General features: G+C 73.6%; 48 protein-coding genes (1 of these 48 cut by a window edge). 21 read left to right on the forward strand and 27 right to left on the reverse strand.

Annotated elements, in window-relative coordinates; genetic code table 11:
* Positions 1–40: 40 nt before the first annotated feature.
* The 5 genes from AVW11_RS18905 to AVW11_RS18925 all read right to left on the reverse strand — a co-directional run bounded on the left by AVW11_RS18905 (position 41) and on the right by AVW11_RS18925 (position 4,748).
* On the reverse strand, positions 41–1,339 hold the full coding sequence (locus AVW11_RS18905; RefSeq protein ID WP_060179012.1) for a DUF6986 family protein: 1,299 nt from the start codon (positions 1,337–1,339) through the stop codon (positions 41–43).
* 182 nt (positions 1,340–1,521) lie between these two features.
* Entirely contained in the window at positions 1,522–2,484 is a 963-nt protein-coding gene (locus AVW11_RS18910) for an electron transfer flavoprotein subunit alpha/FixB family protein (RefSeq protein WP_030845541.1), read from the reverse strand.
* 59 nt (positions 2,485–2,543) lie between these two features.
* Entirely contained in the window at positions 2,544–3,332 is a 789-nt protein-coding gene (locus AVW11_RS18915) for an electron transfer flavoprotein subunit beta/FixA family protein (RefSeq protein ID WP_030845538.1), read from the reverse strand.
* A 200-nt stretch (positions 3,333–3,532) separates the two neighbouring features.
* Positions 3,533–4,072: a flavin reductase family protein gene (locus AVW11_RS18920; protein WP_060179013.1), complete on the reverse strand. Its 540-nt coding sequence runs from the start codon at positions 4,070–4,072 to the stop codon at positions 3,533–3,535.
* A 292-nt stretch (positions 4,073–4,364) separates the two neighbouring features.
* Complete coding sequence (locus AVW11_RS18925) at positions 4,365–4,748, reverse strand: thioredoxin family protein (RefSeq protein ID WP_079070659.1); 384 nt, start codon at positions 4,746–4,748, stop codon at positions 4,365–4,367.
* 229 nt (positions 4,749–4,977) lie between these two features.
* On the opposite strand from AVW11_RS18925, the gene AVW11_RS18930 reads away from it, so the two are divergent.
* Complete coding sequence (locus AVW11_RS18930) at positions 4,978–5,700, forward strand: lysophospholipid acyltransferase family protein (RefSeq protein WP_030845530.1); 723 nt, start codon at positions 4,978–4,980, stop codon at positions 5,698–5,700.
* Between the two features lie 54 nt (positions 5,701–5,754).
* Here the strand turns inward: AVW11_RS18930 and AVW11_RS18935 are convergent, their stop codons facing one another.
* The 7 genes from AVW11_RS18935 to AVW11_RS18965 all read right to left on the reverse strand — a co-directional run bounded on the left by AVW11_RS18935 (position 5,755) and on the right by AVW11_RS18965 (position 12,381).
* Complete coding sequence (locus AVW11_RS18935) at positions 5,755–6,066, reverse strand: hypothetical protein (protein ID WP_076044855.1); 312 nt, start codon at positions 6,064–6,066, stop codon at positions 5,755–5,757.
* Positions 6,067–6,225: 159 nt separating this feature from the next.
* The gene (locus AVW11_RS18940) at positions 6,226–6,825 is read right to left on the reverse strand and encodes a transglutaminase-like domain-containing protein (RefSeq protein ID WP_076044893.1); all 600 of its coding nucleotides are present in this window, start codon (positions 6,823–6,825) and stop codon (positions 6,226–6,228) included.
* 84 nt (positions 6,826–6,909) lie between these two features.
* Entirely contained in the window at positions 6,910–7,971 is a 1,062-nt protein-coding gene (locus AVW11_RS18945) for a threonine aldolase family protein (RefSeq protein ID WP_030845522.1), read from the reverse strand.
* Entirely contained in the window at positions 7,968–8,729 is a 762-nt protein-coding gene (locus AVW11_RS18950; RefSeq protein WP_060179015.1) for an SDR family NAD(P)-dependent oxidoreductase, read from the reverse strand. Before AVW11_RS18950 ends, AVW11_RS18945 begins: the two co-directional genes overlap by 4 nt.
* Positions 8,730–8,755: 26 nt before the next feature.
* Positions 8,756–10,162 carry a DUF6421 family protein gene (locus tag AVW11_RS18955; protein WP_076044857.1) on the reverse strand — a complete coding sequence of 469 codons (1,407 nt, stop codon included), beginning with the start codon at positions 10,160–10,162 and terminating at the stop codon, positions 8,756–8,758.
* 81 nt (positions 10,163–10,243) lie between these two features.
* Positions 10,244–11,266: an alpha/beta hydrolase gene (locus AVW11_RS18960; RefSeq protein WP_079070660.1), complete on the reverse strand. Its 1,023-nt coding sequence runs from the start codon at positions 11,264–11,266 to the stop codon at positions 10,244–10,246.
* Entirely contained in the window at positions 11,266–12,381 is a 1,116-nt protein-coding gene (locus tag AVW11_RS18965; protein ID WP_076044859.1) for an LLM class flavin-dependent oxidoreductase, read from the reverse strand. Before AVW11_RS18965 ends, AVW11_RS18960 begins: the two co-directional genes overlap by 1 nt.
* A 49-nt stretch (positions 12,382–12,430) precedes the next feature.
* Here AVW11_RS18965 and AVW11_RS18970 point away from each other — a divergent pair, with 49 nt between their 5' ends.
* Together AVW11_RS18970 and AVW11_RS18975 are read left to right on the forward strand one after the other, a co-directional pair.
* Positions 12,431–13,057, forward strand: a complete 627-nt coding sequence (locus AVW11_RS18970; protein WP_060179017.1) for a PadR family transcriptional regulator — start codon at positions 12,431–12,433, stop codon at positions 13,055–13,057.
* Positions 13,058–13,249: 192 nt separating this feature from the next.
* The gene (locus AVW11_RS18975; protein ID WP_030845504.1) at positions 13,250–13,942 is read left to right on the forward strand and encodes a glycerophosphodiester phosphodiesterase; all 693 of its coding nucleotides are present in this window, start codon (positions 13,250–13,252) and stop codon (positions 13,940–13,942) included.
* A gap of 21 nt (positions 13,943–13,963) precedes the next feature.
* Here the strand turns inward: AVW11_RS18975 and AVW11_RS18980 are convergent, their stop codons facing one another.
* Positions 13,964–14,509 (reverse strand): GNAT family N-acetyltransferase, encoded by a 546-nt coding sequence (locus tag AVW11_RS18980; RefSeq protein ID WP_030845502.1) that lies wholly within the window; start codon positions 14,507–14,509, stop codon positions 13,964–13,966.
* Positions 14,510–14,640: 131 nt separating this feature from the next.
* Between AVW11_RS18980 and AVW11_RS18985 the strand changes: the two genes are divergently transcribed.
* The 4 genes from AVW11_RS18985 (at position 14,641) to AVW11_RS19000 (ending at position 17,866) form a co-directional block, all read left to right on the forward strand.
* Positions 14,641–15,201, forward strand: a complete 561-nt coding sequence (locus tag AVW11_RS18985) for a DUF5134 domain-containing protein (protein WP_076044861.1) — start codon at positions 14,641–14,643, stop codon at positions 15,199–15,201.
* A gap of 82 nt (positions 15,202–15,283) precedes the next feature.
* Entirely contained in the window at positions 15,284–16,222 is a 939-nt protein-coding gene (locus tag AVW11_RS18990; RefSeq protein ID WP_060179019.1) for a M56 family metallopeptidase, read from the forward strand.
* A gap of 46 nt (positions 16,223–16,268) precedes the next feature.
* Positions 16,269–16,919: a phosphatase PAP2 family protein gene (locus tag AVW11_RS18995; protein ID WP_037833194.1), complete on the forward strand. Its 651-nt coding sequence runs from the start codon at positions 16,269–16,271 to the stop codon at positions 16,917–16,919.
* Positions 16,920–17,236: 317 nt separating this feature from the next.
* Positions 17,237–17,866: a TetR/AcrR family transcriptional regulator gene (locus tag AVW11_RS19000; RefSeq protein WP_030845491.1), complete on the forward strand. Its 630-nt coding sequence runs from the start codon at positions 17,237–17,239 to the stop codon at positions 17,864–17,866.
* A gap of 11 nt (positions 17,867–17,877) precedes the next feature.
* Here the strand turns inward: AVW11_RS19000 and AVW11_RS19005 are convergent, their stop codons facing one another.
* Positions 17,878–19,362: an LVIVD repeat-containing protein gene (locus AVW11_RS19005; protein ID WP_420856382.1), complete on the reverse strand. Its 1,485-nt coding sequence runs from the start codon at positions 19,360–19,362 to the stop codon at positions 17,878–17,880.
* A 75-nt stretch (positions 19,363–19,437) separates the two neighbouring features.
* On the opposite strand from AVW11_RS19005, the gene AVW11_RS19010 reads away from it, so the two are divergent.
* Both AVW11_RS19010 and AVW11_RS19015 read left to right on the forward strand, forming a co-directional pair.
* Positions 19,438–20,139, forward strand: coding sequence for a DUF305 domain-containing protein (locus AVW11_RS19010; protein ID WP_240528211.1), 702 nt, complete (start codon positions 19,438–19,440; stop codon positions 20,137–20,139).
* A 52-nt stretch (positions 20,140–20,191) separates the two neighbouring features.
* A complete protein-coding gene (locus tag AVW11_RS19015; protein WP_076044865.1) occupies positions 20,192–21,568 on the forward strand; it encodes an FAD-dependent oxidoreductase in 1,377 nt (458 codons plus the stop codon).
* A 406-nt stretch (positions 21,569–21,974) separates the two neighbouring features.
* On the opposite strand, the gene AVW11_RS19020 is transcribed toward AVW11_RS19015, so the two are convergent.
* The 3 genes from AVW11_RS19020 to AVW11_RS19030 all read right to left on the reverse strand — a co-directional run bounded on the left by AVW11_RS19020 (position 21,975) and on the right by AVW11_RS19030 (position 25,009).
* On the reverse strand, positions 21,975–22,322 hold the full coding sequence (locus AVW11_RS19020) for an ArsR/SmtB family transcription factor (protein WP_030845471.1): 348 nt from the start codon (positions 22,320–22,322) through the stop codon (positions 21,975–21,977).
* A 154-nt stretch (positions 22,323–22,476) separates the two neighbouring features.
* Entirely contained in the window at positions 22,477–23,586 is a 1,110-nt protein-coding gene (locus tag AVW11_RS19025) for an NADH:flavin oxidoreductase/NADH oxidase (RefSeq protein WP_076044867.1), read from the reverse strand.
* A 79-nt stretch (positions 23,587–23,665) separates the two neighbouring features.
* Positions 23,666–25,009: a wax ester/triacylglycerol synthase family O-acyltransferase gene (locus tag AVW11_RS19030; protein WP_076044869.1), complete on the reverse strand. Its 1,344-nt coding sequence runs from the start codon at positions 25,007–25,009 to the stop codon at positions 23,666–23,668.
* Positions 25,010–25,235: 226 nt separating this feature from the next.
* Between AVW11_RS19030 and AVW11_RS19035 the strand changes: the two genes are divergently transcribed.
* The 3 genes from AVW11_RS19035 to AVW11_RS19045 all read left to right on the forward strand — a co-directional run bounded on the left by AVW11_RS19035 (position 25,236) and on the right by AVW11_RS19045 (position 28,036).
* The gene (locus AVW11_RS19035; protein WP_060179024.1) at positions 25,236–26,327 is read left to right on the forward strand and encodes a WD40/YVTN/BNR-like repeat-containing protein; all 1,092 of its coding nucleotides are present in this window, start codon (positions 25,236–25,238) and stop codon (positions 26,325–26,327) included.
* Positions 26,328–26,338: 11 nt separating this feature from the next.
* On the forward strand, positions 26,339–27,025 hold the full coding sequence (locus AVW11_RS19040; RefSeq protein ID WP_030657563.1) for a uracil-DNA glycosylase: 687 nt from the start codon (positions 26,339–26,341) through the stop codon (positions 27,023–27,025).
* Positions 27,026–27,121: 96 nt separating this feature from the next.
* Positions 27,122–28,036, forward strand: a complete 915-nt coding sequence (locus tag AVW11_RS19045) for a sirohydrochlorin chelatase (protein WP_076044871.1) — start codon at positions 27,122–27,124, stop codon at positions 28,034–28,036.
* Positions 28,037–28,103: 67 nt separating this feature from the next.
* On the opposite strand, the gene AVW11_RS19050 is transcribed toward AVW11_RS19045, so the two are convergent.
* The 3 genes from AVW11_RS19050 to AVW11_RS19060 form a co-directional block, all read right to left on the reverse strand.
* A complete protein-coding gene (locus AVW11_RS19050; protein ID WP_076044873.1) occupies positions 28,104–29,174 on the reverse strand; it encodes a lactonase family protein in 1,071 nt (356 codons plus the stop codon).
* A 55-nt stretch (positions 29,175–29,229) separates the two neighbouring features.
* Positions 29,230–30,366 carry a nitric oxide synthase oxygenase gene (locus tag AVW11_RS19055; protein ID WP_060179026.1) on the reverse strand — a complete coding sequence of 379 codons (1,137 nt, stop codon included), beginning with the start codon at positions 30,364–30,366 and terminating at the stop codon, positions 29,230–29,232.
* A gap of 263 nt (positions 30,367–30,629) precedes the next feature.
* Positions 30,630–31,220, reverse strand: coding sequence for a GNAT family N-acetyltransferase (locus tag AVW11_RS19060; RefSeq protein WP_076044875.1), 591 nt, complete (start codon positions 31,218–31,220; stop codon positions 30,630–30,632).
* A 142-nt stretch (positions 31,221–31,362) separates the two neighbouring features.
* On the opposite strand from AVW11_RS19060, the gene AVW11_RS19065 reads away from it, so the two are divergent.
* Positions 31,363–33,660, forward strand: a complete 2,298-nt coding sequence (locus tag AVW11_RS19065; RefSeq protein ID WP_076044877.1) for a HelD family protein — start codon at positions 31,363–31,365, stop codon at positions 33,658–33,660.
* Here AVW11_RS19065 and AVW11_RS19070 read toward each other — a convergent pair.
* On the reverse strand, positions 33,650–35,152 hold the full coding sequence (locus AVW11_RS19070) for an FUSC family protein (protein ID WP_076044879.1): 1,503 nt from the start codon (positions 35,150–35,152) through the stop codon (positions 33,650–33,652). The two genes, AVW11_RS19065 and AVW11_RS19070, sit on opposite strands and share 11 nt — an antisense overlap.
* Positions 35,153–35,519: 367 nt before the next feature.
* Here AVW11_RS19070 and AVW11_RS19075 point away from each other — a divergent pair, with 367 nt between their 5' ends.
* Together AVW11_RS19075 and AVW11_RS38995 are read left to right on the forward strand one after the other, a co-directional pair.
* On the forward strand, positions 35,520–35,990 hold the full coding sequence (locus AVW11_RS19075) for a MarR family winged helix-turn-helix transcriptional regulator (protein ID WP_076044881.1): 471 nt from the start codon (positions 35,520–35,522) through the stop codon (positions 35,988–35,990).
* Between the two features lie 140 nt (positions 35,991–36,130).
* Complete coding sequence (locus AVW11_RS38995; RefSeq protein WP_078093660.1) at positions 36,131–39,175, forward strand: AfsR/SARP family transcriptional regulator; 3,045 nt, start codon at positions 36,131–36,133, stop codon at positions 39,173–39,175.
* Positions 39,176–39,287: 112 nt separating this feature from the next.
* Here AVW11_RS38995 and AVW11_RS19085 read toward each other — a convergent pair whose 3' ends face one another.
* Positions 39,288–39,494 carry a hypothetical protein gene (locus AVW11_RS19085; protein WP_076044885.1) on the reverse strand — a complete coding sequence of 69 codons (207 nt, stop codon included), beginning with the start codon at positions 39,492–39,494 and terminating at the stop codon, positions 39,288–39,290.
* 213 nt (positions 39,495–39,707) lie between these two features.
* Between AVW11_RS19085 and AVW11_RS19090 the strand changes: the two genes are divergently transcribed.
* From AVW11_RS19090 to AVW11_RS19115, 6 genes are all read left to right on the forward strand, one after another.
* A complete protein-coding gene (locus tag AVW11_RS19090; protein WP_063898534.1) occupies positions 39,708–41,570 on the forward strand; it encodes an AfsR/SARP family transcriptional regulator in 1,863 nt (620 codons plus the stop codon).
* 90 nt (positions 41,571–41,660) lie between these two features.
* Positions 41,661–44,951 (forward strand): non-ribosomal peptide synthetase, encoded by a 3,291-nt coding sequence (locus tag AVW11_RS19095; RefSeq protein ID WP_060179031.1) that lies wholly within the window; start codon positions 41,661–41,663, stop codon positions 44,949–44,951.
* A 54-nt stretch (positions 44,952–45,005) separates the two neighbouring features.
* Positions 45,006–46,406, forward strand: a complete 1,401-nt coding sequence (locus tag AVW11_RS19100) for a serine hydroxymethyltransferase (RefSeq protein ID WP_079250682.1) — start codon at positions 45,006–45,008, stop codon at positions 46,404–46,406.
* Positions 46,403–47,092 carry a DUF2461 domain-containing protein gene (locus tag AVW11_RS19105; protein WP_051700119.1) on the forward strand — a complete coding sequence of 230 codons (690 nt, stop codon included), beginning with the start codon at positions 46,403–46,405 and terminating at the stop codon, positions 47,090–47,092. Before AVW11_RS19100 ends, AVW11_RS19105 begins: the two co-directional genes overlap by 4 nt.
* Positions 47,089–48,159 (forward strand): threonine aldolase family protein, encoded by a 1,071-nt coding sequence (locus AVW11_RS19110; RefSeq protein ID WP_079250683.1) that lies wholly within the window; start codon positions 47,089–47,091, stop codon positions 48,157–48,159. The genes AVW11_RS19105 and AVW11_RS19110 overlap by 4 nt, the downstream gene beginning before the upstream one ends.
* 26 nt (positions 48,160–48,185) lie before the next feature.
* Positions 48,186–48,767, forward strand: coding sequence for a GNAT family N-acetyltransferase (locus tag AVW11_RS19115; protein ID WP_030845421.1), 582 nt, complete (start codon positions 48,186–48,188; stop codon positions 48,765–48,767).
* A 68-nt stretch (positions 48,768–48,835) separates the two neighbouring features.
* Here AVW11_RS19115 and AVW11_RS19120 read toward each other — a convergent pair whose 3' ends face one another.
* The 5 genes from AVW11_RS19120 to AVW11_RS19140 all read right to left on the reverse strand — a co-directional run.
* Complete coding sequence (locus AVW11_RS19120) at positions 48,836–49,981, reverse strand: acyl-CoA dehydrogenase family protein (RefSeq protein WP_030845419.1); 1,146 nt, start codon at positions 49,979–49,981, stop codon at positions 48,836–48,838.
* Entirely contained in the window at positions 49,978–51,168 is a 1,191-nt protein-coding gene (locus tag AVW11_RS19125; protein WP_051700115.1) for an acyl-CoA dehydrogenase family protein, read from the reverse strand. Before AVW11_RS19125 ends, AVW11_RS19120 begins: the two co-directional genes overlap by 4 nt.
* A gap of 79 nt (positions 51,169–51,247) precedes the next feature.
* Entirely contained in the window at positions 51,248–52,651 is a 1,404-nt protein-coding gene (locus tag AVW11_RS19130) for a condensation domain-containing protein (RefSeq protein WP_076044889.1), read from the reverse strand.
* Positions 52,651–56,007, reverse strand: coding sequence for a non-ribosomal peptide synthetase (locus AVW11_RS19135; RefSeq protein WP_060179034.1), 3,357 nt, complete (start codon positions 56,005–56,007; stop codon positions 52,651–52,653). The genes AVW11_RS19130 and AVW11_RS19135 overlap by 1 nt, the downstream gene beginning before the upstream one ends.
* Positions 56,000–57,064 carry the end of a non-ribosomal peptide synthetase gene (locus tag AVW11_RS19140; protein ID WP_076044891.1) on the reverse strand. It continues 3,027 nt past the right edge of the window, so the window shows 1,065 of its 4,092 coding nt (coding positions 3,028–4,092); the start codon falls outside the window, past its right edge; its stop codon occupies positions 56,000–56,002. Before AVW11_RS19140 ends, AVW11_RS19135 begins: the two co-directional genes overlap by 8 nt.

Below are 57,064 nucleotides of genomic sequence, written 5' to 3' on the forward strand. Positions count from 1 at the left end.
CCCCGGTGGAGCGGGGCGGGGCCGCCTGCGTACGACCGGGTCAGGCGGTGGCCGTCAGGGTGGCCGAACGGCGCGGGATGGCGAAGGCGTCGAGCTCGGCGCGGGTCAGGCCGGTCAGGGCGGTGACCTCGTCGGCGCCCACGGCGCCGCAGTCGAGGCCGCGGACCAGGTAGCCGGCCAGGGCCTTGGCCGTCGCGGGCTCGTCCATCACGTCACCCTCGATCTTGGCCACGTACGCCTTCAGGCGCGCGGCGGCGGTCTCCAGGCCCTCGCGGTAGAAGGTGAAGACGGCGGCGTAGCGGGTCGGCAGGTGCGCCGGGTGCATGTCCCAGCCCTGGTAGTAGGCGCGGGCGAGGGCGCGGCGGGTCAGGCCGTAGTGGAGCTTCCAGCCCTCGTGGACCTTCTCGGTGGTGCCGATCGGCAGCACGTTGGTGGAGCCGTCCGAGACGCGTACACCGGTGCCGGCGGCCGCGACCTGCATGATCGCCTTCGCGTGGTCGGCGGCGGGGTGGTCGCTGGCCTGGTAGGCGGCGGAGACGCCGACGCAGGCGCTGTAGTCGAAGGTGCCGTAGTGCAGGCCGGTGGCGCGGCCCTTGGCGGCCTCGATCATGCGGGCGACGGTGGCGGTGCCGTCGGAGGCCAGGATGGACTGGCTGGTCTCGATCTGGATCTCGAAGCCGATCCGGCCCGGGCGCAGGCCGCGGGTGGCCTCGAAGGCCTCCAGCAGCTTGACGAAGGCGCTGACCTGCTCGGCGTAGGTGACCTTCGGGAGGGTCAGGACGAGGCCCTCGGGCAGGCCGCCGTGCTCCAGCAGGCCGGAGAGGAAGATGTCGGTGGTGCGGATGCCGCGGTCGCGCACGTTGGATTCCATGCACTTCATGCGGATGCCCATGTACGGCGCGTTGGTGCCGTTGGAGAAGGCCTCCGAGACCAGGCGGGCGGCGCGGGCGGCGGCCTGGTCCTCCTCCTCGTCGGAGCGGACGCCGAAACCGTCCTCGAAGTCGACGCGGAGGTCCTCGACGGGCTCGCGCCGGAGCTTGGCGCGGACCCGGTCGTAGACCGGCACGGCCAGCTCGTCGGAGATGCCGAGGACCTTGGCGAAGGTGGCGGCGTCCGGGGCGTGCTCGTCGAGGGCGGCCAGGGCCTGGTCGCCCCAGGAGCGGATGGTGTCGGCGGCGAAGACGTCACCGGGCACGTAGACGGTGTGGATGGGCTGCCGGGTGCCGGGGTCGCCCGGGTAGTGGCGCGCGAGCTCCGCGTCCACCGGCGCGAGGGAGGCGCTGATGCCCTCGCTGACCGCGCCTGCGAGGCTCGTCGCCACCTTCTCCTGCTGACCCATCGTGCACTCTCCTCTTTTCCGCTTCACGGAAGCTTAGATCCGCATAGCAGAATTTAGTCACGCGGTTCCGCTCCGTCAATGGTCCCTCGGCCGCCCGGGGCAAACGACTCGGGGCCGCGCGGTGAGAATCACCACACGGCCCCGAAGAAGCGATGCTACGAAGAGAAGCGCAGGTCAGGCGGTCAGCCCTTGCGCGCCTTGATCTCCGCGGTGAGCTGCGGGACGACCGTGAAGAGGTCGCCGACCACGCCGTAGTCGACCAGGTCGAAGATCGGGGCCTCGGCATCCTTGTTGATGGCCACGATGGTCTTCGAGGTCTGCATGCCGGCCCGGTGCTGGATCGCGCCCGAGATGCCGGAGGCGATGTAGAGCTGCGGGGAGACCGACTTGCCGGTCTGGCCGACCTGGTTGGTGTGCGGGTACCAGCCGGCGTCGACGGCGGCGCGCGAGGCGCCGACGGCCGCACCGAGGGAGTCCGCGAGCTCCTCGATGATGCCAAAGTTCTCGGCACCGTTGACGCCGCGGCCGCCGGAGACGACGATCGCGGCCTCGGTCAGCTCGGGACGGCCGGTCGACTCGCGCGGGGTGCGGCCGGTGACCTTGGTGCCGGTGGCCAGGGCGCCGAAGGTGACGGCGAGCGCCTCGACGGCGCCGGCGGCCGGGGCGGCCTCGACCGGGGCCGAGTTCGGCTTCACGGTGATGACCGGGGTGCCCTTGGAGACGCGGGACTTGGTGGTGAACGAGGCGGCGAAGGCCGACTGCGTCGCGACCGGACCCTCGTCACCCGCCTCCAGGTCCACGGCGTCGGTGATGATGCCGGAGCCGATGCGGACGGCGAGGCGCGCGGCGATCTCCTTGCCCTCGGCGGAGGACGGGACGAGCACGGCGGCCGGGGAGACGGCGTCGTACGCGGCCTGGAGCGCGTCCACCTTCGGCACGACGAGGTAGTCGGCGAACTCGGGGGCGTCGGCGGTGAGGACCTTGACCGCGCCGTGCTCGGCGAGCACGGCGGCGGTGGCCTCGGCACCGGCGCCCAGGGCGACGGCGACGGGCTCGCCGATGCGGCGGGCGAGCGTCAGCAGCTCGAGGGTGGGCTTGCGGACGGCGCCGTCCACGTGGTCGACGTAGACGAGAACTTCAGCCATGGGACTGCTCTCCTGCGATTGCGAAGTGTCTGGGGGCTAGTGAGGAGTGGCCGAAGCTCTTAGATGAACTTCTGGCCGGCCAGGAACTCGGCCAGCTGCTTGCCGCCCTCGCCCTCGTCCTTGACGATCGTGCCGGCGGTGCGGGCCGGGCGCTGCGCCGCGGAGTCGACCGCGGTCCAGGAGCCTTCCAGGCCGACCTCGTCGGCCTCGATCTCCAGGTCCTCCAGGTCCCAGGACTCGACCGGCTTCTTCTTCGCGGCCATGATGCCCTTGAAGGACGGGTAGCGGGCCTCGCCCGACTGGTCCGTCACCGAGACGAGCGCGGGGAGGGAGGCCTGAAGCTGCTCGCTCGCGGTGTCGCCGTCGCGGCGGCCGGTCACGGTGCCGTCCTCGACCTTGACCTCGGAGAGCAGGGTGGCCTGCGGGACGCCCAGGCGCTCGGCCAGGATCGCCGGGAGGACGCCCATGGTGCCGTCGGTCGACGCCATGCCCGTGATGACCAGGTCGTAGCCGGCCTTCTCGATGGCCTTGGCGAGCACCAGCGAGGTGCCCATGACGTCCGTGCCGTGCAGGTCGTCGTCCTCGACGTGGATGGCCTTGTCGGCACCCATCGACAGCGCCTTGCGCAGCGCGTCCTTGGCGTCCTCGGGGCCGACCGTCAAAACGGTGATCTCGACGTCGTCGTCCGAGTTCTCGGAGATCTGCAGCGCCTGCTCGACGGCGTACTCGTCGAGCTCCGACAGCAGGCCGTCGACGTCGTCACGGTTGACGGTCAAGTCCTCGGTGAACTGCCGGTCGCCAGTGGCGTCGGGCACGTACTTCACACAGACAACGATCCTCAGGCTCACGCCGGCTCTCCTACCGCATCGTCTTTTCGTGTACCGCCTTATGCAGGCAGCATAGGCGCCTTGTCGGGCGGATCCCGATCGGGGCGGCCCGCGCCCCGAAGGGAATGTTACTCGTCAGTACACCCCGGGTCCCACCACATCGCAAGGTCGGCGAACTGTGATCTGCCCAACGCAGCCCTGACCGCCCCAGCAGGGACGATTCAGTCGCGCAGCGCGTTGAAGCGCCCCTGGTGGTACAGCAGCGGACGGCCTTCCCCGGCCGGATCCCCCACGACCGCCTGAGCGATGATCACACGGTGCTCCCCGGCGGGCACCCTCGCCACCACCCGGCAGACCAGCCACGCCAGGACGCCGTCCAGCACCGGGACCCCGTGCGGGCCGACGGCCCAGCCGGTGTCCGGCCCGAACCGGTCGGCTCCGCTCCGCGCGAACAGGCCGGCCAGCTCCCGCTGGTGCTCGCCGAGTATGTGCACGCCGAGGTATTCGCTGTCGCGCACCGCGGGCCAGGTGGACGCCCTGGTGCCGATCGTGAAGGACAGCAGCGGCGGGTCGGCGGAGACCGAGTTCAGCGAGGTGGCGGTGAAGCCGACGGGCCTGCCGCCGTCCTGGGCGGTGATCACGGCGACTCCGGCGGCGTGCTGCCGGAAGACGGAGCGCAGGAGGTCGGGCGAGCCGGGACGGCCGGTGCCGGAGAGAGGGGAAGCGGCCGTCGGGACCGTCGGGGCCGTCGGAGCACTCATCAGGGTTCTGCCTTCTGCCGCGGGACACGCGGGCACAGTCGGGATCAGGGGCGGGGCGTTCAGTGATCCGGACAGCGCGCGCTCGCGTGGCGGACGAGGTCCACATGGAACCGTCCGTAGAGCAGGAGTTCATACCGCATACGGCCAGCCTGGCGATCTCCCGTGGACCCAGTCAAGCGGGATCGGGCAGATGTCAGGCGCGTCACGCGCTGTGCGGGCGTGCGCACCGGCGCGTCCGGCCCCCGGTCCTGTGCCCCGCCCCCGCATGCGGGGGCATCACACGCACCCGTCGTCATACGGCGGCGCCGAGCGCGGCTATCACGTCGACCTTGCGCGGCATGCCGGCCGCACGCCGCACGACGCGCCCCTCGGCGTCCAGCACCAGTACGGTGGGGGTCTTCTCGATCCCCAGGGCCCGCGCCAGGTCGAGGCGCTCCTCGGCGTCGATCTCGATGTGTGCGACGCCTTCGACCATGCCCGCCACCTCGGCGAGGATCCGCCGCGTGGCCCGGCAGGGTTGGCAGAAGGCGCTGGAGAACTGCACCAGGCTGGCCCGGCGCCCCGGGTCGGCACCCAGCTCCGCGGCGCCCAGGCGCGCGGGCGCACCACCGGTCCGGTCGGCGAGCCGGCCCTCGCGACCGCCTGCCGGCCCTTCTTCCCGCCCGAGCTCCCGCATTCCCGTCTCACCGCCGCCTTCGTCCACGCACATGATCGTCGTACGCTCGTACGTGGATGGGACACCCCACGGGCCCACGGCATTCCCGGCGTGACGAGAATCTCCCCGGGCACGGGCCTCTGGACTGGCCAGCGGCCCTCGTTTGGGGCACCATCCCCAAGGGTCGCGTACCTACGCTTCCGTAACTTCCGGCCGGGAGCACCTCCCCAGGCAGAAAGCGGGTCTCCCCATGGCTGAGCTCGTCTACCCTCCGGTGATCGGCGCCGCGCACGGGCTGTTCCGCGCGCTCGACATCCGCATCGACATGAAGGGCACCGAGAACATCCCGCGCAAGGGCGGGGCGGTCCTGGTGTCGAACCACATCGGATACCTCGACTTCATCTTCGCCGGCCTGACGGCGCGGCCGCAGAAGCGCCTGGTGCGCTTCATGGCGAAGGAGTCGGTGTTCCGGCACAGGGTGTCGGGTCCGCTGATGCGCGCGATGAAGCACATCCCGGTGGACCGCAAGCAGGGCGAGACGGCGTACCAGCACGCGCTGGAGTCGCTGCGCTCCGGTGAGATCATCGGAGTATTCCCCGAGGCGACGATCTCCCAGTCCTTCACCCTGAAGAGCTTCAAGTCGGGTGCGGCCCGCATGGCGCAGGAGGCCGGCGTCCCGCTGATCCCGGTGGCGCTGTGGGGCACGCAGCGGCTGTGGACCAAGGGCCGTCCCAAGAACCTCAAGCGCAGCCACATCCCCGTGACCATGCGGGTGGGCGAGCCGATCGAGGCTCCCACCGACCAGTACGCGGGGGCGATCACGCGGCGGCTGCGCGAGCGCGTGCAGGAGCTGCTGGACGCGGCCCAGCGCGCCTACCCGGAGAAGCCGCGGGGCCCCGAGGACTCCTGGTGGCTGCCGGCCCACCTGGGCGGTACGGCGCCGACCGCGGCCCAGGTCCGCGAAGCGGGCTGAGCCGGTCCCGCCGACCGGCGGTGCGCCTGCGCCCCCGCCGGCCCGGGCCGCGGCTCAGGCCGGGAAGGTCCGGCCGTCGTCGGCCGAGGCGCGGGGCGGTCCGCAGGGAGCGGTGACGCACTGCCACTGCGGCTCCTTCGGCCGGTGCCTCCCGTCGTTCGAGCCGCCGCCCTTGCCGGGACCGGGACGCTTCTTGCCCCACGTGCCGTGGTGGCTGCCGCCCGGCGCGTCCTTGTCCGCCACGACGGCGTGCGGGGCCGCCTGCGGGGCGGCGAACGCGGTCGTGGGGACCAGCACGGCTCCGGCGGCCATGGCGGTGGCGGACGCGAAGAGGGCCAGGCGTCGCGTGCGGACGGGGTGGGTCATGGTGGTTCTCCTCGGACGGGGGGCCGAAACGGGCATCTCCAGTACGCCGCGCCCGTCGCCGCCCGTCACGCCCCTGCATCTCGTGGCTTGACAGCCCGCGCGGCGTACGTCCTCCCCGAGCAGGCACCGAGCTGAGGAAGCCGGCCGGCACGCCGCGCCTCAGAGCTGCGTCGGCAGTCTGCGCCACAGCTCCTGGCGGTCGGCGGATCCGCGGAGGGCCGCGAGCACGGCGGGGTGCGGGGCCGCGTACAGCCCGGGGTGGTCGGTCTCGCCCAGCTCGGGGCGGACGGGGAAGGCCAGGCGTTCCTCGGCGAGATCGAACCGCGCGTCCACTCCGGGCTTGTTGCCGCGCGGGTCGAGTCGGCTCCAGCGGTCCCCACCGGGCAGGCGCAGGGCGATCAGCCCGTGGACGAGCGGATTCGAGCCGTCGTCGTCGGCGAGGCGCTGGTAGCACAGCCCGGCCGGGATGCGCCGGGCGCGCAGCAGGGCGACGAGGGCGTGGGACTTGGCGTGGCAGATGCCGTTGCGCGTGGCCAGGACGTCGGAGGCGCGCCAGGCGACGCGCGCGTCCCCGGAGTCGGCCGAGTGCGGGATGGTGTCTCGTACGAACTCGAAGGCGGCTTCGGCGTATGAGTATGCGTCGCCGGTGGTGAGCCGGAGGGCGTCCGCCGCCTCCTGTACGCGGGGATGCCCGTGGTCGATGGCCTCGCCCGAGGCCAAGTACGCGAGGGGGTCGGGGTCTTGCTGGATCAGCTGCATGATCCGGAGCATAGGGATGCCACCCGCCGCGATCAATGAGTTTACGGCGAGTGGCATACCTATGCAGATGTCTGGAGGTGTCGCCTAGCGGGCGAGCTCCTCCTTGAGTGCCTGGAGGAAGCCGTCCACGTCCTCCTCCTGGGTGTCGAAGCCGCACATCCAGCGGACATCACCCGCGGCCTCGTCCCAGAAGTAGAAGCGGTAGCGCTTCTGCAGGCGCCGCGAGACCTCGTGCGGCAGCCGTGCGAACACCGCGTTCGCCTGCACCGGGTAGAGGATCTCCACACCGTCGGTCTCGCGGACCCCGGCGGCGAGCCGCTGCGCCATGTCGTTGGCGTGGCGGGCGTTGCGCAGCCACAGGTCCTTGGCGAGCAGCGCCTCCAGCTGCACCGACACGAAGCGCATCTTCGACGCGAGCTGCATCGACATCTTGCGGATGTGCTTCATCTGGCGGGCCGCGTCCGGGTTGAGCACCACGATGGCCTCGCCGAACATCATGCCGTTCTTGGTGCCGCCGTAGGACAGCACGTCGACGCCGACCGTGTTCGTGAAGGTGCGCATGGGCACGTCGAGCGAGGCCGCGGCGTTGGCTATCCGGGCGCCGTCGAGGTGGACCTTCATGCCGAGCCCGTGGGCGTGCTCGCAGATGGCCCTGATCTCGTCCGGCGTGTAGACCGTGCCGAGCTCGGTGTTCTGGGTGATCGAGACGACCTGCGGCATCGCGCGGTGCTCGTCCTCGAAGCCCCAGGCCTCCTGGTCGATCAGCTCGGGCGTGAGCTTGCCGTCCGGGGTGGGTACGGCGAGCAGCTTGAGCCCGGCCATCCGCTCCGGAGCGCCGCCCTCGTCCACGTTGATGTGGGCGCTCTTGGCGCAGATCACCGCGCCCCAGCGGTCGGTCATCGCCTGGAGGGCGGTGACGTTCGCGCCGGTGCCGTTGAAGACCGGGAAGGCCTCCGCGTACGGACCGAAGTGGCTGCGGATGATCTTCTGCAGGTATTCGGTGTACTCGTCCTCGCCGTAGGCGACCTGGTGCCCGCCGTTGGCGAGGGCGAGGGCCTCGAGGATCTCCGGGTGGACCCCTGCGTAGTTGTCGCTCGCGAAACCGCGTACCGCCGGATCGTGGTGGCGGCGGGCATCGGTCTTCACGGTTGCGGAGTGAGCCACAGACGCTGTCCGTTCACATCGATGGCGGGCCGCTCCCACACGCCGGCGATGGCCTCGGCCAGCTCCTTCACGTCGGTGAAGCCCGCGAACTTCGCATTGGGACGCTCGGCGCGCATCGCGTCGTGCACCAGTGCCTTGATGACCAGGATCGCAGCCGCCGCGCCGGGGCCCTCGTCACCCCCCGCCTTGCGGAAGGAGTCCGCCATGGCGAGGGTCCAGGCCTCGGCGGCGGCCTTGCCGGCGTTGTACGCGGCGTTGTTGGCGACCGGCTTGTGCGCGCCGGACTGGCTGACCAGGACGTAGCGGCCGCGGTCGCTGCGCAGCAGCCCGTCGTGGAAGGCGAGCGAGGTGTGCTGGACGGTGCGGATGAGGAGCTTCTCCAGGAACGCCCAGTCGGCGAGGTCGACGTCGGTGAACGTCTTGCTGCCGCGCCAGCCGCCGACGAGGTGGACCAGTCCGTCGACCCGCCCGAACTCCTTCTCGGTCTGCTCGGCCCAGGCCTTCGTGGCGTCCAGGTCGAGCAGGTCCACGGTGTCACCGGTGATGGTGGCGCCGCCGTGGGCGTAGCGTGCCGCGTCCACGGCTTCGGCGAGCCGCGCCGGATCGGCGTCGGACGCGACGACCACCGCGCCCGCCTCGGCGAGGTGGAGCAGGGCGGCGCGGCCGGCGGGGCCGCCGGCCCCGGCCACCGCCACCACCGCTCCGTGCAGCTTTCCGTTGCCGTTCCCGGAGCCGTTCATCTGTGCAGCCTCCTGTGGGCGAGTGCTCACGCGGCGACCCGCTCGGCGTGCTCGGCGTTCAGAGCGGTGATGCCCTTGGTCGAGGCGATGGTGCCCTTGAGCTTCTTGGCGAGCGCCTCAAAGAACATGCTGAGCGGAAACTCGTCCGGAAGCACGTCGTCGACGAGCTTGCGCGGCGGCTGCGTCAGGTCGAGCGCGTCGGCGCCCTTGGCCCACTTGGAGCCCGGGTGCGGCGCGAGGTAGGTCGAGACGAGCTCGTAGGCCTTGAACCAGTGGACCAGCTTCGGGCGGTCGATGCCGGCCCGGTAGAGGTCCTCGATCTCGGCGCAGAGCTGGTTGGTGACCTGCGGGGCGCGCATCCAGTCGATCTTCAGCTTGTTGTCCGTCCAGCGCACGACGTCGTGCTTGTGGAGGTAGGCGAAGAGCAGCTGGCCGCCGAGACCGTCGTAGTTGCGGTTGCGGTCGCCGGAGACCGGGAAGCGGAACATCCGGTCGAAGAGGACGGCGTACTGCACGTCACGGCCGTGCTCGTTGCCCTCGGACTCCAGCTTCACGGCCTCCTTGAAGGCCGTGAGGTCGCAGCGCAGCTCCTCCAGTCCGTACATCCAGAACGGCTGGCGCTGCTTGATCATGAAGGGGTCGAACGGCAGGTCGCCGTGGCTGTGGGTGCGGTCGTGGACCATGTCCCACAGGACGAAGGCCTTCTCGCAGCGCTCCTGGTCGTCGACCATGCGGGCGATGTCCTCGGGCAGGTCGATGCCCAGGATGTCGACGGCGGCGGCGGTCACCTTGCGGTAGCGGGCGGCCTCGCGGTCGCAGAAGATGCCGCCCCAGGTGAAGCGCTCGGGGGCCTCGCGCACGGCGATGGTCTCCGGGAACAGCACGGCGGAGTGCGTGTCGTAGCCGGGGGTGAAGTCCTCGAAGGTGATGCCGAGGAAGAGCGGGTTGTCGTAGCGGGTGCGCTCCAGCTCGGAGAGCCACTCCGGCCACACCATCTTCAGGACGACGGCCTCGAGGTTGCGGTCCGGGTTGCCGTTCTGCGTGTACATCGGGAAGACGACGAGGTGCTGCAGGCCGTCGGCGCGCTCGGCGGCCGGGTGGAAGGCCATCAGCGAGTCGAGGAAGTCCGGCACGCGGAAGTCGTCCGCGGCCCACTTGCGCAGGTCGGCGATGAGCGCCTGGTGGTACGCGGTGGCGTGCGGGAGCAGCGGGGACAGCACCTCGACGGCGCCGATCACGCGCTCGACCGCGGCCAGGACGGTGGCGCGGGCGTGCTCGCCCTCCGCCTCGAAGTCGATGGAGCCGTCGGCGGCCTGCCAAGGGCGGATCTCCTCCACGGCGGCCTTGAGCTCGAGCCACGCAGGGTGGTCCGCCACCCGCGCCCCAGCGGATATCACGGCACCGCCGACGCCCGGCACAAGAGTTTCCGTCATGTCACTTCCTCCACAGGAGAACCTCACGTCCGCACAGCGTATGCGTGCGAGGCTCTCCCACTCAAGAGGCAATTCGGGAAATTATCCTGCGTCACCCCCTGCTTCACCGAAAGTCTTCCCGTCAGTCAGGGTGGAACTGATAGCTCCGCCCAGTCGGGCCAAGGCTTCACATGCCTGTGGCAGGAGCCCGGCCAGGCCCAGGAAGCCGTGGAACATGCCCGGGTGGCTGTCCAGAACCGAGCGGATCCCGCTCCGCCGCAGCCGGCGGTGGTACGCGTGGCCGTCGTCCCGCAGCGGATCGCACCCGGCGAGGACCAGGTGGGCGGGCGGCAGTCCGGCGGGGTCCGCGCGCAGCGGGGAGGCCAGCGGGTGCCGGCCGTCGCCGCCGGGGCCGAGGTACTGCTCCCAGAACCAGCGCATGTGCCCGGCGGTCAGGAAGCAGCCCTCGGCGGCGCTCCGGTAGGACGCCCGTTCCCGGGCGGCGTCCAGCGCGGGATGGATCAGCGCCTGGAGTGCGACGGCCGGCCCTCCCCGCTCGCGGGCCAGCAGCAGCGAGGCGGCGGCCAGGTTGCCGCCCGAGCTGTCCCCGGCCACGACCAGGGCGCCCGGATCGCCGCCCAGCTCGCCCAGGTGGCCGCCGGCCCAGCACAGGGCCGCGTGGGCGTCCTCCACGGCGGCCGGGAAGCGGTGCTCGGGCGCCCGCCGGTAGTCCACGGAGACCAGGGCGGCGCCGGCCGCGCGCACGATGCGGCGCGCGGTGCCGTCGTGGGTGTCCAGGTCGCACAGGACCCACCCCCCGCCGTGGCAGAAGACGACGGTCGGACGGGGCCCGGGCCACCGCTCGGGGTCGGGCCGGTAGATGCGCACGGGGACGGGCGGGGCGCCGGGCGGCCCGGGGACGGTCCGGTCCTCCACGGACCCGACGGCAGGCGGGACCGCGGCCGGGCGGGGCGCCGCCGCGAGGATCCGCCGGGCCTCGTCGGCGCTGGTGACGGTGCGGCCGAGGTCCGGGAACGAGGCGGTGAGGGCGTCCACCCAGGGCAGCGCGGCCGGGTCGAGCCGATCCCGGTCGGTGGCCGGCCGGGACTCCCGGCGGGCGGCCATCACCGGCTCCGGAAGTGCGGGATGACCTTCTCGCCCCACTGGCGCAGGATGCAGGTTTCCTGCTCCACGGTGCCCATCTGGATCAGGCACATGACCTCGTCGGCCCCGGCCGCCCGGAGCCGTGCCACGTAGGCGATGGCGTCGTCGGCGGTCCCGTAGGCGTGGTCGGCGTTGAAGGTGGCCGTCGAGGTCGGCCGAACCGGGATGTCCAGCTCGTGCAGCCGCGCCACCACCTGCTCGGCGGCCCTGCGCATCTCCCCCGCCTCGTCGGCGCCCGCGACCACGGCCTCGTCGGGGACGCCCGCGCCGCCGTACCAGTGCCCGATGGACTGGGCGAAGAAGCGCTGGCCCCGGATGCCGATCCGCCGCGCCCGTTCGCGGTCGTCGAGCACGATGGTCGGACACAGCACGGAGAAGTGGTCGTTCACCGCCGTGGACACGAAACGGCTCCCGTCCCGCCCGGCGATCGCCGCGTCGTAGACGGACCTCATCTGCGCGATCGAGTCGGGCCCGGCGAAGCCCATCACCAGCGCCCCGACGCCCAGCTCGGCCGCCTGCACCAGGGTCTCGCCACGGCTGCACGCCAGGAACAGCGGCGGGTGCGGGGTCTGCCGCGGCCTCGGCAGGATGGGGTGGGGGTCGATGTCGATCAGCTCGCCGTGGTACTCCAGCTCCTCCTCCTGCCAGGCCCGGCCGATGATCCGCAGCGCCTCCTCGACCTCCGCCGTGGTCCGCTCCTTGTCCACCCCGCACAGCGAGGTCTCCTGTTCGGTGCCGCCGCGCCCCGCGCCGAGGTCGAGGCGGCCGCCGGAAAGCAGGTCGAGCATCGCGGCGCGCTCGGCGACCCGCACCGGGTGGTTGAAGTTGAAGGGCATGCACACCACGCCGTGCCCGATGCGTATGGTGCGCGTCCTGGCCGCGATCCAGCTCAGGAAGACCTCCGGGGCCGACATGTGGGCGTACCACTTCAGGGAGTGGTGCTCCACCGCCCAGATCCGGTCGAATCCCATGCGCTCGGCGAACACGGCCTGCTCGACGCAGTCATGGATGAGCCGGTGTTCCCGTTCGACGGTCGGGTCGGCCAGTTGGGCCTCGAAGATGACGGAGAATTTCACGGTGCCTCCAGGGTTGCGTCCCGTGCCCGGTCCTACTTCAATGCGGAATATGACTAGTAGTCATAAGCCGAAGAAGCAAGACCTTCCGCCGACCGCTTGGGCCGTCCTCGGCCTGCTGTCCTTCCCCGGCGAGCGGACCGGCTACGAGCTGAAGAAGTGGGCGGACTCCTCCCTGCGCTTCTTCTACTGGTCGCCGGCCATCAGCCAGATCTACGCGGAACTGCGCCGTCTGGAGGAACTGGGCTACGCGTCCTCCGCTCGCTCGGGACCCGAGGAGGTACGGGCCAAACGCCGATACGCCATCACCGAGGCCGGCCGCGAGGCCTTGGCGCACTGGGCCGCCGACACCACGGAGGCCGGTCCTCCGGTGCTCAAGCACGGGCTGCTGCTGCGGGTCTGGCTCGGCCATCTGGCCGAACCGGCACGGCTGCGCGCGATGGTCGGCGAGCACCTGGAACGCACCCGGGAGGAGCTGGCCGCCGTACGGGAGGCCGCGCAGGAGGCGGCCGGGGTGCGCGAATGGGCCTTCCCGGCCGTCGCGCTGCGCTGGAGCGAGCGGCAGCACCTGGCCGAACTGGAGCTGGCCGAGGCCCTGTTGGCCGACCTGGCACAACTCGCTCCGCCGGAGGGGACGGCCGCGCGTCAAGCCGGCGGGGACGCGCCCACGCCCGGGTGACGCGGCACGGCCGCGGCAGGCCTCGCGGGGGCGCACAACCCTGGCGGGAAGCGGGCGGTGGCGCTTCCGCGGAGCCGTGCACGCACGGTCCGTATCCACGGGCGGCGCACTAGCATGCGACCTCATCGCGCGCGGCCGGTCACGGACACCGCGACCGCGCGGGGAGCCGCCGTCGACGGAAGCGAGAGAACCTTGACTTTCCTCACCATCGGTCACCGCGGGGTCATGGGTGTCGAACCGGAGAACACCCTGCGGTCGTATCTCCGAGCGGAACGTTCCGGCATGGACGCCATCGCCCTGGACCTCCGGCTGAGCAAGGACGGCGTCCTGGTCGCCGTGCACGATCCCGAGGTGGACCGGACCACCGACGGATCGGGGGCCGTCGCCGACCTGACCCTGGCCGAGCTGCGCGGGCTGGACGCCGGGCAGGGCGAGCGCGTTCCGGTGTTCGAGGAGGTGCTGGAAGCGGTCCGGTCTCCGCTGCACGTGTCCGTCCAGGACCGGCCCGCCGCCGTCGCGCTCGCGGAACTGCTCCTGCGCCGCGACCTGGTCTCCCGGGTGGAGATCGCCTCCGCGCACGAGTCGGTGCTGACCGAGGCGGCCCGGCGGGTGCCGGGCGTCCGCACCACCCTCTCCGTTTCGTCACCCGGCGGCGACACCGGGGCGCTCGTGGGCCGGGCTCTGGCCGCGGGCGCGGCGACGATCGCCCTGGACATCCACCACATCGCGCTGGAGACGGTGGAGGCGGCTCACACGGCCGGCCTGCGGATCACGGCCCTCGCCGTGAACACCCTCGACCAGCTGCGGCTGGCGCGGGCGCTCGGGCTGGACGGGGTGGCCACGGACTTCCCGGAGATCCGCAGCACGGGCCGCTTCACCGCCTGAGCGGGACAACGGGCGGGCGGCTCACGGCTGGAGCGGCTTGACCAGCAGTTCGAAGGCGAGGTCGTCGCGGAGCGGGATGCCGAAGCGCTCGTCGCCGTACGGGAAGGGGCTCAGCTCGCCGGTGCGCCGGTAGCCGCGGCGCACGTAGTAGGCGATGAGCTCCTCCCGCACGTTCACCACCGTCATCCGCATCTCCCCGGCACCCCACGTCTCGCGGGCGCGGCGCTCCGCCTCGGCGAGGATCTCCCTGCCGAGGCCGGCGCCCTGGAGCCCCGGGCGGACGGCGAACATGCCGAAGTAGGCGTGGTCGCCGCGGTGTTCGATGTGACAGCAGGCCACGAGCTCGCCCGCGCGCTCGACGACGAGCAGGTCGCCGTCCTCGGCGTCGATGACGGCGCGGACCCCGTCCGGGTCGGTGCGCTGTCCGTCCAGGTAGTCCGCCTCGGTGGTCCAGCCGGCGCGACTGGCGTCCCCGCGGTACGCCGACTCCACGAGCGCCACCAGTTCCGGTACGTCCGCCTCGACGGCGCTGCGGAAGCTGAGGGCGGCGGGCTGGGCGGTCGACATGGGCGCTCCGTTCGGTGCGGTGGCATATGACATGCCGGGGACGGCAGGGAGAGCCTATCCCGGGGCCGAGTGAGGGCCGTGTGAGAAGGGCATCTCTCTGGCGTGACGCCGACGAACCGGGAGGTTCCGCCGTGCACGGATCCGCCTCGCCCCTCTCCGCCTCCGCCTGGCTGCTGGTGCTCCTGGGCGCGGTGAGCGGCGCGTACTGCCTGCGGCGGGCGCGCGGGTGGGGCGGGGCCGCCGCCGGGGAGGCGGTGATGGGGTTCGGCATGGCGCTGATGGCGGTGCCCCTCGGGGACGGCGGCGCGTGGCGGGCGCCGGTGCTGGGCGCGGTCTTCTGCGCCGCGGCCGTGCACGCCCTGTGGCTGCTGCGGGGCGGGGCGCACCACGCACACCACCTGGTGGGGTCGCTGACGATGGTCTACATGGTCTACGGGGCCGCCGCGGCGGGTTCCGGCGGCGGGCAGGGGCACGGGCACGGCACCGGGCTTCCGCTGCTGACCGGGGCGCTGCTGCTCTACTACGCCGGCTACGTGGTGCTCGGCGGCACGCGGCTGATCACCGCGGGCGGCGCGGCGCCCGCGCCCTCGCCGGCATCGCCCGCACCCCCGTGCGGCGCGCCCGCGGAGCTCGCCAGGGCCTGCCGACTCGCCATGGGGATGGGGATGTTGGCGATGCTGCCGGCGATGTGACGGCGCCGGGGAAACGTGTCCTGCGTCACCAATGCGTCCGTCTCATACCCGCAGGTAGCCCGGCGCTCATAGGCTGGTGGGCATGATGGTCCCCGCCGCCCTCCTCGTGCTCGGCGCCCTGACCGCGGTGCTCGCCCCCCGTCTGCTGGCCCGGGCCCAGTGGCCCGAACGAGAACCGGTCGTGGCCCTGTGGGTGTGGCAGTGCGTCGTCGGCGCGGTGCTGCTGTGCTTCGGGCTGTCCATGCTGCTGAGCGCGGCGGCGGCCTGGCAGGCGGTCCGGGGCCGGCTCTTCGCCGCAGCCCCGCACGGGGTGGTCGACGCGTACGCGCTGGGCGCGTCCGGCGGTCCGTGGGCCGCCGCCACCGCCCTCGCCCTCGCGGGCGGCGGCCTGTGGACCGGGGCGATGCTCACCGGGGAGGTGCTGCGGGCCCGGGCCCGGCGGCGCGCGCAGGGCAGCGAACTGCTGGAGCGTGCCCCGCTGCTGCCCGGGGAGGACCCGGCGGCCGCGCGGCTCGTCGTACTGGAAGGTCGGCGTCCGGACGCCTGGTGGCTGCCGGGAGCGGCTCCTCAGCTGGTGGTCACGACCGCGGCGCTGGGCCGGCTCAAGGGCAGCCAGCTGGATGCCGTGATGGCGCACGAGCAGGGGCACGCGACGGCCCGGCACGACTGGCTGCTGCACTGTTCGCGGGCGCTGGCCCGGGGCTTCCCGCAGGTGCCGGTCTTCGCGGCGTTCGAGGCGGAGATGCACCGGCTGGTGGAGCTGGCCGCCGACGACATGGCCTCGCGGCGGTTCGGGCGGCTGACGGTCGCGTTGGCGCTCGTCGGACTCAACGAGGACCGCGGGGTGTTCGCGGCCTCCTCGGCGCCCGAGGCGCACGTCCCGCAGCGGGTGCGCAGGCTGCTCTCGGCCGCGCCCCGGCTCTCCCCGGGCCGCCGGCTGCGGCTGACCGCACTGGCCACGCTGGTACCGGCGATCCCCCTGCTGGTGGCCTTCGTACCGGGGCTGAGCGCACTGGCGTAGCGCGAGCCCGAGCCTGCCCGGCCGCCGCCGGTGCAAGGATCCCCCCATGCGGAACGATCTATTTCGTTGGATGGGGATCGGCTGCGGGCTGCTCGGGGCGGTCCTGACCGTCCTGGTGGTGGCGGGCTGGCCACCCCTGCTGGCCTGGGACGACCGGATCGCGCGGGACCTGCACGCCCACGCGGTCGCCCACAGCGGGGTCACGCGGTCCATGCGGGTGCTGTCCGACTGGGTCTGGGACCCGTGGACCATGCGGGTGCTGGCCGCAGTGGCCTGTCTGCTGCTGTGGCGGCGCGGCGACCGGGAGCGGGCCCTGCGGGTCGGGTTGGCCGCGGTGGTCGCCGCCGTGGTGCAGCAGGGCCTGAAGGCGGCGGTGGGGCGGGAGCGTCCGGTGTGGTCGGACCCGGTGGACTCGGCGCACTTCTCGGCCTACCCGTCCGGCCACGCCATGACGGCGACGGTGGTGTGCGGGATGCTGCTGTGGCTGATGCCCCGCCCGGCCCCGCGGTGGGCCCCGGCCGCCTGGGCCGTGGCGGCCGTATCGGTGGCGGGGGTCGGCTTCACCCGGCTCTATTTGGGCGTGCACTGGTTCTCCGACGTCCTGGCGGGCTGGCTCCTGGGCGCGGCGCTGGTGGTCCTGGCGGTGTCGGTCCCCGTCGGCGGCCGCAGACCTGCCCCCAGCCCGCAGGAGCGGTGAGGCGGCCGTCCCGCGGGGACGGCCGCGCCCCGCAGACGATCGGCGCGGTCGCGCCCCCTCGTTCTCCGGTGAACCCATCGGCCGCCGGCGCGGGCCGCCGTGGCGTGCGCCGGGGGCCGGGCGGGCGCGCAGGGCGGGCCACCGGTCGTCACGGGCCGGCCGGGTCGATGAAGGGATGGTTCGGCGTCGCGAGCCCCTGGAACCGGGGCCGGCCGCGAGTGGCGTGGCCTGCCCTGGATGATCCCCCGTGTCACCCAGAGCAGGCGACCCCGTGCGCTGAGTATATTGGCTGAGAGCCAGTCAACGCAGGAGTAAGCATGTCCCCGCGCAGCGCATCGGTCAATGAAGAATTGCGCAGACGTTCCCGGGAGCGGCTGCTGCAGTCCACGGTGGAGCTCGTCGCCGAGCGGGGCTACGAGGCCACGACCCTCGGCGACATCGCCGACCGGGCGGGCGCGGCGCGCGGCCTGGTCTCGTACTACTTCCCGGGCAAACGGCAGTTGCTGCAGTCGGCCGTGCACCGGCTGATGTACCTCACCCTGCGCACGGCGCTGGAGCGGGAGCCGCGCAGTGACGACGGGCGGGAGCGGCTGGCGCGCGCGATCGACGCGGTCCTGGGGCTCGCCCGGGACGAACCGCTGCTGATGCGGACGCACATGGCGGGCATCCTCACGGCCGAGGGTTTCGTGCAGTGCCCGGAGCAGCAGCGGCTGGCGGAGCTGCTGCGGGACACCGTCGCCCGGTACGGGTCGGCGGACGTCGACGCGGACTATCCGCTGCTGCGCGCCCTGCTGATGGGCGCGGTCGTGGCCGTGCTGCTGCCGGGGGCCCCGATGCCGGCCGGGCGGCTGCGGGCGGAGCTGTTCCAGCGGTACGGGCTGGACTGGGAGCTCGGTGTCCCGCCGGACGGCGGACCGCCCGGCGGAACGTTTCCCTCACCCCTGTGACCTCACACGGTTCAGTGGTACTCGGGCTGGGTCTGTACGTTGAGCCGGTCCATGCGGACCCACTTGGCGCTGTCCGTCCGCCGGTCGTCGAGCCGCAGCACGTCGAGGCCCTTGGCGATGTCGTTCGAGTAGATGTGCCCGTTGTAGTAATACGCCGACCAGGAACCGCCGAGGCCGAGCCGGTCCGTCGTCAGCGGTCCGCGCTCGAAGTAGGCGATCTCCCTGGGCCGGGACGAGTCGGTGAACTCCCACACCGAGACGCCGCCCTGGTACCAGGCCTGCACCATGATGTCGCGGCCGCCGCCGACCGGGACCAGCGAGCCGTTGTGGGCCACGCAGTTCTCGGTGTCGGCCTGGTGGCGCGGGATCTTGAAGTAGCTGCGGAAGGCCAGCTTGCGCTGGTCGCCGCGGCCGGTGATGTCGTAGATCCCGTCGGCACCCCGGTTGGGGCCGGTGGCCTCGTTGCAGGTGGCGCCGCCACCGCCGCCGAGTTCGTCGGTGAACACCACCTTGTTGGCCCGCTCGTTGAAGGTGGCCGAGTGCCAGAACGCGAAGTTCACGTTGTCCTGCACCCGGTCGATGACGCGCGGCTGCTCGGGCCTGCTGATGTCGAAGAGGATGCCGTCGCCCATGCAGGCGCCGGCGGCGAGCTTCTTCGACGGCAGGACCGTGATGTCGTGGCAGCCGGTCGTCTTGGACACACCCGGGTTGGTGGGCGCGCCCGGGTTGCCGCCGTCGGGGAAGAGCACCGGGAAGGCCACGACCGCGGCCTGCGTCGGGCTCTTCTTCGGGACCTTCACCACCGAGATGCCGTCGTGCGGCGGCTTGCAGTCGGGGAAGGCCTCGTTCGGCGAGTAGGAGGCGACGTAGAGGTAGATGTCCTTGCCGCCCGGCACCAGGGTGTGGGTGTGGGAGCCGCAGGCGGTCTCGACGGACTTGATGTACCTGGGGTTCTTCTTGTCCTTGATGTCGAAGATCTTGATGCCCTCCCACGAGGACTTCTCCGTCGCGGGCTGCGAGACGCTGTTGCAGGAGTCGTCGCTGCGGGAGGAGTCGGTGGAGAGGAAGAGCAGGTCGCCGTCGACGGAGATGTCGTTCTGCCCGCCGGGGCAGAGCACCTCGGAGACCTTCTTCGGAGCCTTGGGGTTGGCGATGTCGTAGATCGTGAAGCCGTTGTAGTTGCCCGCGTAGGCGTACCGGCCCTGGAAAGCGAGGTCGGAGTTGACCACCGCGGGGTCGGTGGAGGGGATGTTGGCCAGGTGTGTGACGTTGGCGCTGTGCACGATCTCGTCCTGGCCGGGGATGGCGCCGGGGGCGGGTTGCCCGCCCTCGATGGCGCCCGTGCTCTGGTGGTTGCCGTGGCCGGGCGTCAATTCGCCCGGGTCGGGGGTGGCCGCGGCCGGTCCGGCCGCGAGGAGGGTCGTGAGGAATCCGGCCGCCGCGACGGCCACCCCCACCCTCCTGTTGCCCGCTCTCCTGGTGTGTAACGAGGTCACTGCGCCTCCCATGGGAGCCCGATCGGTTCCGTCCGCAGGGGAACGGAACCAGGACCCCGGCAGTATCTTCCCTTCATGGACATGGCAAAAGACCTCCGGGGCCGCAAGGCCTCCACCGCGCGGCCCCTCCGGCTCGCCGCGGCGACGGCCACCGCCGGCCTCCTGCTGACCCTCACCGCATGCCAGGACGACGGTGCGGACCGGGCAGACGACGGGCGGACCCCGATCGTCGCGCCGGGCAGGCCGGGCGAGAAGTCACGCACACTCAGCCCGGAACAGGCCGCCAAGGCGAAACCCGACGACAGCCCGAACGCCGCCGACCACGCCTACGTGCAGCGGATGATCGAACACCACCGGCAGGCGCTGACGATGAGCGAGCTGGCTCCCGAGCGGGCGGCGGCGGACCCGGTCAAACGGCTCGCGGAGCGGATCACGGCCGGCCAGAAGCCCGAAATCGGGGCGATGCAGAAGTGGTTGGCGCTGCACCCGGCGCCGGCGGCGGGCTCGGGCACGGCCGCCCCCGGGCACGGCCCCGGGCACGACCACGCATCGATGCCCGGCATGGCGACCGAGCAGCAGTTGCGGGAGCTGGCCGACGCACGGGGCGCCGACTTCGACAGGCTCTTCCTGAAGCTGATGACCGCGCACCACGAGGGGGCCCTGACGATGGCGGGCGAGGCGCTGGCCGGCGGGAACAACCCGGCCGTCGAGGAGATGGCCAACGAGGTGGTGGCCACGCAGAGCGCCGAGATCCACCGGATGCGCACGATGGGCTGACGCGCGAGGGGGCCGGTGTCATGCTGGGACCACCTGCGGGAGGAGCTCCGCCGTGCTTCGTGTCGCCGTCGTCGGATCGGGCCCCAGCGGGGTCTACGCGGCCCAGACGCTGGTCCAGCAGCGCGAGGTGCCCGGGGTGCGGGTCGACGTACTGGACCGGCTGCCCGCCCCCTACGGGCTCGTCCGGTACGGGGTCGCACCGGACCACGAGAAGATCAAATCGCTGCAGGGCAGCCTGCGCACCGTGCTGGAGGACGAGCGGATCCGCTTCCTCGGCAACGTCGAGGTCGGCGGGGCGGCCCTGCCGACCTCGCGGCTGCTGGAGCTGTACCACGCGGTCGTGTACTGCGTGGGCGCGGCGCGGGACCGGCTGCTGGGGATCCCCGGCGAGGAACTGGCCGGGGTGCACTCCGCGACGGCCTTCGTGTCCTGGTACAGCGGCCACCCGGACGCCGCCGACGAGGTCTTCGACCTGCCCGGGGTCGATACGGCGGTGGTGGTCGGGGCGGGCAACGTCGCGGTGGACGTGACCCGGATCCTGGCCCGCGGCACGGCGGAGCTGGCCCCGACGGACATGCCGCAGCCGGCCCTCGGCGCGCTCGCGGACAGCGGGCTGCGCAGGGTGTCGATGGTGGCCCGACGCGGGCCCTCCCAGGGCAAGTTCACCACCAAGGAGCTGCGGGAGCTGGGCACGCTGCCGGGTGTGGACGCCTGGGCGGACCCGGCCGAGCTGGCCCTGGACCCCCTGTACACCGATCCGGGCGCGGCCGCCGCCGCACTGCCGGCGGTGGCGCGGCGCAATCTGGAGGTGCTGCGCGGCTGGGCCGGCGAGCCCCCGTCCGCGGCGCCGCGCCGCATCGCGCTGCGGTTCTACCTGCGCCCGGTGGAGGTCCTCGGCGGCCCCGGCGGGCGGGTCACCGCGGTGCGCTTCGAGCGGACGGCTCCGGACGGCCGGGGCGGGGTGACCGGGACGGGCGTCCACGAGGACATCGAGGCGCAGCTGGTGCTGCGCTCGGTCGGGTACATGGGCGTGCCCCTGGCCGGGCTGCCCTTCGACCCGGTCAGGGGCACGGTTCCGCACGCGGCGGGACGGGTGCTGCGCGCGGGCCGGGCCTCGGTGGGCGAGTACGTGGCGGGCTGGATCAAGCGGGGCCCGACCGGGGTGATCGGCACGAACCGGCCGTGCGCCAAGGAGACCGCGTCCTCGCTGCTCCAGGACGCGGCGGCGCTGGCCCGGCGCGAACTGCCCGGCGACCCGCTGGACGCCCTCCGGGCTGCGGGCCTGCACCCGGTGCGGTGGCCGGGCTGGCTGGCCATCGAGTCGGCCGAGGCCGAACTGGGGCGCTCGCTGGGCCGACGCTCCGTCAAGATCCCGGACTGGCCGGGCCTGCTGGCCGCGGCGGGATCGCCGGGCCCGGCCGGCCCGTAGCCCGCCCGGGCCCGAGGGGGCGGATCGGGAGCGAGCGCGCACGACCCGGACACGGGCCCGCCCCCCTCCGCCCGATCCCGTCCGGCCGCTCCTGGCCGACCCCGTCCGACCGGCCCTGGCCGCCGGTCCCGTCCGCCGGTCCTGTCCGCCCGATCTCCTCTGACCGATCTCCGAGAGCGGTCCCGCCCGACCAGCCCCCTTCGGCCGGCCCTGGCCCAAGGGGGGCCGACGGTCTGCGCTGCCCGCCCGGCGGGCCGGGGCTTCCGGGCAGTCGCCCTCGCGGAGCCCCCGGGCGGGAGTGTCCGTGCGGGGCCGCGCGCGGCGGATCATGTGCCCGTCTTCGGGCCCCTGGAACACGCCGAAGGCGTCACGGGGACCGCCGAGAACACCCCCGCACCGGACCTCGTCAGGCCGTGAGCCGGGCCGTCTCGGCCGCGGCCGCCGTCAGGACGCTGTCGAGCAGGCCCGGGAACAGCGCCTCCAGGTCGTCGCGGCGCAGGGCGTTGAGCTTGGTGGTGCCGCGGTAGGCCTGGCGTACGACGCCGCTCTCCCGCAGGACGCGGAAGTGGTGCGTGGTCGTGGACTTGGTGACCGGCAGGTCGAAGTGCGAGCAGGCCAGGTCGTCCGCCGAGCCGGCCAGGTCCAGGACGATGGAGAGCCGCACCGGGTCGGAGAGGGCGTGCAGCACGCCCTCCAGGCGGATCTCGGCCGCCTCCGGGTGGGCCAGGGTGCGGGAGGTGTCCCGATCCGTCATGTCCCTGCTCCACTCACTCGGCTTGGTTCGGGCCCCCATGGTACGAGAGTCGTCGAAGCAGACGCGGGGGGTCGCTGCCATCGACCCGGCGTGACGGCTGTCTCGGCGGAGGACAGGGGTGCGGCCGCGGTGGGGCGGGGCGGCCGCACCGCCGTCACCAGGAGCGGTGGTACTGCTCGGGGGTGCGGATCGACGCGCCCAGCTCGTCGGCCGCGCGGCGGGCCCAGAACGGGTCGCGCAGCAGCTCGCGGCCCAGCAGCACCGCGTCGGCCTCGCCGTTGGCCAGGATCTTCTCGGCCTGCTCCGGCTCGGTGATCAGGCCGACCGCGGCCACGGGAAGGGTCGTCTCGGCCTTCACCCGGGCGGCGAACGGCACCTGGTAGCCGGGGCCGACCGGGATCGTCACGCCGGGGGCGAGGCCTCCGGTGGAGACGTCGAGGAGGTCCACGCCGTGCTCCTGGAGGAGGCGGGCCAGGCGTACGGTCTCGTCGGCGGTCCAGCCCTCCTCCTCCAGCCAGTCGGTGGCGGAGATCCGGAAGAGGAGCGGGAGCTCCTCGGGCCACACCGCCCGCACGGCGTCGACGACCTCGAGGGCGAAGCGGGTCCGGTTCTCGAAGGATCCGCCGTAGGCGTCGGTACGCCTGTTGCTGTGCGGGGAGAGGAACTCCCCGATGAGGTAGCCGTGGGCGCCGTGGATCTCGACGACCTCGTAGCCCGCCGCGAGCGCCCGCCCGGCCGCGGCCGCGAACTGGCCGGTGATCTCGGCGATCTCATCGGCCGTCAGCTCGTCCGGCACCGGGTGGCCCTCGGCGAACGGCACGGCGCTGGGGGCGACCGGCTGCCAGCCGTGCGCGTCGGGGCCCACCGGTGCGCCGCCCTTCCAGGTGCGGTCGGTGGACGCCTTGCGGCCGGCGTGCGCGATCTGGATGCCGGGTACGGTCCCCCGGGCCTTGAGGAAGCCGGTGATCCGGTGCAGGGCCTCGACCTGGGTGTCGTTCCAGATGCCGAGGTCGTAGGGGGAGATCCGGCCCTCCGGGGAGACCGCGGTGGCCTCCTGGATGATCAGGCCGGTGCCGCCGGTCGCGCGGGCGGCGTAGTGGGCGAAGTGCCAGTCGGTGGCCACGCCCGCGTTCGGGCCGAAGGCCTCGGCGCTGTACTGGCACATCGCGGCCATCCAGACGCGGTTCGGGACGGTGACCGATCGCAGGGTGTACGGCTCGAACAGGGCGGCGAAGGCGGCGGGTACGGCGGGGGCAGCACTCATCGGGGCTCTCCAGAGGTCACCGGGCGCGCCGGGATCGGCGGCTAAGTACGAGGAACACCATACTACGAACCTCCTCGTACTACGAGACCTCTCGTACAAGTGCGTCGAGTTCCGCGCGCAGCGCCCCGGCCAGCGCCGCCAGGTCCGGGACGGCGGCCCCGTCGGCGACCAGGCCGTAGTGGACCGTCCCCTTGTAGGTGGAGACCGCGACGGCGAGGGACTGGCCGCGGGCCAGCGGGGCCAGCGGATAGACCTCGTGGACCCGGCTGCCGCCGAGGGAGAAGGTGATGCCGGGCAGCGGGACGCTGGTGACGAGGATGTCGTAGAGCAGCCGGGCCGCCTGGGCTACGAGGGGGCCGCCGAGCCGGTGGCCGAGCGGGTGGACGTGGTCGGCGAGCAGGGCGACGGCCCCCGCGCCGCGGGCGGGGCCGGCGTCCTTGTTGCGGTCCATGCCGGCCCGTACGCGGTCCAGCCGGCGCAGCGGGTCGGGCTCGGCGAGCGGCAGCCGCAGCAGGTAGCCGGAGAGCCGGTTCCCGGCGCCTTCACCGCCTCGGGGGCCGCGGCGGCGGGAGACCGGGATGAGGGCCCGCGGCCCGGCCCCCAGGGGTTCGGGGTCGCCGCGCTCGGCCAGCCAGCGCCGCAGCGCACCCGCCACCAGGGTGATCAGCACGTCGTTGACGGTGCCGCCGGCCCCCTTGCGGATCAGGTTGACCTCGTCGAGGTCGAGTGCGAGACCGGCCACGGTGCGGCCGCCCGCACCGGCGGGGCCGGCCGTGAGCGCGGCCGGGACACCGAGCGGCAGCCCGCCGCGGGCCACGGCGGCGCCGATCTCCAGGGCCTGGCCGACACCCTGGACCCGGGCGGCCAGGGCTGTCGGGATCCGGCTCAGGACGGAGCCGGCCCGCTGCCCCGGGAGCGGGCGCGCGGGAGCCCGCGGGCCCGGGACCTCGTCGAAGAGCGCAGCCGCGAGGGCGAGGGCGCCCAGGCCGTCGGCGAGCGCGTGGTGGAATTTGAAGAGCACGGCGAAGGAGTCCGGGTCCGGTCCGGCCAGCACGTGCGCCTCCCAGGGCGGCAGCTCCCGGTCCAGCGGGCGGGCCATCAGCGGCCCCGCGGCCTCGTGCACGCAGGTGCGGTCCGTGCGGACGAGGAAGACGTGCCGCGCGGGGTCGAAGGCGGGGTCCGGCGACCAGGCGGCGGCGCCGAGGGGCAGCAGCACGTCCCGGATCCGGCGGCGCAGGCCCGGCACGGCCGCGCAGCGCGCGGCGAGGAGGGCGGCGGCGCGGTCGGCGGCGTGCCCCGCGTCGCCGGAGCCCGGGGGTCCGGCGGCGCGGAAGACGGCGAGGGCGCCGAGGTGCATGGGGTGGTCGGCGGACTCCATCCGCCAGAAGGCGAGGTCGAGCGGAGACAGGTGCTCGGTGGCCACATACGTCCTCTCACGCGCGGCAAGCAGTGGCTTGAAGTCAACCCATTGCGAACACCCCCATGCAAGGCGCAATCATTTCCGAGCGGTAAATGATCGGTATAGATCATCCGATGTGAGGTGCGCGGCGTCCGCCGGGCTGCTGTCGGGGGTCGGGTGCAGACTGGCCGGAAAGACGCTCCCCGAGGGACGAAGCGCGGGGGGACGACGAGGTCCGGAGGTGCCGGCCATGGCCGACGTACTGCTGCTCGTGGGAACCCGCAAGGGACTGTTCATCGGCCGCCGCCGGGGGGACGGGCCGTGGGAGTTCGGCGAGCCCCACTTCAACGCCCAGGCCGTCTACGCCGTGGCCGTGGACCGGCGGGGGCCGGCTCCCCGGCTGCTGGTCGGCGGGGACAGCACCCACTGGGGCCCGTCCGTCTTCACGTCCGACGACCTGGGGGCCACCTGGCGGGAGCCGGCCAGGGCGGCCGTGAAGTTCCCCCAGGACACCGGCGCCTCGCTGGAGCGGGTCTGGCAGCTGCAGCCGGCCGGGCCCGAGGCCCCGGACGTGGTCTACGCCGGGACGGAGCCGGCCGCGCTGTTCCGCTCGACGGACCGGGGCGAGTCCTTCGAGCTGGTCCGCCCGCTGTGGGAGCACCCGACCCGCGGGAAGTGGGTCCCGGGCGGGGGCGGCGAGGGCCTGCACACGGTGCTCACCGACCCCCGCGACCCGGACACGGTGACGGTGGCCGTCTCCACCGCCGGGGTGTTCCGGACCGAGGACGGCGGCGCGAGCTGGAAGCCGTCCAACGACGGCGTCTCGGCGGTGTTCCTGCCCGATCCGAACCCCGAGTTCGGCCAGTGCGTCCACAAGATCGCCCGGGACGCCGGGGACACGGACCGGCTGTACCTGCAGAACCACTGGGGCGTCTACCGCAGCGATGACGCCGGGGGCCGCTGGACGGACATCGGCGGCGGGCTGCCCTCCGACTTCGGCTTCGCGGTGGCAGCCCATCCGCACCGGCCGGACACCGCCTACGTCTTCCCGCTGAACGCCGACTCCGACCGCGTCCCCGCCGGGCGCCGGTGCCGGGTCTTCCGCACCGAGGACGCGGGCGCCACCTGGGAGCCCCTGACGCGCGGACTGCCCGACTCCGACCACTACGGCACGGTGCTCCGGGACGCGCTGTGCACGGACGACGCCGACCCGGCGGGAATCTACTTCGGCAACCGCAACGGCGAGCTGTACGCCAGCCACGACGACGGCGACAGCTGGCAGTTGCTGGCCGAGCACCTGCCGGACGTCCTGTGCGTGCGGGCGGCGACGATCGGCCAGTAGAGTGATCCACCGTGGCAGCACGACCGTTGAACGAGATCGTCGAGCCGGGCTGGGCCCGCGCTCTGGAGCCGGTGGCGACGCAGATCGCCGCGATGGGCGACTTCCTGCGAGCCGAGATCGCGGCGGGGAGGACCTACGTCCCCGCCGGGGCCAATGTGCTGCGCGCGTTCCAGCAGCCCTTCGACGAGGTGAAGGTCCTCATCGTGGGCCAGGACCCGTACCCCACTCCGGGGCACGCGGTGGGCCTGTCCTTCTCGGTGGCCCCCGACGTACGGCCGGTGCCGCCGAGCCTGGACAACATCTTCCTGGAGATGCACCGGGACATAGGGACGGGCCGGCCCGCGAACGGCGACCTCACGCCGTGGACCCGGCAGGGCGTGCTGCTGCTCAACCGCTCCCTCACGACGGCGCCCCGCCGGTCGAACGCGCACCAGGGCAAGGGCTGGGAGGCCGTCACCGACCAGGCCATCCGCGCGCTGGCCGCCCGCGGCAAGCCGCTGGTGTCGATCCTGTGGGGCCGCGCCGCGCGCAATCTGCGGCCGCTGCTCGGCGACCTGCCCGTGGTGGAGTCCTCGCACCCCTCTCCCAAGTCGGCGGATTACGGATTCTTCGGCTCCCGGCCGTTCAGCAGGACGAACGAGCTTCTGGTGGGCCAGGGTTCACAGCCTGTGGACTGGCGCTTGCCGTCCGTCAGTTGAGCGTATCTGCAATTCACCGGATAAATACGGACAGATGCGGCACGAGAAGGCCCTGCCCGAACACCTTGTTCCGATAAGCCAGTAGCATGCGGCGCCATGAGCTCCCCCACCGGCCCCGCAAATGGCCTGCCCGTACGAATGCCGCGACCCCGCCCGACCGGACGGCACCGCCGGCCCGAGCCCGCGGCTGCGCCCGAGGGCGCGCCCGCGCTGGTACTCGCCGTGCCCGGTGCGCCGTCGGCCGCCTCGCGGGGGCTCGCGGAAGAGATCATCAGCATCGGCCGCTCCGAGCTGCCGGGCCTCGACGCCCGTATCGGTTTCCTCGAGGGTGACGACGCCTCCGAGTTCCCGTCCCTGTCCGGCGTGCTGAGCGCCGTCGCGGCCGACCGGACCGCGCGCACGGAGTTCGCCCGCGCCGCCGGCCACGAGGTGCCCGAGCAGTCCGGCCCGGACGCCGTGGTGGTCCCGCTGCTGGCCGGCCCGGACAGCGACCTGCTGCGCCGGATGCGCCAGGCGCTGATGGACTCCTCCGCCGCCGCCGAGCTGGCCGACGTCCTCGGCCCGCACCCGCTGCTCGCCGAGGGCCTGCACGTGCGCCTCTCCGAGGCCGGCCTGGCCCGCGCCGACCGCGCCCGCCTCTTCACCGTGACCACCGCCGCCGACGGCATCGTCCTGGCGACCACCGGTGGCGAGGAGGCCGTGCAGGCCGCCGGGATCACGGGCATGCTGCTCGCCGCCCGCCTCGCCGTGCCCGTCCAGGCCGCGGCGCTGGACCAGGAGGGCTCGGTGGCCGCGGTCGCCGAGCAGCTGCGCCGCGAGGGTTCCACCCAGCTCGCGCTCGCCCCGTACCTGATCGGCCCGGAGGCCGCCGACGGGCTGCTGGACACCGCCTGCAAGGAAGCCGACTGCGCCACCGCCGAGGTGCTCGGCGCCTACCCGGCACTCGGCAAGCTGGCCGTCGCGCAGTACACCGCGGCTCTGGGGATCCCGCAGGCCTCGCCCGCGCACTGACCCGCCCGACCTCACGCGAAGGCCCCCGCCGACCGGCGCTCCCGGCACGGCGGGGGCCTTCGCGCGGTCACGGCCGGCCGAGGACCACGCAGGTGGCGGCGGGCACGGCCAGCGAGCCGGCCCTGTGCGGCTGTCCGGTCAGCGGGTCCACGTCGAACCAGGTGACGTCGCCCGAGTGCTCGTTGGCCGCGTACAGGCGGCTCCCGGCGGCGTCCGCGGCGAGGTCCCGCGGCCACGCTCCCCCGCAGTCCACGGTGCCGGTGAGCCGCGGCCGGTCCGGCCCGTCGGCGAGCGACAGGGTGACCAGCACGTCGACCCCGCGGACGGCCGCCCAGACGAACCGCCCGTCGGGTGAGGCCACGACCGCCGAGGGGTACGCCCGTGCGGCCCCTGAAGCGCCCGTGGAGGCCACCGGAACCTCGCCGACCGGTTCCAGGTGCCCCGAGGCGCTGTTCCAGCGGCAGACGGTCACCTGCGGCTCCAGCTCGTGCAGGACGTAGACCGCGCCGCCCTCCGGGTGGAAGACCAGGTGACGGGGCCCGGTCCCGGCGCGCAGCGCCGTCTCCGCGTGCACCCGCAGCTCTCCCGTGACCGGGTCCGGGGCACAGACCCGCACCGAGTCGGTGCCGAGGTCCACACTGAGCACCCAGCGGCCGGTCGGATCGGGCAGCACCTGGTGGGCGTGCGGACCCTCCTGCCGGGCGGTGTCGGGTCCGGAGCCGCGGTGCGAGAGGACGCGCGCGGGGCCGCGCGGGCGGCCGTCGGCGGCCAGCGCGAGGCTGCTGACGCTTCCCGAGGTGTAGTTGGCGGTGAGCAGGCGGCGCCCGGCGACGCTGACGTGGGTGGGTCCGGAGCCGCCGACGCGCACCGGGGCGCCGAGCGGGGCGAGGCCCCCGGCGGTGGGCCGGAATGCCGCCACCTCGCCCCGCTCGGTCTCGCTCACCGCGTAGAGGACTCCGGTGTCCCGCGCGAGGGCGAGGTACGACGGATCCTCGGCGGTGGCGACCGAGAGCGGGGTCAGCGCCCCGGTCGTCGGATCCACGGCCGCGACGGTCACACCGCGGCCGCCCCCCGAGGTGAAGGAGCCGATGTAGGCCCGGTGTTCGCCGCTTCGGTCCGTGCTGTCCGCGCCGACCACAGGAAACCCCTCTCACCGCTTTCGGATCCGTCCGGAGCCGACGGTAACAGAAGGTCTAGACCAAATCCCGTCCCCGGGCCCGTTCCTGCGCGCCGGGGTGGTGGACGTAGGCCGTGCTGCTGGGGCGGTCCTCGTAGGTGCGGTGGAAGACCGGGGTCGCGGCGCCGGACATCGGCGGCACGATCCAGGACCAGTCCGCGCCGACCTCGCGGCCCTTGCGCTCCTCGCGTTCCATGTGGGACAGGAAGCGCCGGGACTCGCTGTGGTGGTCGGCGATGGTGACTCCGGCGCGGTCGAAGGAGTGCAGGACCGCCCGGTTGAGCTCGACGAGCGCGCGGTCCTTCCACAGGGAGCGGTCGCTGGAGGTGTCCAGGCCCAGGCGGCGGGCGACGGCGGGCAGGAGGTTGTAGCGGTCGGTGTCGGCGAGGTTGCGGGCGCCGATCTCGGTGCCCATGTACCAGCCGTTGAAGGGCGCGGCCGGATAGTGGATGCCGCCGATCTCCAGGCACATGTTGGAGATGGCGGGGACGGCGTGCCAGCGCAGGCCCCAGTCCGCCCAGCCGTCGCCGTCGGGGTGGTCGATCGGTACTTCCAGTACGGCGTCCGCGGGGGTGTCGAACCAGCGGGGCTTGTCATCGACGCCCTGGACCACCAGCGGGAGGAGGTCGAAGGGGGTGCCGGCACCGCCGGACCAGCCGAGTCGGAGCAGGGCCTCGGTCAGCGGCGCGTTGCGGGCGTCACCGACGGTTATGGAGGGGTGGTCGCCGTAGCCGGCGTACCGGACGAGCTGCTCGCTCCAGATGACCGGCCCCGGGCGGCCCGGGGCATCCGGGGCGAACACCGTGATGGTGGGCCTGACGCGGCCGCCGTTCGTCGCCTCGCGGAGGTGGTCGAAGCACTCGGCGGCGATCGTGTCCGCGTCGGTGAGCCCGCGGCGGTCGCGGACCCGCAGCGAGTTCCAGTAGAGCCTGCCTATGCAGCGGTTGCTGTTGCGCCAGGCGACGCGCGCGCCGTGGACCAGCTCCTCGGCCGTGTGCACATAGGTACCGGTGTCCGCGAGTTCCGCCCTGACGGCGGCGAGCCGGGCGCGCGGATCACCCGCGCCGGCGTTCTCCCTGTGGAAGAGTCGGATGAACTCCTCGGCCGCCTGCCACACCTGAGCGGTGGTGGAGCGCTGTTGAAGAATTTCCATTCCGGCGGGTTACCCCCTGTCCGACCAGATCCACCCTGTACGTGCCGGATGAATGTGCAGTAAACAATTACCCGTTGTACCTGCCGCAGGTCAGCGGGGTGTGGCATGAGCTCCCGGAACACTCCTCCGGGTGATCCTCATCGATCGGGCTGCGGACAGCAGGCGCACAGGCGTAGAATCCCGCGCATCAAGCCAGTTGACTGTTCGTCAGGAGTCGCCCGCACCACCGGCGCGCGGGTGGCGCGGCGGCCGGACGGGCCGGGTCAGCGGCAGGGCCGGCTCATGAACAGCGCCTGCTCGCCCGCGGAGGGCGTGCCCCCGTAGAGGGCGGTGTCGAGACCGCAGAAGGCGAACCCCATGCGCCGGTAGGCGTGCACGGCGGGGGCGTTGGCCGAGCTGACCTCCAGCCAGAGGTGTTCCGCGCCGCGTTCGCGGGCGAACTCCGCGGCGCGCCGCATGAGGGCGCTGCCGATCCCGCGGCCCCGGTGGGCGGGCGCGACCTCGATGTCCTCGATCGTCAGCCGCCGGTTCCACGCGGCGTAGCCGACGGCGGCGAACCCGCAGAGCTCCCCGTCGTCGAGGGCCACGAAGGTGCGCGTGTCGGCGTCCACGTCGGGGCCCCGGGCGCCGGCGAACTCCTGCTCGTCGTGCTCTTCGGGCGGGAACGCCTTGTGCACGGGCGGGTCGACGGGGACCTCGCGGAGCCGGAAGCCGGAGCCGTCACCGGAGGGGGTCACCTCGAAGACGGTGGAGGTGGTGAAGGAGCTGTCCAGGGCCTCGATGGCGCCCGCGTCCTCGGGGCGGGCGAGGCGGTAGACGATCCCGTCGGCGGAGCCGTGCGCTGCGGTGGTCATGGGATCCACCGTACGCAAAAAATCCCCCGGACGAATTCGCTGCCGAGGGAGGAGAAGGCGTATATTGAATAGTTCGCGACTTCACTTCGAGTGATGCCGACATAGAAGCTTACGAGGACACTGTATCGCGGCGGGAGTGCAATTGTCAACCGAGGAATTCCGGAAAGAGCAGCAATTCGTCACCGATCTCTATCGGCGCCTCGACGACCTGCGCGACCAGGCCGAACAGGCGGTCGAAGGGGCATTGCGCGACGTCGGAACCGGCTTTCAGGCGCGCTTGGAGCGCGATGTCATGGTGGCCGAGCAGTCCGGTCTGCTGTCGGCCCTGAATGCCGGTGAGAACGGCCTGTGTTTCGGGCGTCTGGAGTTCTCCGACGGCCGCGACCACCACATCGGCCGCATCGGCATCCGCGCCGACGACACGGAGCGCACGCCCCTGGTCCTGGACTGGCGGGCCGAGGTCGCCCGCCCCTTCTACCTCGCCACCGGGCACACCCCGATGGGGCTTCGCCGCCGCCGGCACATCAGCAGCCGGGGCCGGGTGGTCACCGCCCTGCACGACGAGATCCTCGACCTGACCGACGCGGAGCGCACCGGCCACGAGGGCGCCGACGCGGACGCCGTGCTGCTGGCCGCGCTCGACGCCGCACGGACCGGCCGCATGCACGACATCGTGCGGACCATCCAGGCCGAGCAGGACCGGGTCATCCGCTCCACGCACCGCGGGGTGCTGGTCGTCGAGGGCGGACCCGGCACCGGCAAGACCGCGGTCGCCCTGCACCGCGCCGCCTACCTGCTGTACGCCCACCGCGAGCTGCTCGCCAAACGCGGGGTGCTCATTGTCGGACCGGGTCCGGCGTTCCTGGGCTACATCGGCGGGGTGCTCCCGGCGCTCGGCGAGACGGGTGTGCTGCTGTCCACCCCGGGCGAGCTGTTCCCCGGGGTCCACGCCACCGGGACCGACCGCCCCGGGGCCGCCGCCGTCAAGGGCCGCGCCGCGATGGCGCAGGTCCTCGCCCGGGTCGTGGCCGACCGCCAGTGCCTGCCCGAACACGTGCCGGCGGCCACCGGCGAGGAGTACGACACCGTCCCCGAACCCGCGCTGGAGATCGACCACGACGACTACGGGACCCTGCTGCTGGACCGCACGATGGCCCACGAGGCGCGCGACCGCGCCCGGGCCACCGGGCTGCCGCACAACCAGGCACGGCCGACGTTCGCCTTCCGGATCATCGACGCGCTCACCGCACAGCTCGCCGACCGGCTGGGCGCCGATCCGTACGGCGGGCCGAACCTGCTCGGTCCGGACGACGTCGCCCAGCTCGGCAAGGAGATCGCGACGAGCCGCGCCGTGCACGCGGCGATCGACTCGCTGTGGCCCTCGCTCACCCCGCAGCAGCTGATCGCCGACTTCCTGGCGGAGCCCACGCACCTGCCCGCGGACGAGGCCCTGCTCGTCCGGCGGGCGCCGTCGGCGCGCCCCGACTGGACCCCGGCCGACGTACCGCTCCTGGACGAGGCGGCCGAGCTGCTCGGGGAGGACGACAGCGCGCTGCGGGCCGCCGAGGAGCGGCAGCGGCAGCGGCGCATCGCGTACGCGCAGGGCGTGCTGGACGTCTCCGCGGGTTCGCAGTCGTACGAGTTCGAGGACGAGGAGAACGAGTACCTCGCCGCGCACGACATCATCGACGCCGAGCGGATGGCGGAGCGCCACGAGGAGGCCGACCACCGCAGCACCGCCGAGCGCGCCGCGGCCGACCGCACCTGGGCCTTCGGGCACGTCATCGTGGACGAGGCACAGGAGCTGTCGGAGATGGCGTGGCGGCTGCTGATGCGGCGCTGTCCGACCCGCTCGATGACGCTGGTCGGCGATCCGGCGCAGACCGGGGACGAGGCGGGCTGCGGCTCCTGGGAGCGGATCCTGTCGCCGTACGTCGGCGGGCGCTGGGAGCTGGTCCGGCTCGGGGTCAACTACCGCACGCCGGCCGAGATCATGGAAGTGGCGGCGGCCGTGCTGCGCGAGCGCGATCCCGCTTTCGAACCGCCGCGGTCGGTACGGGCCACCGGGGTGCGGCCGTGGGCGCGGGCGGCGGACGACCTCGCCGGGGCGGTCGCGGAGGCGGTGCGGCGGGAGCGGCCCGCCGAGGGGCGGCTCGCGGTGATCGCGCCGCGGGACCTGCACGGGGCGCTGGCCGGCGTACTGCCGGGGGTGCGACAGGGCGCGGAACCCGATCTGACCCGGGAGGTCGTCCTGCTGGATCCGCGCCAGGCCAAGGGGCTGGAGTTCGACACGGTGATCGTGGTGGAGCCGGCCGATTTTGAGCCGAGCGACCTGTACGTGGCGCTGACGCGGGCCACCCAGGCCCTGGGCGTGGTCCACTCCCCCGGCCGGACGCCCGCGGGGCGGGCGCCGGCCTGGGGCGGGCTGCTCAGGCGCTGACGGCGAACGGCGCCTTCGGGTCGCTGCCCAGCGGGGTCGCCAGTTCGTTGAGGGCCCGCTCCAGGCCCTGGAGGTGGGCGAGCGCGGGCCCGGTGGCGGCCGCGGGCGGCGCGCCGGCGTCCGCCGCGGCGGAGTCTTGGAGTTCCCGTTCGCCGGCGGTCAGCGCCTGCACGGCCGCCTCGACGCGCCAGCAGGCCGCGGCGAGGCGGGCGTCGTGGCCGGCGTCCGGGTCGGCGGCGACGGCCACCAGGCCGCGCACCTCGCGGGCGCAGTCGTCCAGCAGGGCGATGACCTGGCCGGCGCGGGCCTTGCGGGCGCGGAACGGGCTGAGCGGGTGGACCAGGGGGGCGAGCGCCATCCGGACCCGGGCCAGCAGGGTCTCCAGCTCCGCGGCGTGCGGGGCGGGGTCCGCCGTCGGGGAGCCCGCGAGGCGGGCGGTGGCCTGGGCGGTGGCGGCGTGCACGCAGTGCAGGGCGCGCTGGATCCAGGCGTCGTTCGTGGCGTGGGTGGTGACCGGCAGGACGAGGACGACGGCCAGCGCGGCGCACGCCGCTCCGACGGCCGTCTCCTCCAGGCGCAGCACGAGCAGGCCGGGGTCCAGCACGCCGAGGAGGCCGTAGAGCAGCCCCGCCATCAGGGTGACCGCGAGGATCATCCAGCTGTAGGAGACGGCGGCCGTGTAGAAGATCCCGAAGACGCAGGCCGCGACCAGGAGGGCGGTGGGTACGGGCGCGCCGTCCAGCGGGATGGCGATCAGTACGCCGGCGGCCACGCCGACGACGGTGCCCAGCACCCGGCGGAAGCCGCGGACGAGCGTTTCGCCGCGGGAGGCGGTGTTGACGAAGATCCACCAGGCGGTGCCGACGGCCCAGTACCAGCGGTCCTCGGAGAGCACCTGGCCCACGGCGAGGGCGACGGCGCAGGCGGCGGTCGCCTGGAAGGCCTGGCGGGTCGTGTGCCGGGCCAGGCCGCGGCCGGGCAGCGGCGCGGGGGCGGCGGGCGGCGGGGTGCGCCGCTCGATGGGCCACAGCAGGAAGCGCACGGCCGCGGCGGCGGCGAGGGCCAGGCCCACGGCGGCGTAGAGCTCGGGGAGCTGCCCGGGGAGGGCGTGCAGGAACTGCGTGACGAAGAAGTTCATGAACGCGAAGATCCCGAGTGCGTGCCCGCGCGGGCCCCAGCGCCGGGCGTAGACCCCGCAGAAGACGACGAGGACGAAGGCGGCGTCCCGCAGCGGGGTCACGCCGTGCAGGGCGGTGGCGAGGGCCAGTACCGGGAATCCGGCGGCGGGCAGCAGGGCGGTGGTGACGGCCTGGCGGCGCACGCTCGCGTCGGTGACGGTGAAGAGCGCGAGCAGGGCCGCGAGTCCTCCGGTGATGGAGGCGGTCAGGGACAGACCGCAGACTTCTGCGAGGGCGACGGCGGCGCCGACGCCGATCACGGCGCGGGCCGCGGTCCTGAGCCTCATCCGCCCCGGATCCGGAGCTACGAACATCCTCTTCACAGCGGTGTGCCGCCCCCCTGCAGTGGTGCGCGCCGGCCCGGCGCGGCCCGGGGGTGGTGGGCTGCGGACGGGCACGGCGAAGGCGCCGCGCTCCGAAGCGGCCTCGTTGCCGTCCGGCGCTGCGCGGCGCCGTAAGTACATGGATACGACACAGATAAGCACCTGGGGGCCCACTGGCTCAACTCGGGACCCTTGGGCAGGGCCATTGGCATGGTTACCGGGGAGTTCCCCGGGCCATGGATCTACCAACGGAGCAGTCGCGGACGGGGCCTCGTTCCGGCCGCGCACGGCTCTCGTCCGTGCGACCACGCGCTGTTATCGTGCAGCGACCCGGAAGAGGTACGGAAGGGGGCCGGCGTTGACGCGTACATCGGAATCCGGGGAGGCCGAGGCGTTCAGCCGGGCCGCCGTGGCGGTCTTCCGGCTGAACGGGCGGTTCACCGCGGCCGTCGACCGGCTGGCGCTGTCGTTCGGGCTCAGCGCGGCACGCTGGCAGGTCCTGAGCACGGTGACGGACGAGTCCCTGTCGGTCTCCGAGGTGGCCCGGCGCGTGGGGACCACCCGGCAGAGCGTGCAGCGCATAGCGGATCTGCTCGTGTCCCAGGGGCTCGCGGTGTACCTGGACAATCCGGCGCACCGGCGGGCGAAACTGCTCGCCGCGACCGAGCGGGGCGCGGCGGCGAAGCGGGAGATCGACTCCTGTCTGGCCGAGCTGGCCCGGCACCTGTGCGAGAGCCTGGGCGGCGAAGCGGAGGTGCACCGAACGGCCGAGATCATTCGGGGGCTGTCGGGTGCGCTGGCCTCGGTCGGCACCGGCGACTCTCCGTGAGGGAGGGGCTCGACCCCTACCGCTACAGGGGCCGGTTGGCCTGAAACGGCCGCTGTTTTTCCCAAAGGTCGACTGCACCGAGGAATCGTCTTTGCGGTACCGTTCGCGCCTGACGCGGGGTTTCAAAGGCGGGGGACCTGTTGAATCGGTTTGTCTTCAGACTGCTGGGGCCACTGCTCGTCCAGGCCGAGGACGGCCCCTTGCGCATCAACGGCCGGCGCCAGGCGACGGTCCTCGCGATGCTGGTGCTCTACGCCGACCGCGTCGTCTCGGTGGACACCCTGGTCGACGCCGTCTGGCCGGATTCGCCTCCCGCGACGGCACGCAACCAGATCGCGATCTGTGTGGCCACCCTGCGCAAGACCTTCAAGCAGGCCGGGGTGACCGATCTGCTGCTCACCTCTCCCCCGGGCTACCTGCTGGCCAAGGGCGAGCACCGCATCGACGTCCAGGAGTTCCTGGAGCGCGCCGACCAGGGCCGCGACGCCGCCCGGCACGGCCGCACCGAGGAAGCCTGCACGCTGTTCGAGGAGGCGCTGAGCACCTGGCGGGGCGCGGCGCTCGAGGAGACGCCCGGTTCCCGTCTGGAGGCCGAGGCGACGCGGCTGGAGCAGATGAGGCTGACGCTCGTCGAGGAGCGCGCGGGGCTGATGCTCCAGCTGGGCCGGCACCGCGCGCTCATCGGCGAGCTCACCGAGCTGGTGGCCCGGCATCCGCTGCGCGAGCAGTGCCGCGAGCACCTCATGCTGGCCCTGTACCGGTCGGGCCAGCGGGCCGAGGCCCTTGAGGTGTTCCTGCACGGCCGCCGGTTACTGACCGAGCAGCTCGGGATCGAACCCGGTCCGGGGCTGCGGCAGTTGCACGACCTGATCCTGCGGGACTCGCCGGAACTGACCCGGCCCCCGGCCGTGGTCGCCCCCGCCCCGGCCGCCGTGCACATGATCCCGGCGCAACTCCCCGCGGGAGTCATGGCGTTCACCGGGCGGCAGCGCGAGATGGCCTCGCTGGACCGGCTGCTGAAGGAGCCGTACAACCCCCACACCCCCGCCCTGGCGACGATCGTGGGCGTGGGCGGGGTGGGCAAGACGGCGCTGGCGGTGCACTGGGCGAGCCAGGTCGCCGACCAGTTCCCCGACGGCCAGCTCTTCGCCGACCTGCGGGGCTACGACGAGGAGCAGGCGCCGGTGTCCCCCGCCGCCGTGCTCGACCGCTTCCTGCGCGCCCTCGGGGTCGCCGCGCCCCAGGTGCCCGCCGACCCCGACGAGCGGGCCTCCCTGCTGCGGAGCCTGCTCAGCACCCGCAAGACGCTGATCGTCCTGGACAACGTACGCTCCTTCCACCAGCTCAGACCCCTGCTGCCCGGCGGCGGACGCAGTGTGGTGCTGGCCACCAGCCGGGAGAACCTGGGCGACCTGACCGGCGACTACACGGCGCTCAGCATCCGGCTGCGGATGCTGGAGCCGACCGAGGCGACGGCCCTGCTGATCAAACTGGCCGGGGCGGACCGGTTCGGCAGCGACCCGGTGGCCGTGGAGCAGCTCGGCGCGCTCTGCGACTGTCTGCCGCTGGCGCTGCGGATCGCCGGCGCCCGGCTGGCGGCCAAGCCCAACCTGAGCGTGCGCAGCCTGGTGGAGCGGCTGCGCGACCACCGCTCCCGGCTCGACGTGCTGAGCCCGGGCGAGGGCGGGGTGCGGGCGGGCTTCCGGCTCACCTACCGGGACCTGCCGCCCGAGGCGGCCCGGATGTACCGGCGCCTCGGGCTGCTGCGCACGGCGGACTTCGCCGCCTGGGCGGGGGCGGCCGTGCTGGACACCAGCGTGTGGCACGCGGAGGAGCTGATCGACCACCTGGTCGACGCCCAGCTGCTGGAGGTGGCGGAGGCCGCGCCGGGCCGGGCGGCCCGCTACCGGTTCCAGGATCTGCTGCGGCTGTTCGCCCGGGAGCGGGCGGAGTCGGACGAGCCGGAGGGCGAGACGGACGCGGCGCTGGAGCGGGCCTTCGGCGCCTGGCTGTGGCTGGCCGAGGAGGCGCACCGGCGGATCGACGGACGCCGGTTCCCGGTGGGCCGGCCGGCGGCGCCCGCCCCCGGTTTCCTGGGCGAGCTTGCCGACGAGCTGCTGGGGTCGCCGATGGACTGGTTCGAATCGGAGCGCACCGCCGTGACCGACGTGGTGGCGCAGGCGGCGGAGACGGGCCGGGCCGGCTACGCCTGGATGCTGACCGAGAGCGCGGTGCCGCACTTCGAGACGAAGAACTACCTGGAGGACTGGCAGCGCAGCGCCGAGCAGGCCCTCGCCTCGGCCCGGCGGGCCGGCGACGAGCCGGGCGAGGCGACCATGCTGCGGCTGCTGGGGTCGCTGGCGATCTACCAGCGGCGCTACGAGCAGGCCGAGGGGTGGAACATGGCCGCGCTGCGGCTGCTGCGCACCACGGGCGACCTGGGCGGGGCGGCGCTCGCGCAGCGGAACCTGGCGATGTGCGCGCGGTTCCAGGGCGACTGGGAGCGGGCGCTGGAGTACTGCGAGGCGGCGCTCGGCGGTTTCCACGACTCCGGGGACATCGGGAACGAGGCCCATCTGCTGGGTTTCCAGGCGCAGATCGAGCTGGACCGGGGCAACGTGGTCGGCGCGCTGCCGCTCGCCGAGCGGGCGGTGGCGCTCAGTCGGCGTACCGGGTCGGTACGGGCCGAGGCGCAGAGCGTGTACCGGCTGGCCGAGGTGCGGCTGCGCGCGGGGGATCTCGGGGAGGCGGCGCAGGCGTTCGGCGCCGTGCTGCGGCTGACCCGGGGCGAGGGAGACCGGGTCGGTGAGGCGCATGCGCTGCGGGGCCTGGGCCAGACGCAGTGGAGCCAGGGCCTGCTGCAGGCGGCGGGGGACACGCTGCAGCAGGCCCTGGAGATCACTGATGAGCTGGCGGACCGGTTCCTGTACGCCCGGGTGGAGACGGACCTCGGGTGCGTGGACGCGCTCGGGGGCCGCTGTGCGGAGGCGGCGGAGAGGTTCCGGCGTGCCTGTGCCGGCTTCGGCGAGGTCGGCGCGCAGCCCTGGCGGGTGCAGGCGGGCCGGCTGCTGGCGGCCGTGCAGGATGCGGGGGGAGAGCGGGGCGGCGGGGAGCCCGGAGGGCTGCCGCATCGTTCCTTCACTCCGGAGGAACTGACGGCCCTGCTGGCGCATCCGGCGGACTGACGCCCGTCCGGTACGGATCGGGCCGCGGCTGCGGGACGCGCGGTGGTGCGGTTTCGCGGTGGTGCGGTTTCGCGGTGGTGCGGGGTGCGGCGCGGGTGGGGCCGCGGGGCGGTCAGCCCCAGGGCATGTCGCCGTTGGTGCCTGCGGGGCCCGGGTGCGAGGGGTGCACCGGCTTGACGACTCCCCAGGGCATGTCGTCCGCCTGGAGGCTGGTGCCCGCCTGCGCCACGCCGGCCGAGGCCGCCCCGGTGCCCACGAACATCCCCGCAAGTACGACCAGGCAAGCGGCCGTCGTCTTCGCCGTCCGGGTGCTGCGCATCTCGGATTCCCCTCTCGGTGGATCATCTGTGCGCCGCTCGCTGCGGCACGAATGGAACAGTAGGGACGGCTCCTTTCTCTTCCGTGTTCCACCGATTTCGTGCCCCGGCCCTCCCGCGAAATCGACACGATATCGAGGGGACAACGGACTCCTCTAGCTTCGTTCGAAGATTCTTCCCATGAATCACGGATGGGGCGGTACATGGAATTCCGAGTGCTCGGGCCAGTAGAGGTACGGCGGGACGGCCACCGGGTCGCGTTCTCCGGGGCGAAGCTGCACACCGTGCTCGCGGCGCTCCTCCTGGCCCGCGAAGAGGTCGTGTCCGACGAGCGGCTGTGCCGGCTGCTGTGGGGCTGGGCGCCCCCGGCGACCGTCAGCGCACAGCTCTACACCTACATTTCGCGCCTGCGCAAGATTCTCGGCGACGAAGTAATGATCGATCGCAGACCGCCGGGATATGCCATGAGCATCGGTAATGCGACCGTCGATCTGAACGAATTCGAGAAGCTGGCGCTGGGCGGCCGCGAGGCATTGATCAAGGAGGACTTCGAACGGGCCGGTGAGCTGCTGCGCGACGCCCTGGCCCGCTGGAACGGGCAGCCCTTCGCGAACGCCACGGAATACCTCGCCGACGCCGAGGCGCCGCGGCTGACGGAGGCGCGGGCCGTGACCCTGGAGCACCGCATCGCCGCGGACCTCGCCCTCGGCCGGCACGAGCAGATCACCGGCGAACTCACCGGGCTCGTCGCCGAATTCCCGTTGCGCGAGCGCATCCGGTGCCAGCTGATGACCGCCCTGTGCCGGTCCGGTCGGCAGGCGGACGCCATCCACCTCTACCACCACGGCCGGGCGGTGCTCGCGGACGAACTCGGGGTCAATCCCGGTGAAGAGCTCCAGGCCACCTACCGGGCGCTGCTCGACGGCACGCTCGACCGGCCGCCGGGATCGGCCCCCGCCGTACGGGCGGGCGCCCGGCCGCGGCCGTCCGGCCCGTCGGCCGCGGCTCCCGCGATGCTGCCGCCGGACACCGTCGACTTCACGGGCCGGGGCCCCGAACTCGATCTGGTGTGCCGCGCCCTGGCCCCCGACGCGCAGGGCTCCGGGCGGCCCCGCCGGGTCCTGGTCACCGGCATGGCCGGGCTGGGCAAGACCGCCCTGGCCGTGCACGCGGCCCACCGCTGCCAGCGGCACTTCCCCGACGGGCAGCTGTACGCCGACCTGCGCGCCGCGGACGGCACCCCGCGGCACCCGGCCCGGGTGCTGCGCCGTCTGCTGCGGGCACTGGGCCCGATGGACGACGTACCGGCCGCGGACGACCAGGACCAGCTGGTGCGCCTCTACCGGGAGCGGACCCGCGGCAGGCAGCTGCTCATCGTGCTGGACAACGCCTCGGGCGCCGCCCAGCTGGGACCGCTGCTGCCCAACACCCCGGAGCCGGCCGTGCTGGTGACGGGGCGTACGGCGCTGCCCACCGTGGCCGGGGCGCACACGGTGGCCCTCGCCCCCCTTCAGGCGCGGGACTCGCTGGAGCTGCTCGCCGCGGCGGCGGGCCCCGCCCGGGTGGCGGCCGCCCCCTGCGCCGCGTCCGCGATCGTCGAGCACTGCGCCGGCCTGCCGCTGGCACTGCGGATCGTCGGCACCCGGATCGCGGCCCGGCCGCACTGCACCCCGGACCGGCTCGCCCGCAGGCTGGCGGATCCCGTCACCCGGCTGCGGGAGCTGCACTCGGGCGATCTGGACGTGCACACCTCCCTGCTGCCGTCCTGGCGTGCGCTGGAGCCCGAGGTGCGGGCGGTGTTCCCGGCGCTGGCCGCACTGGGGGCGGAGCCGTTCCCGGCCGCGGCCGCGGCGACGGCGCTGGACCTGCCGGAGGCCGAGGCCGAGCGGCTGCTGGAGGCGCTCGCCGACGCGGCCCTGCTGGAGGTCAGCGGCGCCGACGAGTGGGGCCAGCCCTGCTACCTGTTCCACCCGCTCGTACGGCTCTTCGCGCTCTCCCTGGAGGAGCGGCGGGCTCCGCTGCCCGGCGGGCCGGCCGGCCGCGCGGAGCATAACCGGCGGCTAACTCACCGCCCCTAGCCTCGCCCTGCCCCGCAGCAGGGCGTCCCGGCCCGGATCCACCCGTGCACGCGACAGCCAACGGCCCGTAACACCGAATGGAGTTGGACCATGACCGAGCTCCTGCCCGCCCGCGCGGACAGTGCCGCGTCCTTCCCGATGACCGAGACGCAGCAGGCACTGATGATCGGGCGAGGCGAAGCCGTCGAGATGGGCGGCATCGGCTGCTACGGATACTTCGAGTGGGAGCGCGCGGGCCTCGACCCGGAGCGCTTCGCCGCCGCCTGGCGCAAGGTGGTCGCCCGCCACGACATGCTCCGCGCGATCGGCAGCACCGACGGCACCCAGTGGGTGCCGTCCGACCCGCTGCCGTTCGACATACCGGTCGTGGACCTGCGGCACCTGTCCGCCGACGCCGCCCGTGAGCACCTCGCCGCGCTGCGCGAGGAGATGAGCCACGTGGTCTTCCCGGTGGGCAGCTGGCCGCTGTTCGACCTGCGGATCCTCCGGCTGGGCGGTCCGGAGGACCTGGGCCGGGTCCACCTGGGGATCGACCTGCAGGTGCTGGACGCCTCCAGCGCCTTCCAGGTGCTCTTCCCGGAGCTGGTCGACCTGTACGAGAACCCGGACGCGGAACTCCCGTTGCCCGGTATCGGCTTCGCCGAGTACGCCCGCTGGCGCGCCGAGGCCCTGCCGCACACCGAGGCCTTCCGCGTGGCCCGCGACTACTGGGTGCAGCGCGTGCCCACCCTGCCGCCGGCCCCGTCGCTGCCCACGGGCGCCTCGGCCGGGGACGCCGGCGAGGTCCGCTTCGACCGGCGCGAGCACCGCCTCTCCCCCGCCGACTGGCAGAAGTTCAGGCAGCGGGCGCACGGGGCGGGCCTGACCCCGTCGGTGCTGCTCACCGCGGCGTTCGCCGAGGTGGTCCGGGCCTGGGCGGAGGAGTCCGACTTCACGATCAACTACCCGGTCTTCCAGCGCCCGGCGGTGCACCCCGACATCACCGGCGTGCTGGGGGACTTCACCAATGCGGTGATGCTCGCCGCGGACGGCTCGGGCGCGACCTTCCTCGACCGGGCGCACGCCCTGCGCGACCAGCTCGCCCGCGACGCCGAGCACGGCTCCTTCAACGGTGTGCGCGTGCTGCGGGAGCTGACGCGCCTGCACGGTGTCGGTGCGCAGGCCGGGATGCCCGTGGTCGTCACCAGCCTGCTCGACTACCCGGTGCGCCGGCCCGTCACGGACCTGGGCCGGGAGGTGTACTCCATCTCGCAGACCCCGCAGGTGACGCTCGACGTGCAGCTGCGCGAGCTCGACGGCGAGCTCCGCGTCATCTGGGACTTCGTCGACGGGGCGTTCGCGCCCGGCTTCGTCGATGCCGCCTTCGGCGTGTACGTGGACCTCCTGGCGCGGCTCACCGACGACCCGGACAGCCTGCACGCCGCCCGCTTCGACCTCGTCCCGCCGGCCGAGCGGGAGCTGCGCCGGCAGGTCAACGACACCGCCGGGCAGATCCCGTACACCACCCTGCACGAGCTGTTCGCCCGGCAGGCCGAGCTCACGCCCGACGCCGAGGCCGTGGTCGATGCCTCCGGGCGGCGGCTGAGCTACGCCGAACTGGCCGCGTACGCCTGGCGTATCGGGCACACGCTGCGCGAACACGGTTCCGCCCCGGGCGAGCTGGTCGCCGTCGTGATGGAGAAGGGCTGGGAGCAGTACGCCGCGGTGTACGGGATCCTCGCCTCCGGTGCGGCCTACCTGCCGCTGGACGCGTCGGTGCCGCCGGAGCGGCTGCGCCGGCTGCTGGCCGAGGCCAAGGTCGACCGCATCCTCACCCAGTCCTCGCTGGAGTCCCGGATCAGCTGGCCGCCCACGGCCCGCCGCTACCGGGTGGACAAGGACTTCGAGACGGGCACCGCCACCCGGCCCGACACCGCGCAGACCCCCGCGGACCTCGCGTACACGATCTTCACCTCGGGTTCCACGGGCGAGCCGAAGGGCGTGATGGTCGACCACATCGGTGTGGTCAACCTGATCCGCGACGTCGCGGAGCGTTTCGAGGTCGGTGCGGCGGACCGCCTGCTGGCCATCTCGGGGCTGCACTTCGACGCCTCGATCTACGACGTCTTCGGTGTGCTCACGCAGGGCGGGACCGTGGTGGTGCCACCGCCGTTCGAGCACGCGGAGCCCGACGTCTGGGCCGATCTGGTGCAGGCGGAGCGGGTCACCCTGTGGAACTCCGTACCCGTACTGATGGAACTGCTCGTCGGCGAGGCCGAGGTGCGCGAGCGGCGCGGCGGCGGCCGGCCGCTGGAGTCGCTGCGGCTGTCGGTGCTCTCCGGCGACTGGATCCCGCTGACCCTGCCGGACCGGCTGCGGGCGCAGAGCCCGAAGATCCAGGTGGTGGGCTCGGGCGGTCCGACCGAGACGATCTGCTGGTCGCTGTTCCAGCCGATCGGCGAGGTCGACCCGTCCTGGACGAGCATCCCGTACGGCAAGCCGATCACCAACCAGCGCTACTACATCGTCGACGCGGCGGCCTACGAGCGCCCGCTCGGGGTCGTCGGGGAGATGGCTGTGGCCAGCGACGTCGGCCTGGCACTCGGCTACTGGAACGACCCCGCGCGCACCGAGAGCCGCTTCGTGCGCCTCCCCGAGACCGGTGAACGCGCCTACCTGACCGGCGACCTGGGCCGCTACCTGCCGGACGGCAGCATCGAGATCCTGGGCCGGGACGACTTCCAGGTGAAGATCCAGGGGCACCGCATCGAGCTGGGCGAGATCGAGGCCGTGCTGCGCCAGGACGACGAGGTCGAGGCGGCCGTGGTGGTGGCCCCGGCCAGCGCCCACGGGGTGCGGCGGCTGCACGCCTTCGTGGTGGCCGGTGCCCGCTCCGACGCCGCCGCGGCCGACCGGGTGCTGGGGCGGCTCGCCGCGCAGCTCCCCGGCTACATGGTGCCGACCGCGCTGACCGTGCTGGACGAGCTGCCGCTGACCCGCAACGGCAAGGTCGACCGGCTGCTGCTGGCCTCCACCGCCGGAAGCCGTCAGTGCGCCGAGGACGAGGCCTTGCCGGCCGGCGGGGCGGGGACGGGCAGCGCGCTGGAGCTGGTGCTGTGCGCGGCGGTCGCCGACATCCTCGGCCTGGAGGGGGTGGCTCCCGGCGACAACTTCTTCACCCTGGGCGGCGACTCGCTCAGCGGGACCCGGCTCGCGGGGCTGCTGGGCGAGCTGCTCGGGGTCCCGGTGCCGGTCAAGACCGTCTTCCAGAACCCGGTGGTCTCCGACCTCGCCGGGAAGATCGCCGCGGACGAGCAGCACGGCGCGGAGGCGGTGGCGGCCGCCGAGGCCTTCGGCGAGCTGGAGGCCGACGAGACGGACACCGCCGATGCGGCCGGCTGAGGACACGAGCCGGTTCGGCACGGACACCACGGACGAATCCGAGAGGGGACAGTCATGAGTCTCACCCTGCCCGCGCCCGTCACCGATCCGCTGGACGAGGAGGGGCTCGGGGTCGGCGCGCCACAGGCGCCCGCACCCGACCTGGTCGATTTCGCCGCGCACGCCAACACCCGCCTGAGAGAACGCGATTCCGTCCTGTACGACCTGCTGGCCCGGGAGTCGGCGCGCCAGCGCGACACCCTGATGATGGTCGCGGCGTCGAGCGTCGCGGACCCGTCCGTGCTGGCCTGCGAGGGCAGCGCGCTCGGGAACCTGACCGCCGAGGGATTCCCCGGCAACCGCTACCACGCGGGCTGCGGGGTCGCCGACGAGATCGAGCGCCTCGCGATCGAGCGGGCGTGCGAGGCCTTCGGGGCGCAGGACGCCATCGTGCAGCCGCACTCGGGGTCGTCCGCGAACCTCGCGGTGATCACCGCGCTGCTGAGCCCCGGCGACAGCCTCCTGGGGCTCGACCTGGACTGCGGCGGCCACCTCACCCACGGCTCCCCCGCCTCGGTGACCGGCCGGTACTACCGCGCCCACGGCTACCGGGTGACGCCGGAGGGGCTGCTCGACTACGACCAGATCCGCGAACTGGCCCTGGAGCACCGGCCGAAGCTCATCGTGTGCGGGGCCAGCGCGTACCCCCGCAGCATCGACTTCGCCCGGTTCCGGGAGATCGCCGACGAGGCCAACGCCTACCTCCTGGCCGACATCTCCCACATCGCGGGACTGGTCGCGGCCGGCCTCCACCAGAGCCCCGTCGACCATGCCCACGTGACCACCACCAGCACCTACAAGCAGCTCTACGGCCCGCGTGGCGGGCTGATCCTGCTGGGCCGCGAGGCCCGCCGGGCCGGGCCGGAGCGCGGCACCCTCGCCGCGACCCTGCGCCGCGCCGTGTTCCCCTTCACCCAGGGCACCCCCGACCTGGCGTCGGTGGCGGCCAAGGCGCGCGCGCTGGACTTCGTGGCGAGCCCGGACTTCGCGGAGGTCGCCAAGCGGCTGGCCGACGGCGCGCAGGCGATCGCCGAACGGCTCCTCGACCGGGGCTTCCGGCTGGTCACGGGCGGTACGGACACCCACATGGTGCTGCTGGACCTGCGCGGCACCGGCGTCACCGGGGACGTGGCCGAGGAGGCCCTGGAGTCCTGCGGCATCGTCGTCAACCGCAACCGGGTCCCCGGCGACACCACACCCGTCCGGGTGACGGGGGGCTTGCGGCTGGGCACCAACACGCTGGCCGCGCGCGGAATGGACCGGACGGTGGCCGCCGAGTGCGCCGACTTGGTCGCGGACGTCCTGACGGCGCTCGCCGCACCCGGCGGCGTCCTGCCGGACGCGCTGCGCGACCGGGTCCGCACCCGGGTCCGCGAGCTGTGCGCCACCCACCCCCTGCCGGGGTACCTGCCGTGACCTTCAGCGGCTTCCCGCCCTCGGCACTGCGCCTGTACGAGGACCTCGCGGCCGACAACAGCAAGGAGGCGTGGCGGCTGCGCCACCGCGAGCGGTACGAGCGTGACGTACGTGCGCCGATGGACGAGCTGGCCGCTGAACTGGGCACGTTCTTCGAGGAGTGGGCCGGGCCGGGCGCAGTGCAGGTGCTCGGCCCGGTCCGGGACACCCGGATGTCCCACGACAAGTCCCCGTACAAGACCTACCAGGGCGCCTACCTGGACCTGCTGCCGTGCCTGGGCCTGTGGGTGCACCTGGACCGGGACGGGCTGTACGCCTCCGGCCGCTGGTACCCGTACGCCGGGGCCGAGGTCGCCCGCTACCGTGCCGCCGTCGAGGAGGAGGACGGCGGCACGGAGCTGGCGGCGATCACGGGCCGGCTGGCGGAGCAGGGCTTCGTCCTCGGCGGGGACCGGCTCAAGTCCCGGCCGCGGGGGGTGCCTGCGGACCATCCGCGGCTGGACCTGCTGCGCCACCGCAAGATCGACGCGGGGCGCCGCCACGGTCCGGCGGCCGGCCTGCACACGCCGCGCGCAGGGGAGTTCGTTCGGGAGACCTGGCTGCTGGTGCGGCCGCTGCTGGACTGGATGGCGGCGCGCGAACTCACCCCGAAGCCCCGCGAAAGAGGAGTTGAGGACCCGTCATGAGCATGGACGCTTCCGGTGTCGCCGATCTGCGCAGCGACACGGTGACCCGGCCGGGACCCGGGATGCGGGCCGTGATGGCCGGCGCGGAGGTCGGCGACGACCTCTTCGGGGAGGACCCGACCGTCCGCGCCCTGGAGGAGCGCCTCGCCGGCCTCTTCGGCTTCCCGGCGGCCCTGTTCACCCCGTCCGGGGTGATGGCCAACCAGATCGCGCTGCAGCTCCTCGTCGCCCCCGGCGAGGAGCTGGTGTGCGACGCCGAGGCGCACGTCCTGGCGCACGAGGAGGCCTCCCCGGCCCGCTACGGCGGAATCCAGACGCGTACGGTGAGGGCGGAGCGCGGGGTGGTCACCGCGGCGCTGCTGGCCGGCGCGGTCCGGCGCGGGAACGCGTACACGCTGGGCACGCGGGCGGTGGAGGTGGAGCAGACCCACACCCGGGCCGGCGGTACGGTCCACCCGCTGGAGACGCTGCGGGAGGTGCGCGCGCTGACGTCCGGCGCGGGCGTGGCCGTCCACATGGACGGCGCCCGGATCTGGAACGCTATGGCCGCGACCGGTACGTCGGCGGCGCAGTACGGGCAGACCGCCGATTCGCTGTCCGTGTGCCTGTCGAAGGGGCTGGGCGCGCCGGTCGGTTCGGTGCTCCTGCTCCGGTCCGAACACCTGCCCAGGGCGAAGAAGTTGCGCCACGGCCTGGGCGGCGGCATGCGGCAGTCGGGCATCCTGGCGGCTGCGGGGCTGTACGCCCTGGACCACCACGTCGAGCGGATCGCCGAGGACCACGAACACGCCCGGCTGCTGGCGGCCGGGCTGCGGGACGCGGGGTTCGCCGTGCGCCCGCCCGAGACCAACATCGTCCTCGTCGCGGTGCCGGGCGCCGACGAGGTCGTCGCACGGGCCGCGCAGGAAGGAGTGCTGGTGACCGCGCCGGACCCGGACACCGTCCGGCTGGTCACCCATCTGGACGTAGGAGACAAGGCGTGTCGGCGTGCCCTCGAGGTGCTGACCGCCGTCATGACCGATGTCGTCGCCGGGGCGCGCAACACCGCGCCCGCGGGACGCTCGTAAGAAGCGGAAGAGAGCGAAGTAGCAACATGAGTTTAGAAGTCCGGCCCGCCACGGCGGATCTGTGGGACGACGTCCGCCAGGTGCTCCAGCCGAAGAAGAGCGCGCACACCTGCTGGTGCATGGCGTGGCGGCTTTCCACCGGCGACTACGGGCGGATGACCGCGGAGGAGCGGGGCGAGCACCTGCGCACCCTCACGGAGAAGGCGGACCCGCCGCCGGGGATCCTCGGGTTCCTGGACGGCGAGGTGGCCGGCTGGTGCAACGTGGCGCCGCGCCGCACGCTCGACCGGCTCACCTCCTCCAAGACGATCACGCCGGTGGACGACCTGCCCGTGTGGTCGGTGACCTGCTTCGTCGTGCGCAAGGAGTTCCGCGGCAAGGGGGTCGCCTCGGGCCTGCTGGAGGGGGCCGTCGAGCACGCGCGGGCGGGCGGCGCGCCCGCCGTCGAGGGTTATCCTGTGGACCCGGAGGGCGGCCGGGTGAACCCGACCCTCGCCTATGTCGGGACGATGGACATGTTCGAGCGGGCCGGCTTCCGCCGGATCCGGCGGACCGAGGCGAAGAGCGACAAGCGGCACCGCTGGATCATGCGCCGCGACCTGGTCTGACGCCCGGTAGGGCGGTGGTACCGGGGCAAGGGGCTCCCGCAGTGCGGGGGCCCCTTGCCCGTGCCCGGTCAGGGGGTGTGCGCCGCGGTGTCCCACAGCTGGGCGGGGCGCCCGCAGCGCAGGGCCTCCCATGCCGCGCGCCGGTAGCAGCCGGCCACCAGGCCGTCCCGTACGAGACCGGAGGCGCCGTGCAGGTGGACCGCGTCCCGTGTCACGTCGAGGGTGGTCTCCGCCGTGAGGGCGATCAGCCCGGCGGCCTCCCCCGGGGTGAGCCGGCCCTCGTCGAGGTCGCGGGCCGCGTCGCCGACGGCCCAGCGCACGGCGTCGAGCCGGGCCAGGAGCCCGGCCACCCGCAGCCGGGGTCCCTGGTGCTTGACCAGGGCCTGGCCGAACTGCTGCCGTCCGCGGATCCGGGAGACGACGGCGGTCAGGGCCGCCGCGGTGATGCCGGCCAGCAGGGACGCCTGGTGGACGGCGGCGCGCAGGCCGACCCGGGCGAGGGCCTGTTCGGCGGCGAGCCCGCGCAGGAGTACCGCCCCGGCCGGGATCCGTGCCTCGTCGAAGACGGCGCCCGCGACCGCTCCGCCGCCGTGGTCGCGCAGCGGGCGTACGCTCACACCTGCCGCGGGCAGGTCCACGAGGGCGACGCAGGGGCCGTCGGGGCCGCTCGCCAGGACCAGCAGGGCGTCCGGCCCGACGCCGGCGGCGAACGGGCCGCCGGTGCCGGTGAGGACGACGCCCGCGCCGTCGCCGTCCGGTTTCCAGGCGATGCCGGGCGGTACGGCGCCGCGCGGGTCGGGCAGCCGGCCCGGGACGGCGAGCCGGAGCTCCCCCGCCCGCACCCGGTCCAGCAGGTCGTCGGTGCCCTCGGGGGCGAGCGGGCCGAGGGCGGCGAGCACGTCCAGCGCGAGGAGGGTGTCGGCGAGCGGGACGGGCTGCATCGCGTTGCCGGCCTCCTCGCAGACCATGGCGAGCACGGCCTGCCCGAGGTCGAGGCCCTCCTTCTCGATGGGTAGGGCGAACTCCCAGGCCCCGACCTGGGTCAGCGCCTCCCAGGTGCCCGCGGGGGTGTCCCCGTCGACCTCGAGGCCCTGCCGCACGGTGAGCCGGAGCTGCCGGAAGAGCGAGTCCTCGTCCTCCCGCTCCCGCCACCGCTCGGGCGCCCCGCCGGCCGCCCCTTGCGTACCGCTCCCGTTGACCGCCTGGGTCGTCACGGCCGTACCTCCGCCCCTGAGTCGAGACGCAGCCGGGCCAGCGTCTCCAGCATCATTTCGGCGGTGCCGCCGGATATCCGCATCCCCGGGGCTTCACGCATCGCCGAATCGAGTGGGTGTGCCACCCCGTCGACCTCCGGGTCGTCGAGGGTCATGCTCGTGTCGCCGTCGAGTTCGGCGGCCCACCAGGCCACCTCCGCGGCGAGTTCGGTGGTGTACCACTTCGCGGCGGCGGCCTCGTCCTCGTTGAGCTCGCCCCGGTCGAGGCGGGTGAGGACGCGGCGGACCAGGGTTCCTGCCGCGAGCAGCCGGGCGTTGAGCTTGGCCAGGCCGATCTGGTCGTGCTGGCCTGCCTCCAGCCGGTCGGTGTGGGCCTCCAGCCGTTCGACGGCCGCCCGGTACCAGCGCAGGGCCTTGACGTAGTAGTCGAGGCCGGTGCGTTCGAAGGCCAGTGTCTTGACGACGATCGCCCAGCCCTGGCCGATGGAGCCGACGACGTCGTCGGCGGTGACGGACACGCCGTCGAGGGCGACCTCGTGGAAGGCGTCGTCGCCGATGCCGGGGATCTGCCGGATGGTGACGCCGGGCTGGGCGAGGGGGACGAGGAAGAGGCTGAAGGCGTCGTCCTCGCCGCGGGCCAGGCACAGGCCGTAGTCGGCGAAGCGGGCGAAGAGGGAGTGGACCTTGGTGCCGTACAGCTTGTAGCCGCCCTTGCCGTCGCAGACGGCGCGGGTGGAGAGGATGTTGAGGTCGGAGCCGGCCTGCGGTTCGCTGAAGAGCACACAGCCGAAGGAGGTGCCGGCGGCGAAGCCGGGCAGGTGGCGCGCCTTCATCTGCGGGCTCGCGACGTTGAGCAGGGTGGAGCCGACGATCTGCACGGTGAGGGTGTGCAGCAGGTCGGGGACGTCGTGCATGGCGAGTTCCTCGACCAGCACGGCGGCGGCGACCTGGCTGACGCCGCGGCCCCCGTACTCCTCGGGCCACTGGGGTGCGAGCAGGCCCCGCTCGCCCAGGGCCCGGTGGATGGGCCGGGGGTCCCGGGTGCGCCGGGCCTCGGCGACGGGGGCGGACACCAGGATGTCGTGGATGTCCTCGCGCAGGGCCCGCATGGGGGTGCGGGGCACGTCGGCCCCGCTCCGTACGAGCCCGCAGTCCGCGGGCGCGCGGTAGAACTCGGTGGTGAGCACGGGCAACTCCCTAGGCGGGTCTGGGTGGGTCCGGTGGGGGATCGAGGAGGGGGCCGGGGCCGCAGGGCCCCGGCCCCGCTCAGTGCCGGGTGGTGAGTGGGGAGGCGGGCGCGGCGACGGCCCGGTCCAGCACCTCCTCGATGCCGGTGAGCAGGCCCCGCACGTCCTCGGGCGTGGCCGCGTGCCGGTTGTACTCGGCGGTGCCGCCGATCTCGCCGTCCCGTTCCACCAGGCCGACGCAGGCCAGGGCGGCGGCCGGGTCGGGGCTGTAGAGCTCCAGGTGGCGGGCCGGCGGCCCGGGCAGCTGGCCGACCTCGATGCCGGGCAGGTCCAGCGGGACCGCCGGGTAGTTGTGGAGGGCGAACAGGACGTTGTACGGCGGGGGCGTGCCGTCGCCGAACAGCACGTCCACGGGCAGGCGCTGGTGGGCCAGGGCCTCGGCCACCGCGCTGCGGGTGCGGTGCAGGAGCTCGCGGAAGGTGGGCCCGCCTGCGAGGTCGAGCCGGATCGGCACGACGGTGGTGTACTGCCCGACCGCGCCCTCGAGCGGTGCGGCGAACCGGCCGGCGGCCGGGGTGCCGATCACCACGGAGCCACGGCCGTCCCTGCGGGCCAGGACGACGGCCAGCGCGGCGAGCAGGGTCATGAACGGGGTGGCGCCCTCGGCCGCGCCCAGTTCCAGCCCGGCGTCGACCGGTCCGCGGGCCAGCCGTACGGGCAGGTGTCCGCGCTCGAAGCCGCCGGGGGCCCGGGGTGCGGGCGGGTCGGCCGCGAACACGGTCCGGCGGCGGGCGAGTTCGGCGGTGCCGTCCGGTCCGGCGAGCCAGCGGTGCTGCCAGTCGGCGTAGTCGGGGAACTGGAGTTCGGGTGCGGTGAGGCCCTCCGGGCCCTCGCGGTAGCCGGCGGCGAGATCCGCGAGGAAGACCCCCGAGGACCAGCCGTCGAAGACGGCGAGGTGGGAGGCGAGGATCAGGACGTGCTCGTCGGGGGCGGTCCGCAGCAGCCGGAACGCGCTGGTGCGGCCGCTCTCCAGGTCCAGGACGGTGGAGGCGCTCTCGGTCAGTTGCAGGGCGGTCCGCTCGGCCGCGGCCTGCGGGGTGAAGGCCGACAGGTCGGCCCGGGTCAGCCGCAGGACCGGTTCCTCGTCCACATGGAGCCGCGGCTGGTCGGAGGTGGAGCGGACCAGCCGGGTGCGCAGCGCCTCGTGGCGGCGCAGCACGCCGGTGAGGGCCTCGGTCAGCCGCTGCGGGTCGAGGGGGCCGGTCAGCCGGAGGGCGTGCGAGCCGGTGGCGACGGCCGGGTGGGTGCGTTCCCGGCGCCACAGCCGGGTCTGCAGGGCGGTCGGGGGGACCGGCCCCGCGCCGGAGCGCGGGGCCGGGTGTGCGGGTACGGGCCGGCGTGCGGCCAGCATCAGGCGGGCGAGCTCGCGCTTGGCCTCAGGGAGTGCGGCGAGCGCCCCCTCCAGCCCGGCCGGTCCGGCCATCAGGGCCCCTCAGGCTGCTGGAGGGAGCCGAGGAGGGCGGCGGCCTCTTCGTCGCTCATGTTCTCGATCTGCTCGAAGACCGCGAGCAGCCGGTCCTGTTCGCCGGCGGCCTCGGCCTTCGCGGCGCGGACGAGTTCGGCGAGGCCCGCGACGGTGGGACGGCCGAAGAAGTCGGCGAGGGCGATGTCGATGCCGAAGAGGGCCCGGACCCGGGAGACGACGATGGTCGCCTGGAGGGAGCTGCCGCCCAGGGCAAAGAAGTCGCCCTCCACGTCCGGGTTCTGCCATTCCAGGAGCGGGGTGAGGATGTCGCGGCAGATCTGCTCCTCGACGGCGTCGCGCGGTGGGGTCCCGCCCTGGGCCGACTGCTCGGTGGGCAGCGGCAGGGCTGCGGTGTCGACCTTGCCGTGCGGGGTCAGCGGCAGCTCGTCCAGGACGACGACGACCGGGACCATGTAGCCGGGGAGCCGGACGGCCGTGTAGGCGCGCAGGCCCTCGGCGTCGGCGACCTCGGAGGCGTAGGAGCCCACCTGCTCGACGGTGACGTAGGCGGCGAGCATGCGCTCGCCGCCCGCGGCGGGCTGGGCCACCACGACGGCCTGCTGCACGGAGGGGTGCCCGGTCAGGACGGCCTCGACCTCGCCCGGCTCGATCCGGTGGCCGCGCACCTTGAGCTGGCGGTCGGTGCGGCCGAGGAAGTCGAGGTTGCCGCCGGGAAGCCAGCGCACGAGGTCGCCGGTGCGGTAGAGGCGTGCGGTCTCGGGGCCGTCGGAGTAGGGGTTGTCCGCGAAGCGTTCGGCGGTGAGGTCGGGGCGGCCCAGGTAGCCGCGGGCCACGCCGGGGCCGGCCACGCACAGTTCGCCGGGAACGCCGGGCGGGACCGGGCGCAGCCGCTCGTCGAGCACGAAGGCCTGGTGGCCGGGCATGGGGCGGCCGATGGGCGGGTTGCGGTCGTAGCTGCCGGTGCAGTCCATCAGGGTCACCGCGACGGTGGCCTCGGTCGGGCCGTAGCCGTTGACGAAGCGGCGCTCCCCCGCGGTCCATTCGGCGACGAGCCGGCCGGGGAAGGCCTCGCCGCCGACCGAGACCAGGCGGAGGTCCGGCAGGGCGGCCTGGTCGAGCAGCGGCAGGAGCGCGGGCGGGAGTTCGGCGACGGTCACCGCGTCCTCGCGCATCCGGGCCTGGAGCAGGGCGGGGTCGCGGCGTTCGTCGTCGGTGGCGATGACGAGGGAGCCGCCGGCGAGCAGGGTGGTGAAGATCTCGAAGACGGAGACGTCGAAGGTGAGGGGGGCGAACTGCAGGACCCGGTCCTCGGCCTTGATCTCGTAGGACTTGGCGATGGTGCGGGAGAAGTGGGTGACCGAGCGGTGCTCGATCATGACGCCCTTGGGGGTTCCGCTGCTGCCGGAGGTGTAGAGCACGTAGGCCAGGTCGGCGGGGGTGGAGCTGAGGGCGAGGGAGGGGACCTCGCGGACGGGGGCCGCGCTGCCGGTGTTCACGAGTTCCAGCGGTACGGGCAGCTGCGCGCTCTCGTCGACGAGGGCGTGGCGGACCTTGGCGTCGGCCAGGACCGTGCGGGTGCGCTCGGCCGGGGCGGCCGGGTCGACGGGGATGTAGTGGGCGCCCGCCTTGAGGACGCCGAGGACGCCGGCGACGGCGGCCGGGCCGCGGGCCACGCACACGGCGACGGGGTCCCCGTGCCCGACGCCGCGGTCGCGCAGCCGGTGGGCGATGGCCTCGGACCAGCGGTCGAGGGCCGCGTAGTCCAGCCGGGTGGCGCCGTGCCGGACGGCGACGGCGTCGGGGTGGATGGTGGCCCGCTCGCGGAAGGCGCGGTCGAGCGTGGTGGTCCAGGCGGTCTCGTCGACGGGGCCGCCGCGGGAGAGCTCGCGGGCGTGCCGGGAGGCGGCCGGCTCCTCGACGAGGCTGATGTCGCCGACCTGGATGTCGGGGTTCTCGGCGACCTGCTCCAGGACCTGGCGGAAGGCGGCGAGGAGGGCGCTGGCCGTGCCGTGCCGGTAGAGGGAGGTGTTGTACTCCAGGGAGAGTTCCAGGCCGTCGTTCTCGCCGACGAGGAAGCTCATGTCGAACTTGGCCGCGCCGTCGTGCAGTTGGTCCATGGTGAATTCGACGTCCGCGGCGTGCGCGCGGTGGGTGCCCCAGCGGCCGAGCGAGGTGAACTCGATCTGGAAGAGCGGGTGGCGCAGCGGGTCGCGGACGGGGCGGACGGCCTCCACGACCTGCTCGAAGGGGAGTTCGCTGCTGGTGAAGGAGTCCATCACGGAGGCCGCGGTGCGGGTGACGAGCTCGCGGAAGGTGAGCCCGTCGGTGACTTCGGTCCGCAGGGTGATCATCTGGACGAAGCAGCCGATGACCTTTTCGAGGTCGGGGTGCGGGCGGGAGGCGCTGGCCGTGCCGACGACGACGTCCTCGGTCCGGGTCCAGTGCCGCAGCAGCGCGTTGAAGGCGGCCAGCAGGGTGGTGAAGACGGTGGTGCTGTTCGCGTCGGCGAGTTCGGTGAGCCGGTCCAGCAGCTTCTGGTCGAGGGTCAGTTTCAGGCCGCGGCCGTCGCCGCGGGTCTCGGGACCGCGCGGATGGTCGGGCATGACCTCGGTGGCGACGGCGCCGGCGAGGATCTGGCGCCATTTGGCGGCGAGTGCCCGGCCGTGCTCGTCGTTCTCCAGCTTGGCCCGCTGCCAGGCCGCGAAGTCGGCGTACTCGACGGCGAGTCTGGGGGCCTCGGGGCGCCGGCCGGCGGCGGCCGCGGCGTAGCTGGCGGTCAGCTCCTCGGTGAAGATCCGGGTCGAGCCGGGGTCCCAGGCGATGTGGTGGACGACCCAGAGCAGGACGTGCCGGTCCTCGGCGAGGCGTACGAGCTGGGCGCGGACGGGCGGTGCGGCGGCCAGGTCGAAGGGGGCGGAGGCGGTGGCCGCGGTGAGCTCGGCGAGCTCGCGGTCGGCGTCCTCGCTGCCCGAGAGGTCGGTGCTCTGGACGCCGAGGACGAAGGAGGGGACGGGCTCCTGCCAGGGGACTCCGTCGATCTCGACGAGTTTGCTGTGGAGCACCTGGTGGCGGGCGACGACGGCGTTGAGGGCCTCGTGCAGGGCGGCCCGGTCCAGGGGTCCGCCCAGGGCTATGGAGAGGGCTATGTTGTTGCGGGCCTTGCCGGCGCCGAGCTTGTCGACGAACCACATCTGCTCCTGCTGGAAGGAGGAGCGGGAGCGCGGCCCGTGGTCGGCGCGCGTGAGTTCGACGCGGCGGCCCACGCCGGCCGTCATCTGGTTGCGCATCCTGCCCAGCAGCCGGGAGCGCTGTCCCTGGGGCAGGCGGCCGAGCCGTTCGGCGAGATCAGACATGGTTTCCTCCGTTGCGGTGCAGGTCTGCGAGCAGGGCGGCGAGCCGGTCGGGCAGGTGCTTGGCGAAGTAGTGGCGGCCACCGGGGATCACGGCGAGCCGCACGTCGGCGGCGTACCGGCCCCAGGCGCGGTAGCCGTCCTCGTAGCCCTCGGTGGCGTCGTCGGCGTCGCCGATGATGCAGGTGAGGGGGGTGGCGAGGGGGAGGTCGTAGCCGCCGGGGGTGCGGGCGAAGAAGCGGGCGGCCTCGGTCATGTCGTGCCGCACCATCCGCAGGACCGCGGTGAGGTCGCGGTCGTCGAGGACACCGTCGAAGCCGTCCATGGTGGTCAGGTAGGCGACGAGGTCGTCGTCGCCGGAGACCCGCTCCATCTCCAGGGCGTACTCCGGGTCCTCCTCGGGGAGGGCGGCGGCGAGGTCCAGGGCGATCGGGCGCTGTCCCATGCGTTCGAGGACGTGGGTGGTCTCCAGCGCGGTGACGACTCCGGCGCAGTGGCCGTAGACCGCGTACGGGCCCCGCACGGTGCGGGCGATCTCCGCGGCGGCGAGTTCCGCGAAGTCGGGGACCGGCAGCATCGGGCCGGGGCGCAGCGGGTCGTGGCCGGGTGGGGAGACGGCCAGGAGCTCGATGTGCGGCGGGAGCTGGGCGGCCAGCGGCTGGTAGGCGATGGCGTCGCCGCCGCCGTGCGGGAAGCAGACCAGGGTCAGCGCGGTGGTGCCGGCGGGGCGTTCGGGGGTGAGCCGGTGCAGCAGGCGGTGCGCCTGTGTTCCGGCGGCGCCGAGTTCGGCGCTGCGGGCGGCCAGGCCGGCCGGGGTCGGGTTGCTGAAGAGGTCGACGACGCGCAGGGCGGCGGCCCCGCCGTCCGGGAGGGCCGCGGCGACGGCCCGTACGGCGCGCACGGCGGCGAAGGAGTCCCCGCCGAGGGCGAAGAAGTCGTCGCCGGGCGCCACGTCGGCCACACCGAGCACCTCGGCCCAGACGGCGGCGATCCGCAGCGCGACGGGGTCGCCGGCGCCGTGCGCGGGTGCGGCGGCGGGCCGGGCCGCGGCGGGGGCGGT

Origin of the sequence: Streptomyces amritsarensis (assembly GCF_001953875.1) — a bacterium.
GTDB lineage: Bacteria > Actinomycetota > Actinomycetes > Streptomycetales > Streptomycetaceae > Streptomyces > Streptomyces amritsarensis.

Excerpts from the sequence above, each read along its gene's own strand:
- AVW11_RS18905 (WP_060179012.1), bottom strand. The coding sequence starts at position 1,339 with ATGGGTCAGCAGGAGAAGGTGGCGACGAGCCTCGCAGGCGCGGTCAGC.
- AVW11_RS18910 (WP_030845541.1), bottom strand. The coding sequence starts at position 2,484 with ATGGCTGAAGTTCTCGTCTACGTCGACCACGTGGACGGCGCCGTCCGC.
- AVW11_RS18920 (WP_060179013.1), bottom strand. The coding sequence starts at position 4,072 with ATGAGTGCTCCGACGGCCCCGACGGTCCCGACGGCCGCTTCCCCTCTC.
- AVW11_RS18925 (WP_079070659.1), bottom strand. The coding sequence starts at position 4,748 with ATGCGGGAGCTCGGGCGGGAAGAAGGGCCGGCAGGCGGTCGCGAGGGC.
- AVW11_RS18930 (WP_030845530.1), top strand. The coding sequence starts at position 4,978 with ATGGCTGAGCTCGTCTACCCTCCGGTGATCGGCGCCGCGCACGGGCTG.
- AVW11_RS18935 (WP_076044855.1), bottom strand. The coding sequence starts at position 6,066 with ATGACCCACCCCGTCCGCACGCGACGCCTGGCCCTCTTCGCGTCCGCC.
- AVW11_RS18940 (WP_076044893.1), bottom strand. The coding sequence starts at position 6,825 with ATGCAGCTGATCCAGCAAGACCCCGACCCCCTCGCGTACTTGGCCTCG.
- AVW11_RS18950 (WP_060179015.1), bottom strand. The coding sequence starts at position 8,729 with ATGAACGGCTCCGGGAACGGCAACGGAAAGCTGCACGGAGCGGTGGTG.
- AVW11_RS18955 (WP_076044857.1), bottom strand. The coding sequence starts at position 10,162 with ATGACGGAAACTCTTGTGCCGGGCGTCGGCGGTGCCGTGATATCCGCT.
- AVW11_RS18960 (WP_079070660.1), bottom strand. The coding sequence starts at position 11,266 with ATGGCCGCCCGCCGGGAGTCCCGGCCGGCCACCGACCGGGATCGGCTC.
- AVW11_RS18970 (WP_060179017.1), top strand. The coding sequence starts at position 12,431 with ATGACTAGTAGTCATAAGCCGAAGAAGCAAGACCTTCCGCCGACCGCT.
- AVW11_RS18980 (WP_030845502.1), bottom strand. The coding sequence starts at position 14,509 with ATGTCGACCGCCCAGCCCGCCGCCCTCAGCTTCCGCAGCGCCGTCGAG.
- AVW11_RS18990 (WP_060179019.1), top strand. The coding sequence starts at position 15,284 with ATGATGGTCCCCGCCGCCCTCCTCGTGCTCGGCGCCCTGACCGCGGTG.
- AVW11_RS18995 (WP_037833194.1), top strand. The coding sequence starts at position 16,269 with ATGCGGAACGATCTATTTCGTTGGATGGGGATCGGCTGCGGGCTGCTC.
- AVW11_RS19000 (WP_030845491.1), top strand. The coding sequence starts at position 17,237 with ATGTCCCCGCGCAGCGCATCGGTCAATGAAGAATTGCGCAGACGTTCC.
- AVW11_RS19010 (WP_240528211.1), top strand. The coding sequence starts at position 19,438 with ATGGACATGGCAAAAGACCTCCGGGGCCGCAAGGCCTCCACCGCGCGG.
- AVW11_RS19020 (WP_030845471.1), bottom strand. The coding sequence starts at position 22,322 with ATGACGGATCGGGACACCTCCCGCACCCTGGCCCACCCGGAGGCGGCC.
- AVW11_RS19025 (WP_076044867.1), bottom strand. The coding sequence starts at position 23,586 with ATGAGTGCTGCCCCCGCCGTACCCGCCGCCTTCGCCGCCCTGTTCGAG.
- AVW11_RS19035 (WP_060179024.1), top strand. The coding sequence starts at position 25,236 with ATGGCCGACGTACTGCTGCTCGTGGGAACCCGCAAGGGACTGTTCATC.
- AVW11_RS19045 (WP_076044871.1), top strand. The coding sequence starts at position 27,122 with ATGAGCTCCCCCACCGGCCCCGCAAATGGCCTGCCCGTACGAATGCCG.
- AVW11_RS19055 (WP_060179026.1), bottom strand. The coding sequence starts at position 30,366 with ATGGAAATTCTTCAACAGCGCTCCACCACCGCTCAGGTGTGGCAGGCG.
- AVW11_RS19060 (WP_076044875.1), bottom strand. The coding sequence starts at position 31,220 with ATGACCACCGCAGCGCACGGCTCCGCCGACGGGATCGTCTACCGCCTC.
- AVW11_RS19070 (WP_076044879.1), bottom strand. The coding sequence starts at position 35,152 with ATGTTCGTAGCTCCGGATCCGGGGCGGATGAGGCTCAGGACCGCGGCC.
- AVW11_RS19085 (WP_076044885.1), bottom strand. The coding sequence starts at position 39,494 with ATGCGCAGCACCCGGACGGCGAAGACGACGGCCGCTTGCCTGGTCGTA.
- AVW11_RS19095 (WP_060179031.1), top strand. The coding sequence starts at position 41,661 with ATGACCGAGCTCCTGCCCGCCCGCGCGGACAGTGCCGCGTCCTTCCCG.
- AVW11_RS19100 (WP_079250682.1), top strand. The coding sequence starts at position 45,006 with ATGAGTCTCACCCTGCCCGCGCCCGTCACCGATCCGCTGGACGAGGAG.
- AVW11_RS19110 (WP_079250683.1), top strand. The coding sequence starts at position 47,089 with ATGAGCATGGACGCTTCCGGTGTCGCCGATCTGCGCAGCGACACGGTG.
- AVW11_RS19115 (WP_030845421.1), top strand. The coding sequence starts at position 48,186 with ATGAGTTTAGAAGTCCGGCCCGCCACGGCGGATCTGTGGGACGACGTC.
- AVW11_RS19130 (WP_076044889.1), bottom strand. The coding sequence starts at position 52,651 with ATGGCCGGACCGGCCGGGCTGGAGGGGGCGCTCGCCGCACTCCCTGAG.
- AVW11_RS19135 (WP_060179034.1), bottom strand. The coding sequence starts at position 56,007 with ATGTCTGATCTCGCCGAACGGCTCGGCCGCCTGCCCCAGGGACAGCGC.